The 56866-nt window shown below is 71.3% G+C and carries 61 protein-coding genes and 2 pseudogenes (1 of these 63 cut by a window edge); 35 read left to right on the forward strand and 28 right to left on the reverse strand.

The genetic code is table 11. The features are described from left to right. The 15 genes and pseudogenes from ACIF6F_RS29040 to ACIF6F_RS29110 form a co-directional block, all read right to left on the reverse strand. Nucleotides 1-365: pseudogene (locus ACIF6F_RS29040) on the reverse strand (hypothetical protein); the annotation flags it as partial. A 5-nt stretch (nucleotides 366-370) separates the two neighbouring features. Further along, nucleotides 371-1630: an MFS transporter gene (locus ACIF6F_RS29045; protein WP_399953107.1), complete on the reverse strand. Its 1260-nt coding sequence runs from the start codon at nucleotides 1628-1630 to the stop codon at nucleotides 371-373. A gap of 67 nt (nucleotides 1631-1697) precedes the next feature. Next, complete coding sequence (locus ACIF6F_RS29050) at nucleotides 1698-2156, reverse strand: hypothetical protein (RefSeq protein ID WP_399953110.1); 459 nt, start codon at nucleotides 2154-2156, stop codon at nucleotides 1698-1700. Further along, nucleotides 2153-2680, reverse strand: a complete 528-nt coding sequence (locus ACIF6F_RS29055; RefSeq protein ID WP_399953113.1) for a hypothetical protein — start codon at nucleotides 2678-2680, stop codon at nucleotides 2153-2155. Before ACIF6F_RS29055 ends, ACIF6F_RS29050 begins: the two co-directional genes overlap by 4 nt. Beyond that, complete coding sequence (locus tag ACIF6F_RS29060; RefSeq protein ID WP_399953116.1) at nucleotides 2677-3540, reverse strand: winged helix-turn-helix transcriptional regulator; 864 nt, start codon at nucleotides 3538-3540, stop codon at nucleotides 2677-2679. The genes ACIF6F_RS29055 and ACIF6F_RS29060 overlap by 4 nt, the downstream gene beginning before the upstream one ends. 47 nt (nucleotides 3541-3587) lie before the next feature. Further along, a complete protein-coding gene (locus ACIF6F_RS29065) occupies nucleotides 3588-3998 on the reverse strand; it encodes a hypothetical protein (RefSeq protein ID WP_399953119.1) in 411 nt (136 codons plus the stop codon). Continuing rightward, entirely contained in the window at nucleotides 3999-4445 is a 447-nt protein-coding gene (locus ACIF6F_RS29070) for a hypothetical protein (RefSeq protein ID WP_399953122.1), read from the reverse strand. Further along, entirely contained in the window at nucleotides 4442-4888 is a 447-nt protein-coding gene (locus tag ACIF6F_RS29075) for a hypothetical protein (protein ID WP_399953125.1), read from the reverse strand. Before ACIF6F_RS29075 ends, ACIF6F_RS29070 begins: the two co-directional genes overlap by 4 nt. 161 nt (nucleotides 4889-5049) lie before the next feature. Further along, nucleotides 5050-5691 (reverse strand): hypothetical protein, encoded by a 642-nt coding sequence (locus tag ACIF6F_RS29080; RefSeq protein ID WP_399953128.1) that lies wholly within the window; start codon nucleotides 5689-5691, stop codon nucleotides 5050-5052. 122 nt (nucleotides 5692-5813) lie between these two features. Beyond that, nucleotides 5814-6554, reverse strand: a complete 741-nt coding sequence (locus ACIF6F_RS29085; RefSeq protein WP_399953131.1) for a hypothetical protein — start codon at nucleotides 6552-6554, stop codon at nucleotides 5814-5816. Nucleotides 6555-6571: 17 nt separating this feature from the next. Beyond that, a complete protein-coding gene (locus ACIF6F_RS29090; RefSeq protein ID WP_399953136.1) occupies nucleotides 6572-7024 on the reverse strand; it encodes a GNAT family N-acetyltransferase in 453 nt (150 codons plus the stop codon). A gap of 41 nt (nucleotides 7025-7065) precedes the next feature. Then, nucleotides 7066-7755 carry a DUF3631 domain-containing protein gene (locus ACIF6F_RS29095; protein ID WP_399953140.1) on the reverse strand — a complete coding sequence of 230 codons (690 nt, stop codon included), beginning with the start codon at nucleotides 7753-7755 and terminating at the stop codon, nucleotides 7066-7068. Next, nucleotides 7752-8243 (reverse strand): type II toxin-antitoxin system RelE/ParE family toxin, encoded by a 492-nt coding sequence (locus ACIF6F_RS29100; protein WP_399953145.1) that lies wholly within the window; start codon nucleotides 8241-8243, stop codon nucleotides 7752-7754. The genes ACIF6F_RS29095 and ACIF6F_RS29100 overlap by 4 nt, the downstream gene beginning before the upstream one ends. Then, nucleotides 8240-8890, reverse strand: coding sequence for a DUF4913 domain-containing protein (locus tag ACIF6F_RS29105; RefSeq protein ID WP_399953148.1), 651 nt, complete (start codon nucleotides 8888-8890; stop codon nucleotides 8240-8242). Before ACIF6F_RS29105 ends, ACIF6F_RS29100 begins: the two co-directional genes overlap by 4 nt. Before the next feature lie 176 nt (nucleotides 8891-9066). Next, a complete protein-coding gene (locus tag ACIF6F_RS29110) occupies nucleotides 9067-9822 on the reverse strand; it encodes a DNA-methyltransferase (RefSeq protein ID WP_399953151.1) in 756 nt (251 codons plus the stop codon). Nucleotides 9823-10369: 547 nt separating this feature from the next. Between ACIF6F_RS29110 and ACIF6F_RS29115 the strand changes: the two genes are divergently transcribed. The 31 genes and pseudogenes from ACIF6F_RS29115 (at nucleotide 10370) to ACIF6F_RS29265 (ending at nucleotide 37216) form a co-directional block, all read left to right on the forward strand. Then, nucleotides 10370-11509: a C40 family peptidase gene (locus ACIF6F_RS29115; RefSeq protein ID WP_399953156.1), complete on the forward strand. Its 1140-nt coding sequence runs from the start codon at nucleotides 10370-10372 to the stop codon at nucleotides 11507-11509. 113 nt (nucleotides 11510-11622) lie between these two features. After that, nucleotides 11623-11937 (forward strand): DUF6112 family protein, encoded by a 315-nt coding sequence (locus ACIF6F_RS29120; protein ID WP_359923034.1) that lies wholly within the window; start codon nucleotides 11623-11625, stop codon nucleotides 11935-11937. After that, nucleotides 11937-12623 (forward strand): hypothetical protein, encoded by a 687-nt coding sequence (locus ACIF6F_RS29125; protein ID WP_399953159.1) that lies wholly within the window; start codon nucleotides 11937-11939, stop codon nucleotides 12621-12623. Before ACIF6F_RS29120 ends, ACIF6F_RS29125 begins: the two co-directional genes overlap by 1 nt. A 35-nt stretch (nucleotides 12624-12658) precedes the next feature. Continuing rightward, nucleotides 12659-14014 (forward strand): ATP-binding protein, encoded by a 1356-nt coding sequence (locus ACIF6F_RS29130; RefSeq protein WP_399953162.1) that lies wholly within the window; start codon nucleotides 12659-12661, stop codon nucleotides 14012-14014. 84 nt (nucleotides 14015-14098) lie between these two features. Further along, nucleotides 14099-15565 carry an SCO6880 family protein gene (locus ACIF6F_RS29135; RefSeq protein WP_399953165.1) on the forward strand — a complete coding sequence of 489 codons (1467 nt, stop codon included), beginning with the start codon at nucleotides 14099-14101 and terminating at the stop codon, nucleotides 15563-15565. 70 nt (nucleotides 15566-15635) lie between these two features. Beyond that, nucleotides 15636-16082 (forward strand): DUF6238 family protein, encoded by a 447-nt coding sequence (locus ACIF6F_RS29140; RefSeq protein ID WP_399953168.1) that lies wholly within the window; start codon nucleotides 15636-15638, stop codon nucleotides 16080-16082. Nucleotides 16083-16112: 30 nt separating this feature from the next. Continuing rightward, on the forward strand, nucleotides 16113-17630 hold the full coding sequence (locus tag ACIF6F_RS29145; RefSeq protein ID WP_399953171.1) for an ATP-binding protein: 1518 nt from the start codon (nucleotides 16113-16115) through the stop codon (nucleotides 17628-17630). Nucleotides 17631-17720: 90 nt separating this feature from the next. After that, on the forward strand, nucleotides 17721-18503 hold the full coding sequence (locus ACIF6F_RS29150) for a ParB/RepB/Spo0J family partition protein (protein ID WP_399953174.1): 783 nt from the start codon (nucleotides 17721-17723) through the stop codon (nucleotides 18501-18503). Further along, on the forward strand, nucleotides 18500-19009 hold the full coding sequence (locus tag ACIF6F_RS29155) for a hypothetical protein (RefSeq protein ID WP_399953176.1): 510 nt from the start codon (nucleotides 18500-18502) through the stop codon (nucleotides 19007-19009). Before ACIF6F_RS29150 ends, ACIF6F_RS29155 begins: the two co-directional genes overlap by 4 nt. Further along, a complete protein-coding gene (locus ACIF6F_RS29160; RefSeq protein ID WP_399953178.1) occupies nucleotides 18963-19565 on the forward strand; it encodes a hypothetical protein in 603 nt (200 codons plus the stop codon). Before ACIF6F_RS29155 ends, ACIF6F_RS29160 begins: the two co-directional genes overlap by 47 nt. A 27-nt stretch (nucleotides 19566-19592) precedes the next feature. Beyond that, a complete protein-coding gene (locus tag ACIF6F_RS29165) occupies nucleotides 19593-19844 on the forward strand; it encodes a hypothetical protein (protein WP_399953181.1) in 252 nt (83 codons plus the stop codon). 294 nt (nucleotides 19845-20138) lie between these two features. Next, entirely contained in the window at nucleotides 20139-20318 is a 180-nt protein-coding gene (locus ACIF6F_RS29170) for a hypothetical protein (RefSeq protein ID WP_399953184.1), read from the forward strand. 173 nt (nucleotides 20319-20491) lie between these two features. Continuing rightward, a complete protein-coding gene (locus tag ACIF6F_RS29175; RefSeq protein WP_399953187.1) occupies nucleotides 20492-20929 on the forward strand; it encodes a hypothetical protein in 438 nt (145 codons plus the stop codon). Between the two features lie 449 nt (nucleotides 20930-21378). Continuing rightward, complete coding sequence (locus tag ACIF6F_RS29180) at nucleotides 21379-21729, forward strand: hypothetical protein (RefSeq protein ID WP_399953189.1); 351 nt, start codon at nucleotides 21379-21381, stop codon at nucleotides 21727-21729. A 16-nt stretch (nucleotides 21730-21745) separates the two neighbouring features. After that, nucleotides 21746-22165 carry a hypothetical protein gene (locus ACIF6F_RS29185; RefSeq protein ID WP_399953192.1) on the forward strand — a complete coding sequence of 140 codons (420 nt, stop codon included), beginning with the start codon at nucleotides 21746-21748 and terminating at the stop codon, nucleotides 22163-22165. A gap of 149 nt (nucleotides 22166-22314) precedes the next feature. Further along, the gene (locus ACIF6F_RS29190; protein ID WP_399953195.1) at nucleotides 22315-23244 is read left to right on the forward strand and encodes a hypothetical protein; all 930 of its coding nucleotides are present in this window, start codon (nucleotides 22315-22317) and stop codon (nucleotides 23242-23244) included. A gap of 211 nt (nucleotides 23245-23455) precedes the next feature. Beyond that, nucleotides 23456-24475: pseudogene (locus ACIF6F_RS29195) on the forward strand (MFS transporter); the annotation flags it as partial. 270 nt (nucleotides 24476-24745) lie between these two features. Beyond that, nucleotides 24746-25243 carry a hypothetical protein gene (locus ACIF6F_RS29200; RefSeq protein ID WP_399953479.1) on the forward strand — a complete coding sequence of 166 codons (498 nt, stop codon included), beginning with the start codon at nucleotides 24746-24748 and terminating at the stop codon, nucleotides 25241-25243. A 134-nt stretch (nucleotides 25244-25377) separates the two neighbouring features. Next, nucleotides 25378-25797 (forward strand): hypothetical protein, encoded by a 420-nt coding sequence (locus ACIF6F_RS29205; protein ID WP_399953198.1) that lies wholly within the window; start codon nucleotides 25378-25380, stop codon nucleotides 25795-25797. Further along, on the forward strand, nucleotides 25794-26654 hold the full coding sequence (locus ACIF6F_RS29210; RefSeq protein WP_399953201.1) for a hypothetical protein: 861 nt from the start codon (nucleotides 25794-25796) through the stop codon (nucleotides 26652-26654). Before ACIF6F_RS29205 ends, ACIF6F_RS29210 begins: the two co-directional genes overlap by 4 nt. Before the next feature lie 23 nt (nucleotides 26655-26677). Then, entirely contained in the window at nucleotides 26678-27385 is a 708-nt protein-coding gene (locus tag ACIF6F_RS29215) for a hypothetical protein (protein ID WP_399953204.1), read from the forward strand. 36 nt (nucleotides 27386-27421) lie between these two features. Beyond that, a complete protein-coding gene (locus ACIF6F_RS29220; RefSeq protein ID WP_399953207.1) occupies nucleotides 27422-28171 on the forward strand; it encodes a hypothetical protein in 750 nt (249 codons plus the stop codon). A gap of 116 nt (nucleotides 28172-28287) precedes the next feature. Further along, complete coding sequence (locus ACIF6F_RS29225; RefSeq protein WP_399953210.1) at nucleotides 28288-29043, forward strand: hypothetical protein; 756 nt, start codon at nucleotides 28288-28290, stop codon at nucleotides 29041-29043. A 36-nt stretch (nucleotides 29044-29079) separates the two neighbouring features. Further along, on the forward strand, nucleotides 29080-29487 hold the full coding sequence (locus ACIF6F_RS29230; protein ID WP_399953213.1) for a hypothetical protein: 408 nt from the start codon (nucleotides 29080-29082) through the stop codon (nucleotides 29485-29487). A 277-nt stretch (nucleotides 29488-29764) separates the two neighbouring features. After that, nucleotides 29765-30142, forward strand: coding sequence for a hypothetical protein (locus ACIF6F_RS29235; RefSeq protein WP_399953216.1), 378 nt, complete (start codon nucleotides 29765-29767; stop codon nucleotides 30140-30142). Next, nucleotides 30139-30957: a DUF317 domain-containing protein gene (locus tag ACIF6F_RS29240; protein ID WP_399953220.1), complete on the forward strand. Its 819-nt coding sequence runs from the start codon at nucleotides 30139-30141 to the stop codon at nucleotides 30955-30957. Before ACIF6F_RS29235 ends, ACIF6F_RS29240 begins: the two co-directional genes overlap by 4 nt. A gap of 26 nt (nucleotides 30958-30983) precedes the next feature. Continuing rightward, entirely contained in the window at nucleotides 30984-31808 is an 825-nt protein-coding gene (locus tag ACIF6F_RS29245) for a DUF317 domain-containing protein (RefSeq protein ID WP_399953223.1), read from the forward strand. Nucleotides 31809-31847: 39 nt separating this feature from the next. Beyond that, nucleotides 31848-32438 (forward strand): hypothetical protein, encoded by a 591-nt coding sequence (locus ACIF6F_RS29250; RefSeq protein WP_399953226.1) that lies wholly within the window; start codon nucleotides 31848-31850, stop codon nucleotides 32436-32438. A gap of 109 nt (nucleotides 32439-32547) precedes the next feature. Next, nucleotides 32548-34347, forward strand: a complete 1800-nt coding sequence (locus ACIF6F_RS29255) for a type IV secretory system conjugative DNA transfer family protein (RefSeq protein WP_399953229.1) — start codon at nucleotides 32548-32550, stop codon at nucleotides 34345-34347. Between the two features lie 510 nt (nucleotides 34348-34857). Then, a complete protein-coding gene (locus ACIF6F_RS29260) occupies nucleotides 34858-36087 on the forward strand; it encodes a DNA cytosine methyltransferase (RefSeq protein ID WP_399953483.1) in 1230 nt (409 codons plus the stop codon). Nucleotide 36088: 1 nt separating this feature from the next. After that, the gene (locus tag ACIF6F_RS29265; protein ID WP_399953232.1) at nucleotides 36089-37216 is read left to right on the forward strand and encodes a DnaB-like helicase N-terminal domain-containing protein; all 1128 of its coding nucleotides are present in this window, start codon (nucleotides 36089-36091) and stop codon (nucleotides 37214-37216) included. 597 nt (nucleotides 37217-37813) lie between these two features. On the opposite strand, the gene ACIF6F_RS29270 is transcribed toward ACIF6F_RS29265, so the two are convergent. Further along, a complete protein-coding gene (locus tag ACIF6F_RS29270; RefSeq protein WP_399953235.1) occupies nucleotides 37814-38671 on the reverse strand; it encodes a DUF5655 domain-containing protein in 858 nt (285 codons plus the stop codon). Between the two features lie 559 nt (nucleotides 38672-39230). Next, on the reverse strand, nucleotides 39231-41693 hold the full coding sequence (locus ACIF6F_RS29275; RefSeq protein ID WP_399953238.1) for a DUF262 domain-containing protein: 2463 nt from the start codon (nucleotides 41691-41693) through the stop codon (nucleotides 39231-39233). Between the two features lie 353 nt (nucleotides 41694-42046). Between ACIF6F_RS29275 and ACIF6F_RS29280 the strand changes: the two genes are divergently transcribed. Next, nucleotides 42047-42652: a hypothetical protein gene (locus ACIF6F_RS29280; protein WP_399953240.1), complete on the forward strand. Its 606-nt coding sequence runs from the start codon at nucleotides 42047-42049 to the stop codon at nucleotides 42650-42652. A gap of 660 nt (nucleotides 42653-43312) precedes the next feature. Here ACIF6F_RS29280 and ACIF6F_RS29285 read toward each other — a convergent pair. Both ACIF6F_RS29285 and ACIF6F_RS29290 read right to left on the reverse strand, forming a co-directional pair. Next, nucleotides 43313-44644 (reverse strand): class I SAM-dependent RNA methyltransferase, encoded by a 1332-nt coding sequence (locus ACIF6F_RS29285; RefSeq protein ID WP_399953243.1) that lies wholly within the window; start codon nucleotides 44642-44644, stop codon nucleotides 43313-43315. Nucleotides 44645-44835: 191 nt separating this feature from the next. Next, nucleotides 44836-46884, reverse strand: a complete 2049-nt coding sequence (locus ACIF6F_RS29290; protein WP_399953247.1) for an APC family permease — start codon at nucleotides 46882-46884, stop codon at nucleotides 44836-44838. Between the two features lie 199 nt (nucleotides 46885-47083). Between ACIF6F_RS29290 and ACIF6F_RS29295 the strand changes: the two genes are divergently transcribed. Together ACIF6F_RS29295 and ACIF6F_RS29300 are read left to right on the forward strand one after the other, a co-directional pair. Continuing rightward, the gene (locus tag ACIF6F_RS29295) at nucleotides 47084-47752 is read left to right on the forward strand and encodes a potassium channel family protein (RefSeq protein WP_399953250.1); all 669 of its coding nucleotides are present in this window, start codon (nucleotides 47084-47086) and stop codon (nucleotides 47750-47752) included. Then, the gene (locus tag ACIF6F_RS29300) at nucleotides 47749-48420 is read left to right on the forward strand and encodes a potassium channel family protein (protein ID WP_399953253.1); all 672 of its coding nucleotides are present in this window, start codon (nucleotides 47749-47751) and stop codon (nucleotides 48418-48420) included. Before ACIF6F_RS29295 ends, ACIF6F_RS29300 begins: the two co-directional genes overlap by 4 nt. Nucleotides 48421-48529: 109 nt before the next feature. On the opposite strand, the gene ACIF6F_RS29305 is transcribed toward ACIF6F_RS29300, so the two are convergent. The 7 genes from ACIF6F_RS29305 to ACIF6F_RS29335 form a co-directional block, all read right to left on the reverse strand. Beyond that, the gene (locus ACIF6F_RS29305; protein WP_399953256.1) at nucleotides 48530-49303 is read right to left on the reverse strand and encodes a DUF3159 domain-containing protein; all 774 of its coding nucleotides are present in this window, start codon (nucleotides 49301-49303) and stop codon (nucleotides 48530-48532) included. Between the two features lie 3 nt (nucleotides 49304-49306). Beyond that, nucleotides 49307-49717 (reverse strand): OB-fold nucleic acid binding domain-containing protein, encoded by a 411-nt coding sequence (locus ACIF6F_RS29310; RefSeq protein ID WP_399953259.1) that lies wholly within the window; start codon nucleotides 49715-49717, stop codon nucleotides 49307-49309. 24 nt (nucleotides 49718-49741) lie between these two features. Next, nucleotides 49742-50428, reverse strand: coding sequence for a response regulator (locus tag ACIF6F_RS29315; protein WP_399953486.1), 687 nt, complete (start codon nucleotides 50426-50428; stop codon nucleotides 49742-49744). 20 nt (nucleotides 50429-50448) lie between these two features. After that, nucleotides 50449-52998 (reverse strand): ATP-binding protein, encoded by a 2550-nt coding sequence (locus ACIF6F_RS29320; protein WP_399953262.1) that lies wholly within the window; start codon nucleotides 52996-52998, stop codon nucleotides 50449-50451. Between the two features lie 366 nt (nucleotides 52999-53364). Next, the gene (locus ACIF6F_RS29325) at nucleotides 53365-54144 is read right to left on the reverse strand and encodes a DUF3710 domain-containing protein (RefSeq protein WP_399953266.1); all 780 of its coding nucleotides are present in this window, start codon (nucleotides 54142-54144) and stop codon (nucleotides 53365-53367) included. 1 nt (nucleotide 54145) lies between these two features. After that, nucleotides 54146-54679 carry a dUTP diphosphatase gene (gene dut / locus ACIF6F_RS29330; RefSeq protein ID WP_399953269.1) on the reverse strand — a complete coding sequence of 178 codons (534 nt, stop codon included), beginning with the start codon at nucleotides 54677-54679 and terminating at the stop codon, nucleotides 54146-54148. Then, entirely contained in the window at nucleotides 54679-55263 is a 585-nt protein-coding gene (locus tag ACIF6F_RS29335; protein WP_399953271.1) for a PaaI family thioesterase, read from the reverse strand. The genes dut and ACIF6F_RS29335 overlap by 1 nt, the downstream gene beginning before the upstream one ends. A 58-nt stretch (nucleotides 55264-55321) precedes the next feature. Here ACIF6F_RS29335 and ACIF6F_RS29340 point away from each other — a divergent pair, with 58 nt between their 5' ends. Beyond that, nucleotides 55322-55780, forward strand: coding sequence for a DUF3093 domain-containing protein (locus ACIF6F_RS29340; protein ID WP_399953273.1), 459 nt, complete (start codon nucleotides 55322-55324; stop codon nucleotides 55778-55780). Between the two features lie 16 nt (nucleotides 55781-55796). Here ACIF6F_RS29340 and ACIF6F_RS29345 read toward each other — a convergent pair whose 3' ends face one another. Together ACIF6F_RS29345 and ACIF6F_RS29350 are read right to left on the reverse strand one after the other, a co-directional pair. Continuing rightward, complete coding sequence (locus tag ACIF6F_RS29345) at nucleotides 55797-56705, reverse strand: hypothetical protein (protein ID WP_399953276.1); 909 nt, start codon at nucleotides 56703-56705, stop codon at nucleotides 55797-55799. Nucleotides 56706-56713: 8 nt separating this feature from the next. Further along, a protein-coding gene (locus tag ACIF6F_RS29350; RefSeq protein ID WP_399953278.1) for a DUF4193 domain-containing protein crosses the window boundary here: on the reverse strand, nucleotides 56714-56866 show its 3' portion. The gene runs 144 nt beyond the window's last position; only the last 153 of its 297 coding nucleotides appear in the window; its start codon lies off the right edge, out of view — the gene reads right to left on this strand; it ends in the stop codon at nucleotides 56714-56716.

Genomic DNA, 56866 nt, shown 5'->3' on the forward strand with positions numbered 1-56866 from the left:
TCGAAAGCGAGGGCCCTGGAGCCGCATACGCGGCAGACCTCATCCGCCGCTGAGCATCCATTCCGCACGTTCTGACAACGCGGGTTACCAATACGTCCGGTGGGCTGGCGGAGCGGTCGGGGGTCGTTCAACGCGGGGTCCTTGTCTGCGGGGGCGGGGTGGCGGGCGGCTTCGAGGAGGGTCTGCATGTCGGTGGCGAGGCCGCCGGGTGCTTGCAGCAGGCGGGCCAGGGCTGAGGCCTGGTCGGCGGGCAGCCCTTGGAGGCGGCTGGTCAGGGTGCGGAGCAGTGCTGCGGCGCAGGCGGCTTGGTCGGCGGTGTAGGCCGAGACGGTTGCGGGTTGGTCGTTGGGCATGGGCAGTTCCACGGGGGTCAGGTGACGGCCGGGTGGTGGTCGCGCATGGCGGGTTCGCGGCGCAGGCGCCAGAAGGCTGCGGCGAGGCCGATGGCCTGGAGGGCGGCGCAGGCGGTGAGGACGTGGCCGAGGAGGGCCGGTGGGGTGAGGGCGACGAGGATGCCGGCGAGGGGGAACGGCAGGAGCATCACGAGGATGGTGATGCTGAGGGTGGCACCGAAGACCTGTTCGGGGATGAGGTGGGAGCGCAGGGTGCGGAGCACGACGGTCATGCCTCCCTCGCCGGCCATCAGCGCGGCGGTGAGCACCAGGAACTGGGTGTAGGTCCCGGCCTGGGAGACGGCGAGTCCGGCCGCGGCGGCGACGAGGGCGCTGGCTGCTCCGGTGGGCCATAGGCCGACGCGGTCGATGGCGAAGCGGCAGCAGGCGACCGTGAGGAGGGAGGCCGCTGCTGCGGCGGACCAGATGACGCCGACTGCGGCGCTGGAGTGCCCGAAGTGCTGGACGACGATGATCGGGGCGGCGGCCTGGAGCATGCCGGTGGCGATGTTGGAGACGGTGAGTCCGGCGATCAGCCAGGCGAGCGCCGGCAGGGAGATGAGGGTCTTCCAGCCGGTGGCGAGTCCGGTTAGGGCGGAGGCGGCCGGGTCCACCTGGCGGGGTTCGCGGTGCCAGGGGGCGAGGAGCGCGCCGAGGAGGGAGCAGGCGGCGATGGTGATCAGTGTGCCGGTGACCCCGGCCCAGTGCAGGAGGAATCCTGCGGCGGCGGGGCCTGCGAGGGTGGCGGTCTGGTCGATGCCGAGCAGGACGGACTGCACCCGGTGTGCCTGCTCGCCTGCGTCTCTGCTGGCGGTGGCGCCGGCGGTCTCGGCGGCGATGTACGAGAACTCGGTGACCACGCCGGTGGTGGCGGCGAGCGCCATCACCGTGACGGTCGCGCCGATGCCTCCGGCCAGGGCGGGCAGGATGAACGCGGCGGCCAGCACGACCAGGGCGCGCAGTACGGAGGCGATGCGGAAGACTCTCTTGGTGCCGTGCCGGTCGACCATCGCCCCGGCCAGGGAGAATGCGGCGAGGCGGGGTATCCACTCCAGGGCGAATGCCAGGCCGGTCAGGGTCGCCGAGCCGGTGGTGGCCAGCACGATCAGCGGGATGCCGTACGTGGTCATCGCGAAGGCTGCGGCGTCCGCGGTGCGGGGGAGGTAGATCCGGCGCAGTAGGGACAGCTGCGGCAGGAGGGCGTGCCGGGGGCCGGCGATCACGAGCTCGGTGGTCATCGTCGCTTTCACACAAGAACGGCGCCCGCCGCAGCGAGCTGAACAGAGAGAAGGAGGAGGAGCGGGGTCAGCGGCGCGGGCCGCGCGCCTGCGGCGGGGAGTCCGCCGGATGCGCCGGGCCCGCTGTCCTCGTCGGCCCGGCCGACGGCTTGGGCCCGGAGTCGGCGGCCTGGTAGAGGGTCAGGTGGGCATCGAGGCGGCGCAGGAGTTCCCCGCGGCGGACGGCCAGGCGCTCGATGCGGGCGCCCCGGTCGCCGAGGAGGCCGTCGGTGGCCCGGAGGCTGTCGGTGCCGGCCGCGGTCTTCGACAGCTCCTCGATCGCGCGGACGACGTCTTCGAGGAGGTGCCGCTGCACGGTGTCCAGTTCGTGGGCGGTGTTCATCACCGCGAGCACCACGGCCTGCACGTGGCCGGGCGCGTCCTGCATCGCGGCGAACGCCCACACGGACGGGTCGGTGCCGACGGCCTCGGCCACCGTGCGGGTCCCCAGGCCCGCTCCGGCCGGGACGTTGGAGGTAGTGCTCACGCCGCCAGGTCCATCCCGTCCTGCGCGCTTGCCGGCACCGGGTTCGTGGCGAGGGCGTCCCCGTGGTCGCCGGCCCACTGCGACAGGGCGGCCCGTACGGAGTTCAAGGTGCGCGCGGCTTCGTCGTCCGGCCCGGCCTCGTCGGTGGCGCCGGGGTGCAGGGTGAGGAGGGTGAGGGTTGCCTGGACGCGGGTGGTGAAGTCGCTGACCGGGTGGGGGTAGTGGTGGGTGCGGGCCCAGCGGGCCGCAGTGTCGTAGACCTCGGCGAGATCGCGTCCCGCGTCGGTGAGGACGTAGGCAGCGTTGCCGCCCTGGCGTCCGGTGCGCAGCAGGCCCAGGGTGCGGCCGGTGGTGGTGGCGTGGGTGAGCTGGCGGCGGGAGAGGCCGTGCAGGGTGGTGGCGAGCATGCGGCGCTGGAGGGGTCCGTTGTCGTCGATCTCGCTGATGAGGCGGATGAGCCCCATGTGGGCCAGCGTGTCGGCGGCCCGGGACGTCGGGGAGGCGGGGGTGTGGGAGATGTTCATCGGGTGCGGCCTCCTGCCGGTGCGGGGGTGATCGGGCGGGCGGGGGTGGTGTGGGAGAACATGTCGCCCGGCTTCCAGACGGTCTGGGTCGGCCGGGGTGCTGGTGCGGGGTGGCGGGGCTGGGCGGTGAGCCACACACCGGGCCCGCCGGTCATGGCCGGGGAGGGCTCTGGTGCCGGCCCCCAGATCTGGTGGTCACCGGCGACCGCCAGTGGGCGGCCTGCCGCCCAGGCGGACAGGGCCCGGTAGACCGGTGCCAAGTTCCGGCCGGCCGCGGTCAGCTCGACGTGACCGTCGCGGTGACGGTCACGTGTGATCAGGCCGTCCTCGGCCAGCCGCTGCAGCGGCTGGTAGATCACCGAGAGGCTGGAGCCGGGCATCACACTGGCGGCGAGCGCCTTGGCACTGGACGCTCCCCGCGACTGGAGCGTCCACAGGATCGCGGTGGCGTGCCGGGGGGCGAGCAGCGTGAGGGTGTCCTCGATGTCCTGGGCCTGCGGCATCGCCTTGGGCACGCGCTGGCCCGTCACGGCGTCCACGGCGGTGTCCTTCTCCAGGTGGGTCCGGCCCCAGTGGGCCAGCTCCGGCAGCACCGGCAGCACCGCCTTGCCGCGGGCGGACAGCCCATACAGGACGTTGCGCCGGTCGAGGGCGGTGCGCTCGACCAGTCCGGTGTCGGTGAGCTTGCGGAGTTTGGGGTGGAGCTGGCCGTCGACGAGCCAGGGCAGGCGGGTCTTGATGTCGCTGTAGCGCAGGGGCTGTTCGGCCAGGGTCATCAGCACCCACACGTTCCAGCGCGGGGCCAGCATCTGCAGGCTTTCGGTGACGCGGGACAGGTCGGCGGCAACGGTTTCGGGCATGCCAGGGGTAGGCAAAGGGGTGCTCCTGGAACGTGGGTGAAGGAGGTTCAGCGCGTCCGCGCGGCCGGGGCAGCGGGTGCGGGGGCCGGCAGGCCGGGCATGGCCGGGACTTGCTCGGCGGGTGCCGGGGTGCGGTGCAGGCTCTGCAGGACGGCGGAGGTGTGCCGGGCCTGTGAGTCTCGGACGGCGACGGCCTCGCCGATGCGGCGGGCGCAGTCGAGGAGGTGTCCGGCGGTGAAGCGGCCGATCTCACGGTCGGGGTGGGTGAGCTGGCGCAGGCGCTCGGCCTGGAAGGCGATGTCGCGTTCGGCGAACTCGACCGCGGAGACAGAGCCGAGGAGCGCGGCCAGCATGCTGGCGTGGCCGGTGGCGTCCACGTGGGCTTCGAGTTCGGCACGGGGACGGCCGTAGAGGGCTTCGATGCGTTCGGTGATGGCTTGGGAGGTGCGGTGGGGCAATCAGCGGCCTCTCGTTGCGGGCTGTGCCGGTAAGGCGGCCGGGGCGGGACGGGGACTCAGCCGGGCAGCGAGACGCTGCTGATCGAATGCGACCGGCCGGCGGGGAGGATTGGTCGGCGCGGGCATGGTCTTCAGGAGCTCGCCCAGGGCGTTGAGGTACTCGCCCCGGGCGGACAGGGCGGCGTCCATCCACTGCGAGTCCATCCGCAGCTGCGCGGCCGACAGCTCGTCCATGTCCCGGTCCGGGGCCATGGCGGCGTACACCCGGTCCCGGACCCGGGCAACCTGTTCCTCGGTCAGAGCGAGGAAGGAGCGCAGCTCCAGCGCCCGCGACACAGCCAGCGGCGCGATCCCGGCCGCCGCCTGCTCGTACAGCTCGCCGACCGGGGCGCCGAAGAGCTCTTCGAGGCGGGTGTCCTGGCTGGAGGGCTTGGTGGAAGCGCTCATCGCACAGCCCCCCTCACGGGCACCGTGGTGGCGGGCCGGGCAACCGGCGTGGTCCGGACGGCCGGAGCCAGTCCGTTGGTGCGTGCGGACCAGGCAGCGCGGTTGCCGGGGGCGTTGCCGTCGAGCAGGTAGCGCACGACCATGGCGCGGCCGTCGCGGACGGAGACCGCCGCGTTCACCTGGTGGGCCAGGGCCATGGCGGGATCGTCCAGCTCGCCCGGGGTGCTGCCGAGTTCCGCGACGAGCGCGTCCTCGGCCCGGGTGAGGGCTTCCTGGGCATCGGTGAGATGCCCGTACCAGCGCAGGACCGTGGTCGCGCCGGGATCGGCGCCCGGTGCCGCCGTGACCGCGGCCCGCAGCTCGTCGAGGGTGATCCCGTATCGGGCTTCGATCTGCTGGGTGATGACACCCACGACATCGTCGGACTCCAGCTCTTGGGACACCGTGGACTCCTCTCTAAAAAAGTGGGCATGCCTCGCCCAGGGCGACAGGCAGGGGTGGGAAACCCGGGCGGCGTAGGACCGCCGGGCTGATTCAAGAGTCCGGACAATCCCCGGTTTGGCTAACCGGGGATGTGCTGTTACCTTCTCCGCCCGCAGCGCGGTCAGCGGGACCGTCCCGGACGCGGACCTGTGGTAGCGGCCGGGGGGCGTGCCGGGGCCGCAGGAGTGCGTGCGCCCGTTGCCCGCAGCGGCGGCGGGGCCGGGAGCGGGGTGGCGCGGTCCTCCAGCCACGCGTCCGCAGCCTCGAAGGTCTCGAAGCCGCCCTCGCGCAGGGTGTGGGTCCACGTGCCGGTGTCCACCTCCTCCAACAGGACCCGGTAGGGGTACGGCGTCCGCTCGTCGAGGGCCCGCAAGAGCACCGTGATCTGCGGTTTCGGGCCGGAGTCCTCGGTGTAGCTGAACAGGAGGGCGAAGTTGTCCCCGTCGCTCATCAGTTGCCGCTCCAGCGCGGCGGTGGTCTCGTGCGCAGGCTTGGTGCCGATCCCCCTCTTCAAAGCGATGGCATCAGCGGGGCAGCCTCGCTTGATCAGCCAGGACTGGGCCATGGACGGCAGCGGCAGCCTGACGAGGTCGGCCGTGAACGTACGTGCTGTGTTGTCGCGGGCGAGGTGTAGAGCAATCAGCTGCGGCTCGCCAGGGATTCCCCAGGTAGCCGTGCCGTCGTGCAGCACAAAGAAGCTGGTGCTGCCATCCGGGGTGTGATGGGCGGCCAGGGTGGTCATCATGTCGGAGTTGATCTCCACGGACCCGATGCTCTCCCCCGTCGCGGGGTCCGCAGGCTGCAGGCCGCCGAGACGGAGGTCAGGCGTGTAGTCGGAGGGTGGCAAGGAGGTCCATTCGTCGTGCGTGAGGTGGGCGGGCGGAGTCAGCGATGGGCCCGAGTGGCAGGCGCGGGCCAGGCACCGGCGCGGACGGCCGGAGGGGACCCGGGCGCGTTCGTACGCCGGGGTCCGGTGAGCGTGGCGCGTCCGGCCTCGGTCAGGGTGAGGGGGACCCCGGCGTGGACGGGGCGGGTAGCGTCCCGCGCGACCAGGCCGGCGGACTCGAGCCTTTGGAGTGCCGAGTAGGCGATGCGGGTGCCGGAGGCGGTGATGACCGACAGCCGCTGGGTGAGCAGGTTCTCGTGGAGCTTGGCGCCGCGGGCGATGGCCAGCAGCGCGGCGGTGTCCGGGGCCGACAGGTCCGGTGTCCCGTTGGTGTCCGGCCGTGCGGGGCCGGCGCACTGGAGTTCGGACAAGGCGGCGAGGACGGCGTCGCGGTGGGTGTCGCGGGTGGCGGCGGCCTGCCGCAGGTGGCCGATGGACCGGTCGATGCGGTCCGCGACCGTGGTGTCCACGACAGGCTCGTCGAACAGCAGCCGGCGCAGGTACTCGCGGTGGTAGTCCACGGCCCGCTGCGCCTGGCGCATCAGCCGGTGGGCGTCGGCCAGGGCCGCCGTCGGCTCGTCGAGCAGGCCGCGTTCGTGGTACTCGGCGAGGCCGGTCACGCTGTGACCGGTGACGGTGTGGATCCGGTCGGCAAGCGCCGCATCCGGCGCTGAGGAGGAGGCGGGTGTGGTGGAGATGGGCGGCTCCCGGAGATGGGGGAAGCGGTCGGAGGTGTTCAAGGGCCGGACGGCGTGCGTCAGCTCGTGAGCTGGACGCGGACGTCCACGTGGCTGCCGTGTGGTGTCTTTGTGGCGGGACCGAGGCGGCGCAGGATGCGGAGCATCGGCGTGTTCGACGCCGCGGTGTAAACGGACAGGGTGTGGGCTCCGCTGCGGCGGGCGTGCGCGGCGGCGTGGCGGGCCATCAGCGTGCCGATACCGCGCTGCTGATGGGCGTCGGCGACTTGCAGGCCGAGGTCCATCACCTGCGGCTCGCCACTGATGCCTCCGGTGGTGGCCACGGCGGTCACCTGCCCGGCGGCATCCAGGCCCAGCCACGTCGTACCAACGGCCAGCAGGCGCTCGACATCGCGGATTGCAACGCGGGTCCGCCCCCACCGCAGGTGAAGACCGGCCGGTGAGCAGCGGCGGTGGAACGCGTCGATGCGGGCGATGTCCGAACCGGCAGCCCGCCGGATACCGGCAAGCACAACCGCCGCGCCAGGCAGGGGGCGTGGGGCGGCGTCCCGGTTCAGCAGAGGTCTTCGCCCCACGCCGCCGAGACGAAGGCGGTGCGGCGATACGACTTGCGGCGCCGGCCGTCCGGCAGGGTGATGTCGCGAGTCTGGATCCCGAACGGAGCCAGCAGCTGGGCCAGCCGGGGCTGGGTGAGGTCGGCGTAGGACCAGCGGCCCTCCGCGGTGCCGGGCAGGCGCCGCAGTCCCTCCACCAGGTCCGCCGACGCCAGAGCGTCCGGATCGCCAAGCGTGCAGAACACCACCAGGCACGCATCCAGCAGATCGGCCGGTTCCGCGCCGGCCTGCCGGCAGCGGCCGTCCTCCGGCCCCTGCCCGCACGGAAGGCACTCGGGTTCGGCCGGGACGTCTCCGCTCGGGCGGCAGCAGTCCGCGTCCGCATCGGGCTCGCCCGCGGCGGGCGGGGCGCTGCCGGTGACCGGGGCGCAGGGGGCGGACAGCAGGAGGGACAGCTCGACACCGGCGGCGAGCCGGTCGAGGAGGAGCTCGGTGCATTCCTCCACGTACGTCTGCGGCGAGGTGTTCTCGGGCAGCGGCCGGGAGAACCTCTCCAGGAGCTGGCCTTCAAGGTTCTGGACGGTGGTGTGGGCGTCCAGGAGGGCCCGGTGTTGGGGGTTCTCCGGCTTCGGTGCCGTTCCGAGGAGGCTGTGGGCGAAGGCGTCGAGGAGGTTGGGGTAGGTCGTCAACGGGTGGGACCTTTCGTGGTGAGGGAAGTGAGTGCGGGCTGGGGCAGGCCCGGCATCGGGTACGGCACAGCGCCGGGCTTGGGTACGGGCCGGTAGCCGTCCAGCTGGGGGGAGCGGGCGCGGGCGGCGTGGGTAAGCGCGCTGACGGGGCGCCGCTTGATGCCCAGGCGGGCGGCGGCGGTGTTGTAGACGTCGTGGCGGTCCCGCGGGCGGACCGCGACCACGTGGATTTCGGTGCGGAAGGCGGAGCCCGCCGGGGCCGGGCGCTGGGCGTAGACGATGCGCCATGCGGCGCGGTGGTCGACGTAGAGCTTGCGTAGGCCGGCGAGGTCGCCGGTGAGCTTGCCGCCGAACAGGCGGGCGTTGACGACGTCCTGGAGCTGGGCGAGGGCGAGGTCGCGAATGTCGCTCGGGGCGGCGAGCAGGTCGTTCCAGGCGCGCGGATCGAAGTTGAGGCTGAACGCGGGCCGGGGCTCGGGCCCGCTCACGTCACGGTCCCGTTCATGCCAGGGGTGTCCTCGGCGTGCGGATCGGCGGTCCGGTCGGAGCGGCCGGGACCGCGCAGGAGACGGTGGGCGGGCCGGTCCGGATCGGTCTGGCAGGCGGAGAGAGGTCCGCCCGGTGCGCGGACGGCGGCCATGGCGTGGGTGAGGAAGTCCCGGTGCCACACGAAGATCCCCGCCAGGCCGGCGTCGGGTTCCTTGTGCTGGAGGTAGGCCAGCCACAGGGCATGCAGCCAGGCCACCACGTCAAGGTGTTCCTGCCACTGCCCGCACCACGGCGCGGCGGTGGTGATCTCCGCGCCGTAGACGCGCATCAGGAAGTCCTCGACCCAGTCCGTGAGCGTGTCGAGCTCGTTCTCGTACTCCTCGCCCTCCAGCTCCAGGATCGGCCGCGGCTCCGGCGGGAGCGCGGGCGGCGCCGACATCCCCGGCATGCCGGGGAGCGAGGGCATGGCGAAGCCGGGGAAGGGCATCGGGGCGGGGGCGGTAGCCAGGCTGTCGAGCTGGCGGGCCTGTTCGGCTGAGCGGTCCAGGAGTTTGAGGACGCTGGCCTGGATGCTTTCAAGGTCGGATTCCGGTATCCGGACCGGTTCCAGTTCCTCGCCGCCGGTGGCGTCTGGTGATTCGTGCACGGGAAAGGGGTCTCCTCGCAGCCGTAGACGGCATGGGGAATTCGGGAAGGGGACTTCAACGATCCACGGGATCCCCGGTTTGGCTAACCGGGGATCCCGTGTTACAAAGCCCGGAAACCGGACAGGAACGCGGGTCGAAACCTCGGGAATCTGCCCCCGTGAGACGGTGGGCGGTATCAGGCGGACAGGGTGAAGTCGTCCTGGGTGAGGGTCTGCTGGAGGGTTTCGGTGAGCCGGCCGGTGGCGATCTCGGCGTAGTGCTTGGTCTTCTCCACGCCGATGAAGTCGCGGCCCTCCAGCAGGGCGGCGACGCCGGTGGATCCGGAGCCTGCGCAGAAGTCCAGCACCGTGCCGCCCGGCGGGCTGATCTTGACCAGCTCCCGCATCACCGCCACGGGCTTCTGCGTGATGTGCCGCCTGTTCTTGCCCGAGGGCTGCGAGGCCGAGTACAGGCCGGGCAGGTAGACCTCGTTCCGGTCCCCGTCGATGGCGCCGTTGGAGCCCCAGACGATGAACTCGCAGTTCTGTGTGAACCGCCCCTTCTGGGGCCTGGCCTGTGGCTTGTGCCAGGCCAGGACACCGCGCCACAGCCAGCCAGCGGCCTGGAGCGCGTCGGTGGTGACGGGCAGCTGGCGCCAGTCGGTGAACAGCAGCGCCGTCCCGCCGGCACGGGTGAGGCGGTGGGCCTCGGTCATGATCTGGGTGAGCCAGAAGCCGTAGGAACGCTGATCCATGTTCTCGCCGGTGAAGTCCGGCAGGCTGTGGCCCGCGTCCGCGGAGGTGTACTTTTGGCGCGCAGTCCGGGAGGTGCGCTCCTTCGCGGTCCGCCCGCCGGAGTTGTAGGGCGGGTCGGTGATGACGGAGTCGACGCAGTCGTCCGGGAGAGTGGACAGGACGCTGAGCGCGTCACCCTGGTGCAGGGAGAAAGGCAAAGAGATACCCCAATCTGGGTCGGGAAAGGGATGGGGCTCCCCAGAACGCGCCAATGGGGCACACGCCAGCCAGGCGGTATGCGGGCATGGCAAGGCCACGGCAGAAAGCGCCGGTAGTTGCAAGGGGGAGTCCCAAAACTGTAGGGCACGATCCCCGGTTGACCACGGTCGCGGCCAAAACCCTTGAAATAGAGCCTTGATCATCTATTTCTTGGTCAACCGGCGATCGGCACCTACAGTTTTGGAACCACCACGGCACGCACCGACTGCTGGATGGCTTCCCCCACCCATGCCCTCACGGAGGATCCCTGCGCCCAGGCACACCTGAACCCGCGCCCTGCCAGACCGGAGCGAGAGGCAACTCGAGCCGGCCCCGGCAGGAGCTCTAGATCACCCATCACCCGGCACGACGCGCCCTTCTCACACGCTCCACGGACCGCGCGGCCGGGGCTTCACCCCCCAAGGACACTGCTGTGACACGACCCTGCCCTCCCCTGCCTGAATCCCGGCCGCCGGCACCGCCCGGCGAGCGGGGAGGCACACCGGATTGAAGGCCGTAGCCGCCGCTCTCGGCGTCGTCTGCCTGACCCCCCTTCTCCTCGCCGGCACTGCCGCCATCGCGGCGGCCGGAAGCGCCGGTGCCTCCCGGTCCGTGAACTGCACCCCTGGCGGCGGCACCGTCGACACCGGTGCCGTCGCCCGGCAGGTCGCGGCCATCCTCGGCGGCCAGGGCGCCGACCAGAACCTTCGTGTTGAAGGCCTGGAACTGCCTGCCGAGCAGATCCCGCATGCCAAGACCATCGTGGCCACTGGCGTCGCGATGAAGGTGCCCGAGCGTGGGCAGCTCGTCGCCCTCGCCACCGCCATCCAGGAATCCCGCCTGCGCAACCTCACCTACGGCGACCGCGACAGCCTGGGGTTGTTCCAGCAGCGGCCCAGCCAGGGCTGGGGAACCCCCGAGCAGATTCGCGATCCTGTGTACGCCTCCACGCGCTTCTACAAGGGGCTGTTGGAGGTGAACGGCTGGCAGCAGATGACCATCACCCAAGCCGCCCAAGCGGTGCAGCGCTCCGGCTACCCGGACGCTTACGCCCAGTGGGAGCCTCTCGCCCGGGCACTGCAGCAGGCCATCGTCAAAACCCTCCCGAACGGCGGCCAGACCCAACCCGGCCAGCCCGACACCGGAAGCGGGGGCGGCACGGGCGGCTGCCGGCCAGGCGAGGACGGGTCCGGCTGGGGTGAGATCCCCGAAGGCGCCGTCCCCGACGGGTACAAGATCCCCGCGGACGCCTCGCCGAAGGCCCGCACCGCCATCGACTGGGCGATGCACCAGCTCGGCACGATGTACCAGTGGGGCGGCACATGTCTCGCCCCGCGCGGGCCCGACCCGATGGGCCGCTGCGACTGCAGCTCCCTGATGCAGCAGGCGTACGCCAAGGCCGGCGTCCAGCTGACCCGCACCACGTACACCCAGGTCAAGGAAGGCGACCCGGTCCCGGCCAGTGCCCTCAAGCCCGGTGACCTGCTCTTCACCCGCGGCACCGCAGCCGTGCCCGAGCACGTCGGCATGTACATGGGCGCAGGGCTCGTGATCAACGCGCCGAAGACCGGGCGTCCGGTGCGGATCGAGAAGGTCGGCGACTGGCAGATCCTCGCCGTCCGCCGCATCCCCGCGCTGGGCAGCTGACCGCCTCCTGCGCCCCGGCCTGATCCGGGCCCCCTCACGCGCCCCGAGCGCCCTCTTCCCTTCCCCCGCATTCCGCACGGCCGCTTTGCCCTGCGCACGCAAGGAGCTCCGCCATACCTATTCCACTCGCAGACCGCGTCACCCACCTCGCCTTCGACCCCGGCATCACCCCGAAGGGTGGCGGCCTCCCGGGACTTGACGTCCTGCGCAACGTCGTCAGCTCGATCAACATGTTCGGCATCATCGCTGTCGTCGGCGCCCTGGCCGTATCCCTCGGCGTGTGGGCCTGGGGCCACCACACCGGCGGCCACCAGGCCGAGGCCAACGGCAAGAAGGGAGCCGTAGTCTCCGCCGGCGCGGCCCTCGGTCTCGGCGCCGCCAACGGCATCGTCGCCTTCTTCTCCGCCCTCGGCACCCAGGTCCGCTGATGGGAAGGCGCTCTCTGTCCCCCTTGCACCCTGCCACCTCGCACTGGTCCGCCAAGCGGCGGATCACCGTCCTGGTGACCGTGACGGCCGTGCTGCTGGCGGTCGCCGCAGCCGCGGCCCTCCTCGCCAGCCGGGACCAGGGCAAGGCCCGCACGCCAACGGCGCCGGCCTCGGCCAAGCCCTCACCGTCCACACCGGGCGCGCCGAAGCCCGGCACGGGTACGGGCTCGGTTCCGGCGCCGCCGCGGCTGGCGGATCCGCTGGCCTACGGGCGGGCGGCGGCGGTGATGCTGTGGTCTTACGACACCCGCACCACTAGCCGTGACCAGCAGCTCGCCGGCATGCACGCCTGGATGACCGCGGAGAAGAAGTACACCGACTGGACGTCCCTGTCCGCCCAGATTCCGGACCCCGTCCTGTGGTCGCGGATGGCCGACAACTCCCAGCATGCCACCGCGACCGTGACCGACGCCCGTTTCCCTTCCGCGTTCAAGCAGGCCCTCGCGGAGAACCCGACGGCGATCACCGAGGCGTACATCTACGCGGTCACCGTAACCGGCAAGCAGTCCATCGCATGGAAGGACGGCGGGGGCGGAGCGGAGGACCGTTCGGTCACCCTCGCCGTCCAGTGCCGGCCCGGCGCCGACTGCGCCCTGGTCTCCCTCGCCCCGAGCGTCGCCCCGTAGCCCGCCACTGAACCGATAAGGAGGTCCCACTCCCCGTGGACTTCTGCTCCCTGCCTCTGGCGAGCAAGCTGTGCACCGCGGCCGACGCCATCGACTTCGTCAACGATCCGGGTAAGGCCATCACCGAAGGCATCGGCAACTGGATCGCCAAGTCGGTCGGTGAGTTCGCCGCCGGAGCCGCCGACCTGGCCGCCGAGGCCGTCGACACCACCACCAAGGTCGACCTGCGCGCCGGGTGGTTTGTCGACAACTACGAACTGCTGCTGCCCATCGGCCTGACCATCCTGGTCGCCACCTTCTGCGCCCAGCTCATCCGGGCCGCCGTCAAACGCGACGGCCAGGCACTGGCACAGGCGTTCACCGGCACCGCCTCCGGTGTCTTGTTCTCCTTCGCCGCCATCGCGCTGACGACCGCGGCCATCGAAGTCGTCGACGCGCTGTCGGCCGGCCTGTTCGCCGCGGCGGACACCTCCATCCAGGAAGCCGTACGGCGCATGGTCAAGGCCAGTTACGTCGGCTCGATGGTGCCGCTGGGCTGGATGATCCCCGCCGTCGTCGGCCTCGGCTCCGCGATCGGAGCGCTGCTGTACTGGTGCGTGATGATGGTCCGCAAGGTCGGCATCCTCGTCCTGGTCACCCTCGCGGTCTTCGCCGGAGCCGGCGGCGGCTGGGAAGCCGCCCGCCGCTGGCGCCGCGGCTGGATCGAAGCCACTGCCACGTTGGTAGTCAGCAAGCTGCTGATGACGATCGTCTTCCTGCTCGGTGTCTCCGCCCTCGGACGGACCGAGCCCAAGGACGGCATGGCCGCGCTCGCCGACTGCCTCGCCGGTGCCGTGATCATGATGCTGGTCCTGCTCTGCCCGTACGCCACGTTCAAGTTCGTGCACTGGGCCGCCGAGGGCACCGACGGCGAATCCATCCACCGGGCCGGCGGCGCGGGCGCGCAGATCGCCAAGCAGCACACCGAGCAGGCCGCCCGCAAGGCCGCCGCGATGGCCGCGACCGGCGGTGCCGGAGGCGCCGCCGCCGGAGCAGGCGCCGCCCCGCAGGGGCCGGCCAGTGTCCCCGGCCAGTTCCCCGGCGACGTCGCCGCCAGCCCCACCGGCGGCGCGGGCGGGGAGAAGAACACCGCGCCGATGCCGTCCACGGGAGGCGGGCTCACCGATGGGCTGTCGAAGGTGGTCCAGCCTCCGCCGACCCGCGTGAACCAGGACACCAGCGGCCACCTCGGGGGCAGCCCCGGTCCGCAGGCCGGGCCGACCTCCCCGAGCCCTGGTGCCGGTCCGGTACCGCGCAGCACACAGCAGGTGCCGCCCCAGGGCACCCCGAGTGCGACAGCCGGATCCGCCGGCAGCCCGTTCACCGCGTCACCCCCGCCGACCGGTTCCTGATCCGTTCGCCCCAGCCCGGGCGGGACGCCCACACCGCGTGTCCCGCCCGGGCGCCAGCCCCGCGCCCCGAAAGCGGCCCCTGCCTTGTCTGATCTCTCCCTGTCCCCACTGACGATCAAGTTCCCCCACCGGTCCCGGCGCGGCATCCTCCTCGGCCTGTCCCTGCCCCAGCTCGTCCTCACCTCCGCAGCCCTCGCCCTGCTCCTGGCGACCGTCGTCTCCACCGGCCTTCTCGGCGCGCTCGCCCTGACCCCCCTGTGGGCGGCCGTCGCCGCCCTCGTCGCGATCCGCCGCCACGGCCGCTCCTTGATCGACTGGGCGCCGATCGTCCTGCGCTACGCGCACCGCCGGCGCACCGGCCAGACCATGTGGCTGGCCCGCGCGGTCTCCCGCCCGCAAGTCGACGGCCTGCTCCACCTTCCCGGCACCGCCGCCTCCCTGCAGGTGGTCACCCCTGCCGGATCCCAGGCCGCCGCCGTCCACGACCCCCACCACCAGACCCTCACCGCCGTGGCCCGCGTCACCTCCCGCGCCTTCGCCCTCCTCGACCCCGCCACCCAGAACGCCAACGTGAGTGCCTGGGGGCGGGCACTGGCCGGCATCGCCCGCACCGGGCACATCGCCACCGTCCAGGTCCTGGAGCGCACGGTCCCCGACTCCGGCGACACCCTCACCCGCCACTGGACCACCCACGGCCACCCCCAGGCCCCGGTCGCCGGGCAGGTGTACGCCGACCTCGTCGCCTCCGCCGGACCGGCCGCCGCACCGCACGAGACGTACCTGGCGGTCTCCCTGGACATGAAGGCCGCCAAGCGCCTGATCTCCCAGGCCGGCGGCGGCCTCCCCGGAGCGTTCACCGTGCTGGGGCAGACCACCGCCTCCGTCGCCCAGGCCGCCCGCAGCGCGGGTCTGATGGTCACCGGCTGGCTGACCGCCCGGGAGATCGCCGCCGTCGTCCGCACCGCCTACGACCCAAGGGCCCTGTCCTCACTGCAGCAGTGGTCCGAACACGGGCGAGCCGAGGCCAACCCCGCAGCCGCGGGACCCGTCGTCCAGGTCGAGGAGTACGACCGGGTCATCACCGACACCGCCCGCCACGCCACCTACTGGGTGGAGAACTGGCCCCGCACCGAGACCGCGCCGGGCTTCCTGCACGGGCTGATGTTCACCGCCGGTGTCCGCCGCTCCTTCTCCCTCATATACGTCCCCCAGGAGCTCGAGTCCGCGCTGCGGGACGTGCAGCGCACCAAGGCCACGATCATCGCCGATGCCAACGAACGGGCCCGCCGCGGCCAGGTCGACTCCGAAGCCGACTCCGTGGAATACACCGACGTCAAGGAACGCGAGCGCCAGCTCATCGCCGGGCACGCCGACGTCGCCCTCACCGGCCTTCTCACCGTATCCGCCGAGACCGACGCCCAACTGGACGCCGCCTGCGCGCAGATCGAGACCGCAGCCGTCACCTCCCAGGTCGACCTGCGCCGCCTGGCCTACCAGCAGCCCGACGCCTTCACCCTCGCCGCCCTCCCCCTCGCCCGCACCGCCCTGTAACCGGCACGGACCGACCATCGCTTACCGCCCCGCCGCCGCTGACCCGCCCAACAGAAAGACGCCCTGCTTCTTGGCTTCCTCCCTCACCGACTCCGGCGACGCGCACCCCTACCTGCGGGCCGCCACCGCCGGCATCCGCCACCACACCCGCCAAAGCGCCACCGCCGGCTTTCCGGCCGACCGCGCCCACCTCGATGTCCTGCACGGCCACCTGACCGGACTGCACCTGCTCCTGGACCAGCTCGCCGAGGCCACACGGCCCGCCCACCCGGCAGCCGGACGCCACCTCGCCGCAGCTCACCTGCGGCTGTGGCAGGCCGCAGCCGGCGTCCACGACGCCTTCCACACCCTCCCCGCTGCCTCGAAGGCCGGCGCGGACCCCGTCTGCCGCCCCGAGACGCTGCCCGAGGGGCCGCCCGTCCTCACCATCTGCCAGCGCCACCTCGCCTCCGGGCACTCCATCCGCCGCAAGACCACCCCCAGCGACCACAGCCCCCCCACCGCCGGCACCGTGTGAGCGGCCGCCACCGCAGAATCGATCCGCCCCATGCCCCAGCAGCACCGCCCCGGCCGCCGCGCACGCCGCGCCAGCGCCTCCCCTCTGTTCACCCCGCACGGCACCGACCGCGCCAGCCGCCGCGCCGCCCGCAAACAGCTCGCCGAAGCCGAGGCCAAAGCCCGCGCAGCCACCACCGCTGCCCACGGACCCGAGCCCGCCGAAGCGGAAATGCCACTGGCAGTCCACCCCCCGGCCGGGCGCCTTGGTCCCGCCTCCGCCCGCGGCAGCCGCCTGCGGCTGCCCGCCCACCGCATGACCACCGCGGTCGCCGCCGGCGCGTACCCGTTCCTCGCCGAAGGCGGACTCGGCGCCGACGGCATCTACATCGGCCGCGACGTCCACGCCGAAGCCGCCTTCACCTTCGACCCGTTCACCCTGTACGGCAAGGTCGAAGGGTTCACCAACCCCAACGTGCTGTTGGCCGGGGTCATCGGCCAGGGCAAGTCGGCGCTGGCGAAGTCCTTCGCGCTGCGGTCGGTTGCGTTCGGCTACCGCGTCTACGTGCCCTGCGACCCGAAGGGCGAGTGGACTCCCGTTGCCCAGGCGCTCGGCGGCACCTCGATCGCGCTGGGCCCCGGCCTGCCCGGCCGCCTCAACCCTCTCGACGCAGCGCCCAGGCCGCCGTCCGTACCGGAAGCGGACTGGGCGGGCGAGATCCGCAAGCGGCGCCTGCTCCTGCTCGGCTCCCTCGCCCGCACGGTGCTGGGCCGGGACCTGATGCCGATGGAGCACACCGCCCTCGACATCGCCCTCGACGGCGTCGTGAAGGCCGCCGCCCACGCCGGGCGCACCCCGCTTCTCGGCGACATCGCCCACACCCTCGCCCAGCCCGCCCTCCTCGACCAGGCCGCCGGCACCGTCTCCGGCTACCTCGGCGACGCCGCCCGCGACCTCGCCCACGCCCTGCGCCGCATGGTCCACGGCGACCTCGCCGGCATGTTCGACGCCCCCTCCACCGTCGCCTTCGACCCGAACACCCCGATGCTCAGCATCGACCTGTCCCGGCTCGGCGGCTCCGGCGACGACACAGGCCTCGTCCTCGCCATGACCTGCGCCTCCGCCTGGATGGAATCCGCCCTCACCGATCCCCGAGGCGGGCGCCGCTGGATCGTCTACGACGAGGCATGGCGCATCCTGCGCCACCCCGCCCTGCTCCAGCGCATGCAAGCCCAGTGGAAGCTCTCCCGCGGCCTGGGCATCGCCAACCTCATGGTCGTCCACCGCCTCTCCGACCTGCTCTCCGCCGGCGACGCCGGATCCCAGGGCCGGGCCCTGGCCGAGGGACTCCTCGCCGACTGCTCCACCCGCATCGTCTACCGGCAGGAAACCGACCAACTCCACGCAGCCGCCGCCCTGCTCGGCCTCACCAGCGTCGAAACCGAGGCGATCTCCCACCTCAGCCGCGGGCGCGGCCTGTGGAAGGTCGCAGGCAGATCATTCATCGTTCAACATCTTCTCCATCCGGCCGAACAGCACCTGTTCGACACCGACGCCCGCATGCACTGAGGTCTGCCCACCTCACCGGGCCACCCCTCACATCCGAATCCCCTCCAGGAGGGCCCCATAGAATCCCACCCGACCACCGCCCTCTTCCCCATGCTCGATGAAGAGGAACTCCAGGCCCTTGCCGACAGCATCCGCGAACTCGGCCTGCTCCACCCCATCGTTCTAGACCCCACCGGCCGCGTCCTCGACGGCAGAAGCCGCCTGCGGGCCTGCGAACTCACAGGCACTGAAGCGGCATTCACCAGCTACGACGGCGACGACCCTCGGGCCTACTCCCTGGCGGTCAACAGCCGCCGGCGCCACCTGACCAAGGGGCAGCTCGCCATGATCGCCGCCACCGCCTGTTCAGTTTCTGAACATCCAGGCCGTTCAGAGACTGAACAGACGGCCCGTTCAGTTTCTGAACAGGCCGGGGTCTCCCTCGCCCGGATCGGACAGGCCCGCACCGTCCTGCGCCACGCCTCCGATCTCATCGACCGCGTGATCTCCGGCGTCGTATCGCTGGACGATGCCTATGCGACCGCTCGCGAGCGCAAGGCGCAAGCCGACTCCCACGAATCACAGCTCGCTCGGCTGCGTAAGGAGGACCCCGAGCTTGCCGACAGGGTGGTGGAAGGCGAACTGACCATCCAGGGTGCCTGGGCGGAACACAAGGCCCGCCTTGAGGAAGAGGTACGCCAGCGCCGGGTAGCCACGCAGCTGCTGTGCGAGATCGTGCCGGCTCTCGCGCAGATCCGCGGCAGCCGCACCTTCAACCAGTACGACCCCGAACTCGCGCTGCCGGGCCGCCCTGTCACCCGCGAAGTGATCGCATTCGCCTCCGAGGCGCTCGCCGAGATGGCGACCGTGTGGAAGGAGCGTGACCTGCCGTGAAGCGTGTCTCCGACCCGAAGCTGCGCCAGCTCGCCCTCGACGCGGCTCATGAGGCAACCACCGACGTCGGCCGCATGCACACCAACGACATGCTCGACATCCTCTGCGGGAAGCTGGACAAGCATCCGGACTTGCACAGCGTCCTGCTCAGGAAGGCGGCGCAGGGCGCGCTGCGCGATCTCGGCGAGCGCCGCAGCCCCCGTCGCAACCGCACTACCGGCGGGCTCTACCACCCAGAGAGCATCATGAAGCTCGGCCATGGGGTCTGGGTGTGGATGAAGGATGCCACGTTCACCGACATGACCGCGTGGGGCCGTGTCGCCGCCCAGAACACGATCCGGACGATCACAGCGGACGGGGCGAAGCAGAAGTACGTCTTCGAGCGCACCGACGCGTTCCGGCAGAACCCGTCCTTCGAACGCCTCGCCCCTCTGGAAGCAGCCGTCTTCGACTACAAGCATGTCTCCTTCGACGACCTCGACGTCGAAGACGACTGGGCCGCGTAACGTCCGCGCCCCGGACCCGAAAGTCTCCGCCCTGAACCCCGATTTCGAGCTGTACGACAACGTCGGCCGCGACGCCGAGCAGATCCACTCTCACTCGACCGGGTCTACCACTGCGGCTGACCTGGACCGGTGGGCGCGGAGGGATGCCGCTGGCCTCCTGGCCCGCCACCGCTTCCCTGAACCGCCCCTCGATGCCCCCGACCTGCGTCCCTACCTGAAGGCCCTGGACGAGGCAGCCACACCTGTCGAGGCCGCTGTCGTCACCAGTGCCGTGCTCAACGCCTCTGAAGCGTTCGTGGGCGCCCTCAGCGACTACCTGCTCGCCGCCGGCCACCGCTACGAGCACAGCGAGCGGTCCTCGGCCGACTCCCCGCGCAAGGCGGTGTGGAGGGCTGCGAGCGGTCTGCTGGCCTCCATGGGCGAGGCCGCTCGCGCCGTCGAGATCACACTCCGCCAGGAGTACGACACCCCGGCACGACCGGGCAGCCACCTCGGGCAGCAGCCACCGGCTCCTCCGCCGACCCCCTCGTCCGGCCCTGCAGCGCCCCGCCGCTAGAACCCCATGACAGGAGGCAGCACGCACATGCTGCACCACCCCGTGAGCATCCACGTCGGAGCCCACACCGCCGCACGGATGACCCAGCCGCGCACCGACCCCGTCCACCGCCTGCTGTGGGGGCGTGGATTCTCCTACTGCTCCCGCCTGAACGCCTACGTCGCACCGTCGGAACTTCCCGTCGAGCAGCAGGAGCATCTGGTGCACCGGGCCGTCCACGCCCTCACCGCACTCGGCTATCCGGTCGCCCACTTCCACCACCCGCAGCCGGGCGTCTGACCCGCCCGGCCGGCCAACCCGGAGCCACCCTCTGCCCACACCGTTCACGCCCGCTCCCGCGGCCCCGGGCCCGGACACCTGACCACCCCTTCCGATCCGGACGGCCGATACGCCTACGGCCTGCTACTCCTCAGCCTCACCGATCGTCTGAGCGGCGCCCCGGACCCTGACCGCGCCGCCGCTCTCGTCGACCAGATCCTCGACCCCGCCGACGGGCTGCTGGCCCGTCTCGCCGACTTCTTCGAAGCCGCCGGGGAGAAAGCGAAGGAGTCCGAGGCCGACGACTCCTTCGACTTGGGCGCCGACTTCGAGGAGGCCGCCGCCCAACTCCGCGACGTCGGCGAGACCCTGCACGATGCCACCGAGCGCATGAGAGCCCTCGCCCCCACGCCCTCGTCCGTGCGCGCCCCGCGCTCCCTCGGCTCCGCCGTCCCCGTCGGCACCGCCCGGCCCATACCCGGCCGCTCCCGCTGACCGCCTACCCACGTCCTCCGGAGGATCCCCTGGCCACCCGCTCCTTCATCGCCCGCCCCACCGACCCCGGTGGTTACGAGGGCATCTACGTCCACTGGGACGGCTACCCCAGCCACCACCTGCCGCTCCTGCTGGCCGCCTACCAGCACCGCTTCGCCGGCGACCTCGACGCCATGACCCGCCACCTGATCGACGACGTACCCGTCGGCTGGTCCGCGCTCGGCACCGACCTCCTCGACGGCGCTCCCGACGAGCTGGTCACCGCCCTCACCCGCGGTGAGCGGTACGCCAGCGACCACCTCGACGTCATCACTCCCGACGGATCACCTCCCACCCGCATGACCGTGCGAGATGGGCAGGCATCCGGCCTGGACTGGGGCTACGTCCTCTACGACCAAGGCATCGAAGTCATCAGCCTCCGCGAAGAACAGCGCGGCCCCGTCGTGGGATGGGCGACCGACCCCCGCACCCGGTTCAGCGACCACCCGGCGCTGTGGCAGCCGACTGGGCCGGTCCCCGGCCGCCCGCCCTCGCCGGCTCCAAAGCTGGCCACCAGCGCCGTGCCGCCCGCCGCCGCCCCGGCCGCCACCACGCACGCCACACTCCGCTGACCCGTAAGGAGCCCGCCTCTGTCCGGCCAGTTCGTTCTCGGCAGCCACCCGCAGTACGGGTACGTCGCCTCCTCCACCGGTATCCCCCACCACATCAGCCAGTGGTACCTCACCCGCCTCGGCTTCCAGCCGCTCCACGGCCTGCACGGCGTCTACCTGCTCACCACCTCCGGCCACGACGGTCCCCGGCGCACCCGCCAGGCCGTCGCCAGCCTGCGCGCCAGCGGCTACCCGGTCCACGCCGACTACTCCCTCGACCCCGCCAACATCCCACCGGAGCAGAACGCCCCGGCACCGGACCCGCGCGCGTGGTACCGCACCACCGTGGCCCAGGCCGCCGCGGTCCGCTCCCCGCAGTACCGGCCCGCCGCTCCCGGCCGCCCCGCGCCCGCTGCCTCCACCGGGCTGCCGACGAACGCACCAGCAGCCGCCGGGCCGGGGCGAAGCCGTTGACGAAGGACACCGCGATCATCTCCATCACGCGCGGCAGGGGCGGACAGGTCGAGGCCGAGGGCCCCATCGACGCACTGGCCTCCGCCCTGCTGGACCGTGCCGGGTTCATCAGGCAGCCCACCCTGCGCGCCACCTGGCACCGGCTCCCCTTCGACATGGGCGAGGACTGGGAGAACGAACACGCCTCCTACGCAGCCGAGATGCTCCGTGCCGCCCGCTACGCGACCCGCCTCGACCCCGCTCTGACCCCCGACGACCGTCCCGCACGGAACAACACACGCCAGGGCGCCGGCGTCTGCCTCATCCCGGCACCGGCTGCGCCCGCAGCGGTGCCCCGTACCCGCTGACCACCAGGACCTGCCCATGACCACCACCCCAGAGCCCGACCGCGGCCTGCCTTCGCCCAGCGAGCTGCGCCGCCAGGCCCGCACGGAGGCCAGCCCTTTCCTCGACCTTCTGGAGCTGCCAGATCCCGCCGACGCCCTTCGGGACTGGACACGCCGACTGGCCGCGGCCGAGACGCCAGCCCAGTTCCACATCCTCGTCGACACCGTGACCGGCACCCACGACAGCACGCTGCTGGCCCTGCGGGACTTCCTGCTCACCGCCGGCACCTGGTGCCGAGAGCACGGACACCCCCGGCTCGGCGAGCGCTACCAGCGCACCAGCGACCACCTCGACGTCGCCGACCGGCTCCTTCACCAGCTCGGCATCGACCACCTCGCCGCCACCTGGCCCCGCCAGGCACCCACCGCCCCCTCCCCAGGAAGGACACCTCACTGAACTCGGCCGAGATCAACCTCTTCACCAGCAAGCACGACGGCATCGTCGCCCTCGTCACCGGCAACAACTGGCGCTGGGCCCGCAAGATCCTGCTGGTCGCCGGATTCACCAAGGACGGCGACGGCAACTACGTCCTGCCCCTGGACAACATGCCCCGGATCCGCAAGGCCCTGACCGACGTCCACGAACTCGCCCGCGCCTGCCAGATCAAAGTCACCGCCACCCACCAGCCCTACGTCGGCGACTTCGCCCGGGACATGGCCGAGCACCTGCCCGGCCAGTGGACCGTGAAGGTCGAGAACTACTCCCTGCCCCTCTGGCAGGAGGACCTGGCAGCCTGTGTGTGGGACACCAGCCCCCAGCCTGGTGCCGAGTTCTACGGCCCGCTGCTGCACACCGTGAACAAGCGCCGGGTGCCATGGGCAGCCGTGCTGAGCAGCGACACCGGAGTCGAACTCGCCGTCGTCCAAGCCCCCGACGACGCCAGGTACCAGGTCGGCGCGCTCGCCCCCAGGGACATGTACCTGGATGAGGGGGTGGTGCCGCCGCGCAGCATCACCGTGCAGCCCTCCGCTGTCACCGCAGCGCGCCGGGTCGCCTCCGTGCTGCTGGCCGAATACCGCCGAGCCGTCCTGCAATCCCACCTCAACCACCTGGCCGATGACCTCGCCTGGGCACAGGAGGCGTTCGAACCCGGCACCGTGCAGAGTCCGCCACAGCCGGACCTGGCCGCCGCTTTCACGCGCTTCACCACGCACGCCCCTGGCCTCATTGCCGCCGTGCGGCAGGCCTCCCCCGGCACTGTCGGCGCGCAGGAGGTGGCGTTCGTGGAGCGCATGGACGCCGTCTTCGGTACCCGGCCACCCGGCAGCGGCCCGGACACGCCTGCGGCGGTCCCCGCCGTTGATCCCCTGGCGCTGTGGCTGATGGAAGGAAGCGAGCTGATCGGCCTGGCCCGCACGGCCCACCCAGCGCTCACCCCAGCACCGGCCGCCGCCGTGCGCAGCTCTGCGGCCGTTGCGAGCGCTCTTCCAGCTGCCCTGCCCCCACGGGCCGGGGCCGTCCCCGGCCGCCGATAGCCCGACCTTCCTGACCCCGCGGTCGCCGTCCTGCCCCCGTACCGCATCCCGGCCCCCCGCCACCTCCGGGCGCCGACCGCCCCGGCACTGACCACGACCCCGGATAGCGGCCGCCCCGCCAACCAGCGCGATGCCCGCCCGACGCCGGTAGCGGCCCGGCCCAGCTCCTCAACCTCATCTCGCACGCCATCTGACGGAAAGCCCTGCCCTGTTGACCCTGGCCGCCACCCCGACCGCCACCCCGCCGCCTGCCACGTACGGTGCCGTTCTCGGCAGCCGGCACGTCGCCCGCCTGCTTGCCGGCACCCTGACCGGTCGCCTGCCCAACGGCATGGTCCCCGTCTCCCTCGTCCTGTGGATCACCGCAGCCGGGGGGAGCCTTGCCTTCGCCGGGATGCTCGCCGCCCTGTACGGGCTGGCGTCGGGGCTGTCCCAGCCGGTCAAGGGCCGGCTCATGGACCGGTACGGGCAGACCCGCGTCTCGGCCCCGGCGGTGCTGGTCAACTCCGGCTGTCTGCTCGCCCTCATCTGGATCGGGGCGAGCGGGCACCCGGCCGCCGTCACTGCGGTGGTCGGCGTGGCGGGGGTCTTCACGCCGCCTCTGGAGGCCGGGCTGCGGGCCCTGTGGCCGAGCGTGCTCACTGACCCCGGACAGCGTCGCGTCGTCCAGGCCCTCGACACCGGCTCCCAGGGACTTCTCTACATCGCGGGCCCGCTGCTCGCCTCCTGGCTGGCCACCGCGTACGAGCCCGATGCGGCGCTGGCCGTGACCGCCGTACTGGGCCTGGCCGGCACCGTCGTGGTGCTGACCGCCGCCCCGTCGCGGACCTGGCACCCCGCCGCCCCCAACAGCGGGGCGGCGGGCAGCGGGCGGCTGATGAACACCGCCCTCGTCCTTCTGTTCCTGGCGCTCGCCGGAACCGGCTTCACCCTCGGCGCGATGAACGTGTGGGCCGCAGGCATGGCCGCCACCCACCACCAGCCCCTGCTGTCCGGAGTGCTGCCCGCGGCGTTCTCCACCGGGTCGTTCCTCGGCGGCCTGATCTACGCGCGCAGGGCCTGGCCGGGCACGACCACCACCCAACTCCTGGCCACCAGCTCCCTGTTCCTCCTGGGCTGGCTGCCCCTGCTGGCCCAGCCCGGTCCCCGCCCCGCGATCGGGGTCGCCCTCCTGCCGGGACTGTTCCTCACCCTGGTCATCACCTGCGGATTCCACACCGTGGACACACTCGCCCCCGCCTCCCGCACCACCGAGGCCTACGCGTGGCTGATCCTGTCCGTCGGCGTCGGCCAGGCCGCCGGAACCGCACTCGCCGGAACCCTCGCCGACCACCCGCAGACGCTCGCCGCACTGCCCGCAGCGGGAGCCGCCACCGCCCTGCTCGTCCTGCTCCTGGCCCGCCCGAAGCTCGGGCCCGGACGCCGACCCGGACGCCACCGCCGCCCCCGGGCCACCCCCCGTTCGCACGCGAACTCCCTTGCCTCCGAAGGAGATACCCCTATGGCTGTACGCACCACATGGCAGACCGTCCACAGCTGTGGACACGAAGTCACCCACGACCTGTCCGACCGCCCCGCCGACCGGCGGGCGTCCTTCGCCCGCTGGCTCGCAGGCCGCGACTGCACCGACTGCTGGAAGGCCGCCCGCGACAACGACACCGCGTCGAAGGAAGCCTGGCTGGCCGCACGCCGTACCGAGGAACAGGCCGCCGCGAAGGCGTGGACCGAACAGTTCGACATGCCGCCCCTGGAGGGCCCCGAGCGTGCCCTGGAGTGGGGCGAGCGCTCCCGCTACCAGCTGGCCACCGCCGCCTACACCGCGCTGGTCACCGAAGGTACCTGGGACGAGGCGGACTGGGCCGTACTGGAGGAGAAGGTCCGCACGGTCACCCGGGCCGGATGGTGGATCGACCAGAGGGAAGCCGAGGGTACCGACCTGCCGGAACTGCTCGACGCAGCAGGCGAAGCGGACCGCGGCACGGAGAACCCGTTCCGGTGACCGCCGAGCCGGGACGACGACAGGGGCGGACACGTATAGCGGACGATCCCCGGTTAGCCAAACCGGGGATCCTCCAGACCATTGAAAGTGCTGGCCCCGCCGCCAGCCGTGCTCTTCACAGAGAGGATTTTGCCGTGCCCGAAGCCGTCTCCCGTGACGCGCGCATACCCGCCGACACCATCACCCGCGACCGGGACATCACCCACGCCCATTTCGCCCCTGGCGACCAGATCGTGGTGATCAAGGGCGTCGCGGACGGCGAACTGTGGGGCGACGCGATGACGGTGGTCACCCCGTCCTGGCACACCCCCACCGAGGAGGACGGATGGCGGCTGCGCGACCCCAACGGCGGCGCGCTGTCCTTCATCACCGGTCACCCCCGCTACCTCGTCCACCTCTCCAAGCGCTGCCCGGACTGCCTGATCTACCAGCGCGCCCTGGCGGACTACCTGCTGCCAAAGATCAACGGGACCAAGCCCGTGGACGTCGGCTGGTACTCCATCGTGGACCACAACCAGCTTGTCCACGACGCAGACAAGCGGAGCGCCTGGTGATCGCCCGCCTGCACCGCCGGCAGCACACCGCCGAGGCCGCGCTGGGCAACGCGCTGGAGCGTCCGGTCAGCTTCACCCGCGAACTCAGCCACCGCATCGTGGCGTCCTGGGACCGGCTGGACCTGCGCTCCGAGTTTGCCGAGCGGGAGGGATGGAGCGAGGCCCAATGGGCCGCGCACCTCAGCCAGGCACAGCCGCGCTCGGCGGCGGGCGATTCGCCTCGTTTCCTTCATTTCGGCATCCGGCTGCACCGCATGGACCGGCCGCTCGCCCCGGCGCAGTGGTCGGAGATCGCCCATCGCCTGGCCCGCACCGCGGGCCTGGCAGCGCCTGCGGACGGCGAGCCGTGCCGGTGGATTGCTCTCCAGTTCCACCACGGGCGCCTGGATGTGATCGCCAGCCTGGTCCGCGAGGACGGGACCCTGACCCGCACCCCGAGGCGGCTGGCCGAGGAACTCGCCCGGCAGACCCGGATCCTCGAGTCCGAGTTCGACCTCACTCCCGCCCGGCCCCCGGCCGCCCGCGAGGAGCAGGTGATCGCCGACCCCCTGGTCGCCGCGGAAGCCACGCCCGCGCAGATCGCGGAGCAGATCCGCGCCCTCACCGACGAGGTGAACGGCAGCCTTGCCCAGGCCCGGCGCCTGGCCGAACAGGCCGGCCACCAGCTGGCGACACGGCCCGAGGTGTACGCCCGGCGCGGCGCGCACCAGCTGGAGTGGGCCGCCGGGCGTCTGTACGGGCTCCTCCACGACCTCGAAGGCACCGCCGAGACTCTGGCCAACCCGCCCGCACTGCTGCGCAACGCCCTGGTCCGCTCCACCCGCCGCCCCGCCCGCGCGGCGCGGCGATCGCGCTGATCCCACCCTCGAAGGGAGCCTGTTTGCCCCTGGCCGAACGCCACCTCGCCCTGCGGCGCGACCCGCACTCCGGTGAAGTCCTCGCCCGCGGCGGCGACGCCGGCGCCCGCAGCATCCTTGAGCGCACCGGCTTCGTCCCCGTCATCCGCTACCACGACCGCTACCACCGGCTGCCGGAGAACCTCGGCCGGGCCGAGGAGGAGCGCCTGGCCACGCGCGCCGTGGCCCGCCTGCAGGCCGTCGGCTACCACGTCGAGGCGGACACCGCTTTCGCCACCGAACACCGTGAGCCGTACTTCCTGCCCCTCGGAGCCCAGGTCGCGCACCTCGCCGCCCGTATCCGCGAAGCCGAATCCACCGAGGACGTCGCGGCAGCCCTGACCGAGCTGACCGCCGACCACGACGGCATCCTGCCCGCCCTGGCCGAAGTCCTGTCCGCTGCAGCCGACTTCTACGAGCACCTTGGCGGACCGGCCGACCGCTACACCGCGAAGCGACTGCGCTACCTGTCAGGGGAGCGGCTCGCCGTCATCGACGCCGACCTGCGCACCACGCGCAACGAACTCGCCGACCGGCACATCACGCACCCCCACCGCAGCACCTGCACCGGCGAGGTCGGTCCCGGTGAGGCCGAGGCGTCAACCGTCTGTCCCTGCCCTGTCCCGGTCACCGCCCCGCGGCCCTCCGCACCGGCCGCGCTGCCGCCCGTCCCCGCCGGCCGACACCGCTGACCCACCACCTCCCGTCCCGCCTTGAGGAATCCATCCATGCCCGCCCACCGCCACGAGGAGCTCGGTGCCTTCGCCGCGATCCTCACCCAGCTCCTGCCCGGCGCCTGGACCCACCAGCTCCGCCGGCACACCGCCCACGACGACCAGTTCTTCCTCACCTCCGACGTGTGGGACATGAACCAGGTCGCCGAAGCCATCGTCACCACCACCCTCACGCACGACGCCATCCTGACCCGCGACGATGGCCTGCGCCTGTTCCTCATGGACCACCCCCGCCACGAGGACACCTTCCTCATCGCCGCCATGGCCCCTGCGGACACGGCAGCCGAAGCCTTCCGCGGCGTACCCGAGCCGGACGGCATCGCGATATCCGATGACCCCGAGCAGGCCGCCGACGCCATCACCACCCGCCTCCTGCCCCGCTACGAAACCGCCCTCGCCCACGTCCGCGACAACGCCGCCCGCCTCACAGCCACCGCGGCCGGGCCGCACACCATCGAGATGACCTGGACCGAGGACGGCTCCCTCACCGCCGCGGCCACCAGCGACAAGTCCGCACAGATCCTGGCCGCCAACGGATTCATCCACGACCCCGACCGGCAGACGTACGTCCTCTCCGGCGACGACACCGCCGTCCAGGCCCGCCACGTACGCACCGCCGGCACCCAGCTCGCCGCCCTCGGCATCGGCGTCACCCTGCGCCACCCCGCCGCCCACCCCGCCATCGACACGACCCCCGTCCCGGTCCCACGCCAGCACACGGCGGGCAAGGCCCGGTCCCGGTGAAGAAGCCCGATGGCTCGCCGGACCCCCGCACGAACCTGATCGCGGCGGTGGATTCCTCCCGCACCCGCTGATGCCCTGGGCCCCCGCCGCGTCCTTCCCTCCCGCCCGAGGAACCCATGCCCCCCGCACGCCCCGACCTGGCCGCCTACGCCGGCGCCCTCGCCACCCGGCTGCCCGGCCCCTGGACCACCACCTACAGCCGCAACGCCGCCTACGCCGACCAGCTCCCCACCACCGCGGCAGTCTGGGACGCCGGCGCCGTCGGATACGCCGCGTCCAACTACGTCCTTCACCACCAGGCCGTGCTCGCCCGCGGTGACGGCGCACGCCTGCTGCTCTTCGAGCGTCCCCTGCACCCCCGCCAGTTCATGGTCGGCGCCCTGGAGCCAGAGGCCCACCACGACGCCTTCCACGGCGTGACCGAACCCAACGGCATCAGCGTCCCCGCCGACCCCGCCCGAGCCGCCGCCCAGGTCGCCCGCCGCCTGCTGCCCCGCTACGAGGACGCCCTGCGCCAGGTCCGGCACAACACCGCACACCCTCCGCCGCGGCGGCCGGCACCACCCGTGATCACCGGAATGGTGAGCATCGCCTGGTATCCCGACGGCGTAGTCGGCGCCGTCACCGGGGCCCGCGCCGCCACCTCCGCCCTGTACGGCGCCGGGTTCCAATTCCACCCCTACCAGCGGATGTTCCTGCTCCCCGCCTCCCTGGGCGACCGCGAGCAGATCGCCCGCATCGACATGGCCGCCCAGCACCTGGCCCGCATCGGCGTCGGTGTCACGGTGCGACCCGCCCCGGCCGCCACTCCCCTGACGCAGCCCGCCCCCCGCCCGGCCCTGCCGACCGCCGCCTCCGCCCCAGGCCACTGACCCCAACCCCGTCCCCCTTTTGAAGGAGTCCCCGCCTTGGGCAATCTCGCCGATGAATCCGGCACCGACGTCGAGATCTACCGCCGGGCCTTCACTCCCGACGCCATCCACATCGTCAGCCGCACCGACGCTCCCGAAGAACTCCTGGCGCTCCTCGACGGCGCGGGCCTGGAGCGCAAGGCCGAGGCCATCTACACCTGGCACGAAACCCCCCAGGGCCTGAGCGAAGCCGGACAGAAGCAGCTGGTCACCCGCGCCGTGCTCCCGCTCCTGATCGCCGACTACAAGGTCAACATCGACCCCGACGTCTACGACGTGACCGCCTGGGCGCAGACCCTGCGCGAGCACCGCACCGCGCAGGCACAGGCCCAGGCCCAGGCCTCAGGAACGCCGGCCCCTCCGCCCCCGGGCCCGGCAGGCCCCCACCCGGGCCGTACCCGCTGACCCCCAGCCCTCAGCCAAGTGCCCGGTCCGGACCCACCGGGCCGGACCGGGCCACCTCACCCACCGGAGCACCCACGATCACCAAGCCCCCGCAGCTCCCTGCGCCGATCACGGCAGACCGCCGTCCGCGCCTGGCCGTCTTCCTGACGCGCCGCTACCTACGCGCCGTGACCGCCGCAGCCGCCGACCGCCACCACGTACTCGCCACCGGACCCTTCGGCGTGCTGGATGAATCCCGCCGCCGATCCCCTCGCCCCTGACCACAACCGGGAGGACCATGACCGACCCCACCCCCGACCCCGTACTGCTGGCACGGCACATCGCCCAACAGATCAGCCGACTCGCCGACCACCTTGCCGTCGCGCCGCCTCGGCAGGCCGCCCAGATCCTCGGACACGTCCTGGCACCCGATGGAGTCCTCGACGGGATGACCGGCCTGGTCGCCGCCGGCTCCCGCTTCGCCAAGGACCGCGCCACCTCCGGAGCTCTGCCGCCGGAGGTGTGGCTCGCCCTCGGCCGCGCCTCGAACGATCTCGACGCCATATGCGGTGACCTCGCCGAGCACACCGATGACCTCTACCGACTCACCCAGGCCCCGGCAACCGCCACAGCGCGGCCCGTCGCATCCGCCCTGGTCGCACGGAGGCACCGGTGAAGAAGCAGCAGTGGACCGGATGGGGGCCTGCCGCCGACCAGGCCGAGCAGCACTACCTGATCGAACCCCGCCACCTCGGCGGCGGCGGCGACCCCCGCTACATCGCCGAGTACCTGCGCGCCTCCGGCTGGAGCGACCACACCCGCAGCGGCGGGCCGTACGTCTTCGACAGCCCCGACCGCACCGTGCGCATCGGCTACGACCCCCACGGCATGCCCGGCGGCTGGACCGTCTCCGGGCACGCCGTCGGCGAGCACCAGCCCGCCTGGCACGCCACGTTCACCATGGCCGTCCCCGTCGAGATCGTCGCCGGCCTCACCGACACCCTGACCAAGCCGCGCTCCGCCCACGCCCCCAACGTGTGGGCCCCGCTCGAGGAGAACGAGTGGGAGACCGAACGCGGACAGCACTTCACTGCCGTCTCCCCGGACCGCAACGCCTGGGTCCAGTACCACCAGAGCGAACCCGGCCAGGCCCACTGGTGGGCCGGAGCCCGCACCGAACACGGCCGCGCCTGGGACGCGGTGTTCACCTCCACCACCCCCCTCCACCTCGTCCAGGGCTTCGCAACGGCGCTCGCCGACCCCACCCCGGTGATGCGGCCCCGCGGGCATGTCCCCGCCACGAAGTGGATCACGACCACGTCCGTGTCCGTAAGGCCCTCCGAGCTCGGCGCATGGCAGCAGGCCCGGATCACCGCCGCCCGCGCCGCGACCTGGGCCCGCAACTCCTGGGCCGCCGCCCGCCCCCGCAAACACACCCCCACGCCCTCCGCCGGCCCTCACGCGGCAGCAGGCGCACGCGGCCGGCGGTAACCCCTGAAAGGAGACAGATCCCCTCCGTGAGCATCAGTGAGCGGCAACTGGCCGCCTTCGCCGCCGACCACAATGTCTACGGCTCACCCGTCAGCCCCCGATACCTCGCCGGCCCCGGCGACCCGCGGCACGTCACCCACACCCTGAGGTCCGCAGGCTGGACCGCCTCCTCCGACCCTCTCCGTCCGGCCCTCCGCATGGACAGCGCCGACCATTCGCTGCGCCTGGACATCAACTTCGCCGAGCACCGCTCCGGCTGGAGGGTCAGTACCGACTTCGGGCGCACCTACTGGTCGGCTTCGTTCGGCACCGCCACGCCGGTGGAGATCGTCGCCGGACTGACCGATGCCCTCATACGGCCCGAACCCAAGATTCCCGCACTCTCGGTCGCCGACATCCTCACCGCCCGCGGCTGGCAGCACACCACGGACGAGGCAGGGACGCAGACCCTGCTCTCACCGGACGGCACCGCCCAGGCGGAACTGCGCGTCTCTCCTTCGATCGGGGTGACCGGCTGGCAGTTCACCGCCGCCTCCCGTCATGACGAGTTCGGCCCCCGAGGGCTGCTGTGGCGGGCTGATTTCCGCGAGACCACCCCGCCCCACCTGCTGGCCGCCTTCACCGCCGCCGTGTGCCACCCCGCCCCCGTCCTGCGCGCCCGGTTCGATTACGTCTCCAGCCCCCACGTGAGCGTCGACGAGGAGTTCGTCATCGGCGACGCCATGGTCGCCGCCCACAAGCAGCGCCTGGCCCACGCCCGGCGCCACCGTCCCCGCCCCGTCCACCACACGCCGGGCGCGGCGGTCCCCGCGCCCGCCGCCGGTGCGACCACAGTCGGCCCCGCCCGATAGGCCCGCGGCCCTCTTTCTCTTGCAAGAAAGCCGTACCGCGTGTCCCTGCCCCCCGACGAACTACGACAGCGCTCCCTTGACCGGCTCGCCCGGTACATCACGGAGGCCGAGGAGATCCTCGCGTCCTGGGACGCCTACTCCGACCAGCACACCGACGCCGACGGCTGGCCCCACGACGCCACCGCCTACGACACCCGGCAACGCCGCCGCGACGCCGACACCTGGCGCGCCTTCACCCGGATCCGCAGCACCGCCTCCTCCTACCTGCTCACCGCGGACAGACAGCTGCGGCAGCTCCCCGGGACCGCCGCCGCACCCCAGTGGGCCTGGCAGCTGAAGGAACTGCGCACATCGCTCGACGCGATCCACACACTCCAGGCCGAGTGGCTCGCCACGCTCAACACCCCGCCAGAGCCGGCGGTGCCTGGCACCGAGGCGTGGGCCGAGACGCAGGCCGAACGCAACTCTGAGGCCTGGCACCACCTCTACACCTGGGCCGGCCACGGCCACGCCGTCCTGGACATCCACACCGACACCCAGCACCACCGGCCCCCCGCAGTCCCTACCACGACAGCGGTCGCCACCACCCCCGTTCCCCGGCCGGTCCCCATCTCCAGGAGACCCCTCTGATCGACGCCGAAGGCCCCGGCATCGAACGGTGCCTCGTCTACCCCCGCCGCCGGGGACGACACCCGCTCCCTACGGCGCCCGCTGACCTCCTCATTCTGGAACCGCCCTCTTGACCAACTCCCCCTCCAGCTCCGGAAACGACGGCTACGACATTGCCTTCAAGGCACTGCTCGGCGCCATGGCCGTCATCATCCCCGCATCCTCCCTGGCCTGGCTCGGCGGCAACGCCCTCGTCTGGGCCACCGACGCCGGCGACTGGGTGCCCTACCAGCCGGCCGCCGCCCTCCTCCACCCCGACCAGCTGTGGCCTGCCGCGGATGAGACCGCGCTGCTGATCGCCACCCGCATGCTGCCCGCCATAGTCCTCATCGCGCTCGTCCTGGGCACCCTCACCTGGTGGCGGCGTCGCACCGGCGCCGCCGGCGGAGGCAAGCGGAAACGTATCGCCGGGATGGCCAAGCGGTCCGACATCGAGCCGCTGTTGGCCAAGGCCATCACCGCCAAGGCCCGCTGCCTGCGCCCCAGCCTGAAGCACGCCAAAAGCATCGACGCCAAGGACACCGGCGTCCTCCTCGGCAACCTCCAGGGCAGCCGACACGAGGTCCGGATGGGCTACGAGGACGTGGCCGTCGCCATCATGGCGCCCCGCTCCGGCAAGACCACCTGCCTGGCGATCCCCGCCATCCTGGGTGCGCCCGGCCCGGTCCTCCTCACCTCGAACAAGGCGGCCGGTGACGCCTACACCGCCACCCTCGACGCCCGCGGCCAGGTCGGCCGGGTGTGGTCCATGGACCCGCAGCAGATCGCCCACGCCGAACGCGCCATGTGGTGGAACCCCCTCGCCGACGCCCGCACCCTCGACGGAGCGGGCCGTCTGGCCGGGCACTTCCTCGCCGCGAGCGTGGACGCCTCCCAGCAGGGTGACTTCTGGTCCAAGGCCGGATCCAACATCCTGTCCCAGCTCTTCCTCGCCGCAGCGCTCGACGACCGGCCGATCACGGACGTGATGCAGTGGCTGGCGTTCCCCGCCGACCGTACGCCGCTGGACATCTTGCGCGACCACAAGTTCACCGCAGTCGCTTCCCAGTTGAAGGGCACCGTCGAAGGCCCACCGGAAACCCGCGACGGCATCTACGAGACCGCCCGCCAGTACGCCGCCGCCCTCCTCAACAGCGAGATCGCCGCCTGGGTCACCCCGCAGAAGGGTGTGGCGGAGTTCCGGCCCGCCGAGTTCGTCACCTCCCTCGACTCGCTGTTCCTGCTCAGCAAGGACGGCGGTGGCGGCGCCTCGGCGCTGATCGCGGCGTGCGCGGACTCGGTGATGCGGGCCGCGACCGCCCAGGCCGAACGCGCCGGGGGACGCCTGGATCCGCCAATGCTGGCGATCCTTGACGAGGCCGCCAACGTGTGCAAGATCTCGGACTTGCCCGACCTGTACTCCCACCTCGGCTCCCGCGGAATCATCCCGATCACCATCCTGCAGTCCTACCGGCAGGGCCAGAAAGTCTGGGGAGACGCCGGCATGGACGCCATGTGGTCCGCGTCCACCGTCAAGGTGATCGGCTCCGGCATCGACGACCCGGACTTCGCCGACAAGCTCAGCAGGCTCATCGGCGACCACGACGTCGAGACGAAGTCCACCTCTGTCTCCGACTCGGGCAAGTCCACTTCCATCAGCATGCGGCAGGAACGGATCCTGCCGGCGGACGCCATCCGCGCGCTGCCGAAGGGCACCGCGCTGTGCTTCGCGACCGGCATGCGGGCCGCCATGCTCGACCTTCGACCCTGGTACCTCGAGCCCGGCGCTGATCAGCTGTCCGCAGCATCCGCCGCCGCATCGATGGCGATCACCGCCCGCGCCGTCGCCAAGGCCGTACCGCGCCAGTCCGACTTCGGGACCGCCGCGTGAGTGGGCCGCGGCTGCACTCGATGCCAGTCCGTTCCTGGAAGGCGAAGGTGTTCGCCACCCGGCCCTGGTCTCATGCCGAGCTGGACTCTCGGCGCCCGCCCGCAGCGGCACGTGGCCACCGGCCCGCTAACGAACGATCGGCGAATACGGCCTGTCCGGCATCGACCACTCCGCAACGCCATCGCCGCCAGCTCACTAAGACTTCTCCAATCCTGGAGATCTGCGCCGAAGGTTGCCGGTTCGTCTCCGACCACCTCGCCGAGCACTTCACGCCCGGCCCCCGCCAGACCCGCGCTCGCACAGTAGGCGCAACAGCGGCCGTCCCGGGGCAGCAGCCCTCCCTGACGGCAGGCCGCGGGCCGCGCGGTGACAGCCACATCAGACCCAGTCCCCACTGACTCACAACAGGAGGCCAACCCTGTCCCCTCCCTACCAACTCTGCCTCGCCGAGGCACTGTTTCCCCACACACAACGGCTGCTCGCCGAGCTCGCCTCGTGACTGCCTCCCCGCTGTCGGTCCTGGATCTGTTCGCGGGCGCGGGGGGCTGGAGCCACCCCCTGAAGGTATTCGGCATACGCGAGGTCGGGCTCGAGTGGGACGAGTGGGCGTGCCGGACGCGGGCCGCTGCCGGGCAGCTGACGATCCGCACCGACGTGGCCCTGTATCCGACCTGGCCCTTGGTGGGTCGGACTTCGGGATTTCTGGCGTCGCCACCGTGTCAGGCATGGAGCATGGCCGGAAGGCGGCTCGGCCTGGTTGACCAGCCGTTGGTCCACCAGGCGGTCGCCGACCTCGCGGCCGGGCGCGACACCCGCGCCGGCCTGCTCGCCGCCTGCCATGACGACCGCAGCCTCCTTGCGGCCGAGCCGATGCGCTACCTCCACGCCCTGAACGCGGTGGGGCAGCCGGAGTGGATCGCGATGGAGGAAGTCCCCGATCTCCTGCCCCTGTGGCGCCAGTACGCCGCCATCCTCAGGAGCTGGGGGTTCTCGGTCTGGACGGGCATCCTCAACGCCGCCGACTACGGCGTGCCCCAGACCCGGCGCCGGGCGATCCTGCTCGCTTCCCGTGCCCGTACCGCGGAGCCGCCGACGCCCACGCATGCACCGGTCGCGGAGCCGGAGTCGCTGTTCGGGCCGGGCCGCGAGCGGTGGGTGTCGATGGCGGAGGCGCTCGGCTGGGGCGCCACCGACCGGCCCACACCAACCGTGTGCGCTGGCGGCGGCCCGGGCGGCGGCCCTGAACCGTGGCCGTCCGGCGCCCGCAGGACACTCGCCGATGCCCGTGACCGCGGCCGGTGGAAACACCACCCTGCGCCCGGCCGCATCGAAGGGCGCACCCGGCCCGGCGGCCCGGCCGGGAGGACCACGGGAGGATCGGGCTGGTCCTGGTCGCTGCGGAGCAACAATCAGGCCAACGCCACTATCCGCACCATTGACGAGCCGGCCGGGACGCTGTTCTTCGGGCACCGCGCAAACGAATGCGTGTGGGTGGCTGAACCCACCGCCGCGGAACCGGGGGCGGGCGCCCCTTCGGATCCGGCGCCGGAGGCGATCCGTATCACCGCCGCCGAGGCCGGTGCCCTGCAGTCCTTCCCCGCCGACTACCCCTGGCAGGGCAACAAGGGCCAGCAGTTCGCCCAGATCGGCAACGCCGTCCCGCCCCGCCTGGCTGCCCACCTCCTCGCCCCGCACGTGGGCGTCACCCTCACCCGCGACGACTTCACCCTGGCCGCATAAATTGCCCCAACCCAACATCTACGACGCCGACTTCGAGCTGCTCGACATCCCGCCCGCCCCCGCCGGCCACTACGCCGAGCAGGCCCTTCTCGGCGCGCTCCTCCTCCAACCCGACCGCCTCAAGACCCTCGGCACCCTGCACCCAGCCGACTTCGCCAACGCCGGGCACCGGGCGGTGTTCCACGCTGTGATCACCCTCACCCCGCCCCCGCCCGAGGTCCACACCAGAAAGCCGGTCTGGCTCACAGCCGTTCTGGAGCAGGCCCGGCCCGCCGCCCGCGGCCTGACCGCCACCTACCTCCACCAACTCGTCAGCGCCTGCCCAGACCCCGCCCACGCACCCGCGTACGCGGCAATCGTCCGCGGCGGACACGCCCGCCGGACCCTGACCGCCCACGCCGAACAACTCGTCCACACCGCCGGCGACCGCATGCTGGAAGACCAACCCACCGCCGCCCTCACAGCCGCCGACACACTCGCAGACGTTCTGGACCACCTCGCCAGCCGGTTCCCCGCCCACTCCAGCACCCTGCCCCGCACCCCCACCCCCACCCCCACTCACCCTGCCCGCGACCCCGACCACGAGGACGTCCAAGGCGAACGCCTGCTCCTCGCCGCACTCTGCGCCCGCCCCCGCCCCGCCGAGGCCGCGCGCTGGCTCCAGCCCGGCGACTTCCTTGCCCCCTTGCACGGCCGCCTCTTCGGCTGCCTGCTTAACGTCGCCCGGCGCGGCGACCCCATCGACCCGGTCACCGTGCTGTGGGAAGCCCAGCACCAAGGGCTGATCACCCCCGCCCTGCCTCCGGCCGAACTCCTCGGCATGCTCACCGATGGCCACGGCGTGGCCACGGAGCACTGGGCCGAGGTCGTCCTGCGGCGCGCCCTGCTCGCCCGCGCCCACACCACCGGCCTCACCGTCCTCGCCTACACCCAGGACGACGCCAACACCGTCCACCAGCTCCTGGCCGGCACCCGACGCGCCCTCGCCGACCTCTCCGCCGTCCGCGCCCGCTGGCACCGCGCCACCGATCCCACCCTCCCCCGGACCACCCAGTCCGCGGTCCCGGCCTCCCCCCGGGCCGGACCCGTCCCACTCCGTCCTACAGCCACCACGCGGGCCGCCCGCTGACCGACCCGTTCCAGGCTCCGGCCGGCACCCCGCCGGCCGGAGCCCCCACCCAGAAGGCGCCGTATGCCCCAGCCAACACCCGACACGCGCATCCACTTCGCACTCCACCCCGACCATCCACCCGCCGTCACCGCCACCGTGACCGGCGCAAGGAGCACCGAGGCCCAATTCACCCTCGCCGCCCGGGGGTTCCGCGACACCGGCGCAGGCTCCATGGTGCTCGCCCGCATCGAACCGCGAAGAGCCGCAGACCCAGCAGACCGCCCAAGAACTCCACTCCAGCACGACTACGACGTCGACATCGAGCCCGCCCGCCAAGAAGAGATCGACACGGAGTGGACCTGGGTCCTGAGTCTGCAAGTCCAACGGCCGTATGGGAGGACCCGCGTACGAGGGATCACGCGGGTCCCCTGTCCGAAGATAACGCGCCCGAGTCGTGGTGCAGGCACACTCCCCGAGTGCGCCGACCATCGTCGGATCATTGGAAATCCACCGCCATCCATCCCCGAGCCGTCGAGAGGAACCATCACGAACTCAGAGCAGCAGCCCGCTTAGCGTTCCTCCAATGCCCGTGGTCTGGCCACGGGCACCGGGCCATCACGCCAGGGTGTAGCTCTGCCGGAAATAGTCGGCTGCGCGCTCCAGGTCCCGCTCCGTCTGGAGCGTCAGCTCCAGGTCGCCGGTGCCATGGTGGCCGAGCCCCGTCACATCACGCGCGAAACCGGGCACGAGGTCCACCGTCGCCGGGTCGGCCTTCAGGTAAACCAGCAGCTTGGCCTTCTTCGGCGGGACCAGGCACGCGTAATTCCGCATACGCCGGTATGCGGTGTAAGTCTGGTTCGAGACCTTCGTGAGGTCATCACCGAACGCGAGCAGGACCTCATCGACCGCCGCGGCCAACTCCGCCATCGCTTCTTCCTTCGCCGCGGTCTGCTGCACCTTCGCCGTGCCCCGGGTCCGGCTGCCAGACTTCCGCGCCGCGGCGCGGCCGGGGAAGGAGGCCACCGTCTCAAGGCCGAAGTGCTCGCCGCCGAAGTAGCGGTAGCGGACCAAGTCGATGGCGTGCCGGTGCTCGCGGACGGCGTGGATGTCGTAGCGGGTGAAGTCGCCGGCCACGCAGATCAGCCTCGGTGCGCTCCAGAGCACCTGGGCCGCGACATGGGCCCCGAGCCGGTCGCGGACCAGATGCCGAAACGTATCCCGGTGGTCGAGCAACCAAGCCATGTAGAAGAGACCCTGGTTTATGACTCCTGCGTCGATGCCGCGCTTGTACTCGACGATCACCGGTGCACCGTTCTCGTCGATGCCCAGCGAATCGATCCGGCCAGCGTGCACCGGTCCGGTGCTGTACTCGCTCGCCAGGAACCGGACCCCGAGCATGGTCTGCATGTGCCCCTCGACGAGGTCCTGCACATCGGCCTCAGCCTCAGCCAAACGCGGCACGACCTCGGTCACGCCGCTTTTCGTGTCGAACAGCTTCAGGTCAGACCCCTCCTCCTCCGTACCGAACCTCTGGCCAACACCCAGCTGTCCAAGATTGTTTCCGGCACGCAGGATGAGTCAGAATTTCCTCACGACCGACACCGTACATGCTCGGGTGCGGAGTTCGAGAGCTTGGCGAGATTGGGGCTCACTGAGCCCAGTCCAGAACGCAGAACGAAACGGCCTTCCGCGCCAGGATGGGTCCTCGCGCGGAAGGCCGCCTGTTCATGCTGGCGCACCATCAGAAAATGCGTCGGGCGGCGGTGCGTCAAACATGCGTTGCGTCGAACCTTAACAGCGGCTACACAACAGGTGCCGCTACTGCCGCAGCGGCCTCGGCAGTTCAGGTATCCAGAGCGGAGGCGGTGCCGGACCATGAGGCGCAAACAGGAAAGAGCCCACGAACCCATTACGGTGGCCGTACCCGTTCTCAGCCGGTTCCCACCGCAAGATGGTGAAGTCAGCCTAGAACTAGCGGGGCCAGTCCCCCACGGAATCCGGTTCCGCAACGCCAGTCCACTAGCCTGTGGCGTTACGCCGTTGCAACCACTCCTGCGGCATCCTCATTCTCGTAAAGCTCATCGTTCTCAATCTCCACATCGTCGACCTTGACCACCGGATCACCGCTGGAGTCAGACAGCTCAAGGCCGAGCCAGCCCTTGAGTCGTGTGTAGGCCAGACGTAGGAGGACTTCAGCCCGCTGGTCCATGAACGCCGGATCCAATTCGTCCTCACGCAGGCCCAGTGCTCGCAGGTGTGGGAGGTAGCGCGACATGGCCGCCAGGTCCTCAGTGGTCTGCACGAAAGTGAAGCCAGAACTCTTGAGGATTGACTTGGCGTCGTCGGCCGTCGAGGCACCGAGTGCCGCGTACAGGACCTTCTTCTCAGTCCAAGGCCGCGAGCTGAGGGACGCGTTCGCAGCTCGCGGCGCCAGGACCAGATTGCCCAGCTTATGTACGGCCTCTTTGTCGCTGTAGAACTCCTCATCCCACCCGCTCGTGGCCGACTGTGGCGCGATGTGTTCGATCGTGAGGTGCGTCTCGTCCTCCCAACCGTCTGCGGTGAAGCATGAGGCGACCCCCGCCTTACCTTGGATGATCAGTCCAGGATTCTCCTGATCTTCAATTGTGTCGTGATACGCAGCCAGAAGAAGGAAACGGGCCAGCGGGGGGCTAATTTTATAGAGCGGCAGCGCGGAAGCGTCTGCCAGAAACGACGCCAAGTTCGGGATGCCGCCCTTACCCTTGGGGTCCGACAAACGCGCCGCAAGTTCCTTCTTCAGCGCCTCAGCGTCGACGACCGGATCAGGCTTCGTTGCGTCGGGCTCTGCCCACTGCCGAGCGAGGGGTCCAATGCCCGTGAGTGAGTCCGCCCCGGCCATAACAGCCCGGTACTGGCTGTCGATGTTACCCGTGGTGCGGCGGGTTGCTCGCCAGAAGACCGTGAAGGCAGTGATTGCCTTGATCGCCTGCTCGAACTCGGCGATGCGCTTTTCCCTCGCCTCACCTTCGTCTGCGTGGACAGCCTCGGAGTAGAACCGCACTAGCGGCGCGATGGCAATCGTATGCTTGAGTGAATGAAGGAAGGCCAGACACAACTTCACGGTGTCCGTCATGGCGGACGCTTCTAGCCCGGGTAGCGCGCGAGGCGCGTTATTCGCAGGTTCCCAGGCATTTCCAATAAAGGCCGCAGTGTCGCGTAGGTGGCGCAGGTACGCGCTTCGGTCATCAGCCGAGTCCTTGTGGCGCTCAAATGTATCGCGCATGTAGACCCGCTGGTCCGGGAGGCGCTTAGAGAGCTTCTCTCCAGTCTCTGCCAGCGCAAAAGTGACCAGCAGGTCTCGCGTTGCGTTCTGAAGCTTGTCTCCGACGGCGAAACGGTCCAGGTAGCCCTGAACCGCCTTCATGTATTCGTATGCGCCCGAGTCCTCGTAGTCCTGAATCTTCTCTGCCATCACCACCCGAGGAAGGAAGGTCTCGAAGGCGGTCAGAGGCTCGCCCGTGGTATTCAACGACTCGAAGATCGTGAAGGCGTAGTCCTCGTCCTTGCCTTGGACGACCGTCAGAGCGATGCGGTTCAGGACATAGGCGGCAAACATGACGAGCCGCATCAGCTCGGCCTCAGGCTCGTCTTCCAACTCTCCTAGCAAAGCGCAGAGTTCGGAGTCGAGTTCATGATTGAAGAGCGCACGCTGGAACTCGATGTTGGTGGCAAGGGTTGCTAGCGACGGCAGATCCTCCAGCTCCTCGATGGACTTTCGCTGCGATAGCTTGTTCAACCCCGTGCGGATCTCGCTGTACCTCTTGATGAGGTCAACTTCGCCGTCGCCCGCGTTCTGCCGCGCAACCGGCTTGAAGTCCGTCGGATTAGAGGTTGCCGGCTCACTATCGACCAGCAATGAGTACCGGTAGATGAGGTTGGCGATCGGCGACTCATACTTCTTGAGCTTCTCGTCCCTTGCCCACTGATCATCGAAGGCTCGGATGAGGCGCGGGTAGATCGGCGTAGTTCCGAAGTTCTTTCGCTCGTAGAATGCAGCCCCGAGCATCTGCAGGATGTCACTCGTTTCCGAGTACAGGTGAGTCCGAGCGCTGTCGGTGGGATCCGGCGTCTTGCCCTTGAAGATTTTCCATGCACGCTGACGAATGAGGTTGTGCAGGCCGACCAGCAGGATCAACAGGCTTGACAAACGCTGCTGCCCATCGATCACGGTAAGGACCTTGGACGGGACTTCGGACTTGACGATCGGCTTCACCGTGACGTGGTTGACATCATGGATGGTGATGACCGTCCCCAAGAAAGTGAAGCTGTCCGGCGCCTTACCTAGGTTCTTGAGGCCGTGCAGTGTATCGTCGAGCAATTTCTCGACCTTGTCTTTGCCCCAGCCGTACGGACGCTGGTAGGGCGGCAGGTAGAGGCCCAAGCCATTGTCAGACAGCAGTTCGCGCACACTCTTGCTCTGCGCCTCGAATATCTCCTTGGCCTGCGTAGGCATCCATAGTCCCTTTGTCGTTCAGCAGGTTCGGTCTGACTAGATGTGGCACACGAGGCAAGGTGTCGTCGCCACCGTTCTCAGCAAGGACATCATCTAGTACTCCAGGCTGGTTTCGTAGCATATCCAGCACGTTCGTTGAGTGAGGGTCAGCAGCCCTGGAGGCACGAGCTGTTGGCTGGCGGCGTCTACGCCAGAGAGACCGGTGTGGCAGCCGGAGCGCAGACGAGAGGTGGGTTGAACACACGGCTCATGGGTGCCCCTCGTCGGTGTCGCCATCGTTCACGTCAGCAGGGCGCGGGCGTATCCGTACAACCAGCCCGACAGGGTGAGCAGGACCGGCTGCCGATCGGCCCATGGGTGAGCTACTTCGACGCAGCCGAGCAGGCTGGGGTCCGCGCAGGGCCCACGACCTCGCCGCGCTCGACCGTGGGCACCGCGCGGCGAGCGTCCACTTCGAGGACGCCCTCGAGCTCAGTAAGCCTGGTTTCGAGCGGGTGAAGGTCACGGACCAGGTCAGGCCGGCCGCCGCGCGGTTCGTCGGGGACAAGGCGGCGCGGGGCGCCGCCGCCACAGGCGACGCCGACCCAACGGTCCTGTGCGGGCGGGCGGAGTCGAGCGAGCTGTTGAGCCGGGAGGCGACGAGGCTGGAGTCGACGCGGGCAGCGTCGTCGAACGAGGTGCGGACCCGGGGAAGGATCTGGCCGCCGCCCGCCCGACCACCATCGCAGCCTGAGACCATCGATCGGACGGGCAAGCACCGTCGAACCGGCCGTCGCTTGCCGCACGTTGATGCCGCCGACCTGCCCGCCGCGTACAACAAACGGCGCCGGCCGCCGATGGGCATCTACCGGCGCCACCAGCCCGTGCACGGCGGCTCCAGACACCTGCGGCCCGACGAGCTGGGCGGGCTGCCGGAAAGTACAAGGGCACGGTGTTCGTCGAGGCCCGTGTCGAGCTGACCACGAGTCTGAAAGACTCGGCAGTCGACCAGAGCGCCCGGCACATCCTCGACGCCCAGCAGCTGCCCGAACGCACGGGTCCCTCGGCTCCCGCGAGCCCGTCATCAGCGGCCTTAAAACCGCCCGACGCCCCGCCTCCCGACTGTGCCCTGTACAGGCGCGGCGGCGGGCCCCAGCGTCCGGCCGGTGCTGCCGTCGCCGGGCGCTTCCCCCCACGAATCCCATCTCTGGGCGTTGCCCGCACCCTCACTCGGCACCGACAGGCCGACACTCTCCTCGGATATGAGCCCGGATCCCTGCGGCATCTAAGGCGACTACCCGCCCCTTGGACGCGTTCACGAACGCGCTGAACATCCCCCGCGCGCGGTTGCCCGGCCCACCACCGCTCCCACAATCGACTACAGAGTGTTACCACGCGCCGGAATGCCTGAGACGCCCGCAGGGCGCGGGCAGCGCGGCTTGACTGCGCGAAGGCCACCTTTCCGGCGGGACACACAGCCCGTCTCGGGAGGCGACTTTTCCGTGATGACGGCTCGTCAGAAGAAACGTTCAGCGTGCGTCAAACGTGCGTCACGCGTGCGTCACGTGCGTCAGATTTGCGTCAAGATTTCGCCCGTAACGCACGTAGCGCACATAACGCACACCTGACGAAACCGCAGGTCAGGCGCCCTTCCCGGCAGGCTCAAGGATCGCGACACACTCCATATGATGGGTCATCGGGAAGAGGTCGAAGGCTCGGAGGGTGCGGGGCTTGTAGCCGGCTTCGCGGAAGTACGCCAGGTCGCGGGCCAGGGCGGCCGGGTCGCAGGCGACGTACGCGATGCGGCGGGCCGAGAGGGAGGCCAGGTGGCGGACCGTGGCCTTGCCGGCGCCGGCGCGCGGGGGGTCCAGGACGATCAGGTCGCACTCCGTGATGCCGGTGCGCGGCAGGACCTGCTCCACCTTGCCCTGCTCGATGCGGACCCGCGGGAAGTCGGCGAGGTTGTGGCGGGCGTCCTCCACCGCGCGCTTCGTCGACTCGATGCCGAGGACCGCGCCGGTCTCGCCGAGCCGCTCCGCCAGCGCGCCCGCGAAGATGCCCACCCCGCAGTAGAGGTCCAGGGCCATCTCGCCCTTGCGCGGCATCAGGCCCTGCATCACGGCGCGGACCAGCGTGTCGGCGGCCTGGGGGTGGACCTGCCAGAAGCCGCCCATGCCGACGCGGTAGGTGCGGCCGTCGGAGCGCTCGCGCACGAAGGGGCGGCCGTGGACGCGGTGGACGCCGCCGTCCTTCTCCTCCACGCGGAGGACGGAGACCGGCTTGTCGAGCTCGACGAGCGGGAGGCGGCCGCCGGGGCGCGGGGTCAGGACGACCTGGCGGTCCTGGGAGCCGCTGGCCGCGATGGCCTCGACGGTGGCCATGTCCGGCCAGGTGCGCTTCTCGATGCCCAGTTCCGAGACACCCGGCGCCGCGATCATGCAGTGGTCGACGACCTCGACGTCGTGCGAGCGGTGCTTGCGCAGGCCCGCCCGCCCCTCCTCGTCGACGGCGTACTGGACGCGGGTGCGCCACTGCGGGACCTCGCCCGCCGGGAGCTTGTCGCCCTCGGCCGGCATGACCGTGCCGTCCCAGCCGGCCTCCTCGGGCGTCAGCCCGGCCAGCCGCTGCAGCTGCTCGGCGATGACCTCGCCCTTGAGGCGGCGCTGGGCGCCGGGCTTGGCGTGCTGCCAGTCGCAGCCGCCGCACTTGCCGGGACCGGCGTACGGGCAGGGGGCCTCGACCCGGTCCTTGGAGGCGGTGAGGACCTCCGTGGCGTCCGCGCGCAGGAAGCGGGAGTCCGCGTCCCCCTCGGTGACCGTGGCGACCACCCGCTCGCCCGGGAGCGCGTGGCGGACGAAGAGGACCCGGCCGTCCGCGGTACGGGCGATGCAGTGGCCGCCGTGCGCGACGGGGCCGACCTCGACCTCGTACTCCTCCCCGACCAGTGACTGCTTCTCGTTCTGGTTCTGCATGGTGGGGAGTGCTCCAGGGTTCAGGGGGTGGGTGGGGCGTGCGTGCAGTGGGCCGCGCACCGCCGTGAAGCGTGTGCAGTGCCGCCGGACGCGAGCCGGACGCGAATCGGATGCGAGCCGGACACGAGCCGGACGCGACCCGTCAGTCTACGTCGGGTCGCGTCCGGTCCCCAACCGCGCGGTGCGCGGCCTCAGCCCTTGCCGCTCGGCTCCTTGCGGCGCGTGTCCACGGGACCGCGGCGGACGGCGCCCGGGGCGCTCCACTCCTGCCGCTTCTTGGCCCGCTTCTTCGCCGCCTCGGAGGACGCCAGCTGGTACGGCACCGAGGTGACCATCACGCCGGGCGTGAACAGCAGGCGCCCCTTCAGCCGCAGCGCGCTCTGGTTGTGCAGCACGTGCTCGTACCAGTGGCCGACGACGTACTCCGGGATGTACACGCTGACCGCGTCGCGCGGGTTCTCGGTGCGCAGCCCCTTGACGTACTCGATCACCGGCCGGGTGATCTCGCGGTACGGCGAGTCGAGGATCTTGAGCGGTACGTCGATCCCGCGCCGCTCCCACTCCGCCTTCAGGGCACGGGTCTCGGCCGGGTCCACGCTGACGCTGAGCGCCTCCAGCTGGTTGGCGTGCAGCAGCTTCGCGTAGGCCAGGGCCCGCAGGGTCGGCTTGTGCAGCTTGGACACCAGCACCACCGAGTGCACGCGCGAGGGGCGCACGTACTCGTCGGGGCGCTCCTCGGCGGCGGCGATCTCGGCCGCGACCTTGTCGTAGTGGCGCCGGATCGCGGACATCGTCGCGTAGAAGATCAGCATGCCGAGCAGGGCGACCCACGCGCCGTGCGTGAACTTCGTGGCGAGGACGACGACCAGCACGAGGCCGGTGAAGGTGGCGCCGAAGGCGTTGATTCCGCGCGAGCGGTGCATCCGGCGGCGGGCCGCCGGGTCCTGCTCGCTCCTCAGGTGGCGGTTCCAGTGCCGGACCATGCCGATCTGGCTGAGGGTGAAGGAGACGAACACGCCGACGATGTAGAGCTGGATCAGCTTGGTCGAGTCGGCGTCGTAGATCCACACCAGCAGGATCGCCGCGCCCGCGAGCAGCACGATGCCGTTCGAGAAGGCGAGCCGGTCGCCGCGGGTGTGCAGCTGGCGCGGCAGGTAGCGGTCCTGGGCGAGGATCGAGCCGAGCAGCGGGAAGCCGTTGTACGCGGTGTTCGCGGCCAGGAAGAGGACGAGCGCGGTGGCGGCGGCGAGCAGGACGAACAGGAAGCTGCCGTCGCCGAAGACGGCCTCGGCGACCTGGGAGATCACCGGGTCCTGCACGTAGTCGGGGCCGACCGGCACGCCGTTGACCAGCAGGTCCTGCGCGGGCTTCTCCGCCATCCGCACGTCGGTGGCCATGGCCAGGCCGATGATGCCGCAGAACATGGTGACGGCCAGGGCGCCCATGAGGGCGAGGGTGCTGGCGGCGTTCTTGCTCTTGGGCTTGCGGAAGGCCGGGACGCCGTTGCTGATGGCCTCGACGCCGGTGAGGGCCGCACAGCCGGAGGAGAAGGCCCGCAGCAGCAGGAAGACCAGCGCGAAGCCGGCGATGCCCTGGTGCTCGGCCTTGATCTCGAAGTCGGCCGTGGGGGCCTTCATGGTGTCGTCGAGGACGAGTCCCCGCCAGGCTCCCCAGGCGATCATCAGGAAGACGCCGGCGACGAACACGTAGGTCGGGATCGCGAAGAGCTTTCCGGACTCCTTGACGCCGCGCAGGTTCATCAGCGTCAACAGCAAGATCATTACGACCGCGCTGAGCACTTTGTGCTCGATGACGAAATGGACCGCGGAGCCGAGGTTCTCCACTCCCGAGGAGATGGAGACCGCGACGGTCAGCACGTAGTCGACGAGCAGGGCGCTTGCGACGGTGAGTCCGGCCTTCGGCCCGAGATTGGTGTTCGCGACCTCGTAGTCGCCTCCACCGCTGGGATAGGCGTGGACATTCTGCCGATACGACGCGACCACCGTGAACATCAGCACCACGACCGCGAGCGCGATCCAGGGGCTGTAGTGGTACGCCGACACGCCCGCGATGGAGAGGACGAGGAGCACCTCACCCGGGGCATATGCCACGGAGGAGAGCGGGTCGGACGCGAACACGGGGAGTGCGATGCGCTTCGGGAGGAGCGTTTCACCGAGGCGGTCGCTGCGCAGCGCCCGGCCGATCAGGATCCGTTTGGGCAGGTCGGTCAGTTTGGACACGGAGAGGATGTTAAGCGTTCGAAAAGAGCGCTGACCAACCACCACCCGAACCCTGCCCCAATTACGCACCACCACCGCACAAGAGGTCACACTGGTGACCGCCCGTGTGTAGCTTGGGCCATGGTCTGAGACCCTGTGAAGCCAGAGGATCACCCGGGCGGAACGGGGTCCGAAACTATTGACAGCCGGAAGGACGGCCGTGCACATCGTCATTATGGGCTGCGGAAGAGTGGGCTCGGCCCTCGCGCAGACCCTGGAGCAGCAGGGGCATACGGTCGCCGTCATCGACCAGGACCCCACGGCGTTCCGTCGGCTGGGATCGGGCTTCGGCGGCCGTCGCGTCACGGGCGTGGGCTTCGACCAGGACACCCTGCGCGAGGCCGGCATCGAGGACGCGGGTGCCTTCGCCGCGGTCAGCAGTGGTGACAATTCCAACATCATCGCGGCCCGCGTGGCCCGCGAGATGTTCGGTGTGGAGAACGTCGCCGCCCGCATCTACGACCCGCGGCGCGCCGAGGTCTACCAGCGCCTGGGCATCCCGACGGTGGCCACCGTCCGCTGGACCGCGGACCAGATGCTGCGGCGCCTGCTGCCCTCCGGCGCGGAGCCGCTGTGGCGCGACCCGAGCGGCGGCGTGCAGCTCGCCGAGGTGCACGCCTCCCCGGCCTGGATCGGCCACAAGGTCAGCAGGCTCCAGGACGAGACGGGTGTGCGCGTCGCGTTCCTCACGCGGCTGGGCGAGGCCATGCTGCCGAGCTCCCAGACCGTGCTGCAGGAGGGCGACCTGGTGCACGTGATGATGCGCACGGACGAGATCGCCAAGGTCGAAGAGGCGTTCGCGCAGGGTCCCGAGGAGGCACACGCATGAGGGTCGCGATCGCCGGAGCCGGCGCCGTGGGCCGCTCCATCGCGGGCGAGCTGCTGGAGAACGGGCACGAGGTGCTGCTCGTCGACAAGGCGCCGACCGCCATCTCGGTCGAGCGGGTGCCGCAGGCGGAGTGGCTGCTGGCCGACGCCTGCGAGATCACCTCGCTGGACGAGGCCGCGCTGCAGCGGTGCAACGTGGTCATCGCGGCCACCGGTGACGACAAGGTGAACCTGGTCGTCTCGCTGCTGGCCAAGACCGAGTACGGGGTGCCGCGCGTGGTGGCCCGCGTGAACAACCCCAAGAACGAGTGGCTGTTCAACGAGTCCTGGGGCGTGGACGTCGCAGTCTCGACCCCGCGCCTGATGTCCGCCCTGGTCGAGGAGGCGGTGAGCGTCGGTGACCTGGTGCGCCTGCTCCGCTTCAGCCACGGCGACGCCAACCTGGTCGAGCTGACGCTGCCGCCGGAGTCCCCGATGGCGGGCGTGCGGATCAGCGAGATCAGCTGGCCGCAGGACACCTCGCTGGTGACGATCATCCGCGGCAACCGGGTGCTCACCCCGCACCCGGAGGAGAGCCTGGAGGCCGGCGACGAGCTGCTGTTCGTGGCCGCGCAGGCCCGCGAGGAGCAGCTGGAGGAGCTGCTGAACGCGGAGCGCTCCGCGGAGTAGGCCCCTGGCCGCCGTACGTGAGGAGGGCCCCCGGAACCGATCGGCCGATCGGTTCCGGGGGCCCTCCTCACGTACGGCGGCCCTCGTCGCGTATCCGGACCGAGCCTCGCTACGCCTCCCGGCGCCGCGCGGCCGCGGCGGCCTCCTTGCGCTGCCGCTCGGCCTCCTCCTCCGCCTCCATCTCGGCGAAGACGTCGATCGGCGGCGGGGCCTTGGCCAGGAACACCCAGGTGAAGTACACGGCCAGCACCATCGGCGGCAGCTTGAGGGCGATCAGCACCCAGCCGAGCTGCGTCGTGTCGCCCCACCAGTACAGCGGGAAGAGGATGGCGTACTTGGCCAGGAAGATCAGGCCCCAGGCCAGGCTGGCCTTGGTGTACGCGGCCTTGCGGCCGGGGTTGCGGGTGCGCCAGGAGAGGTTCTCCCGGAAGATCGGCCCCAGCACCACGCCGAGCAGCGGGAAGCCCACCAGCGCGGAGACGGTGAAGGCGACGCCGAGCCCGGCGCCGTAGATCATGCCCGGCAGGTAGAAGTCCTTGGCGTTGCCCGTGAACATGGCGAAGGCCACGCCGAAGCCCACGCCGAAGACGCCGCTGAAGGCGTGCTTGACGGTGTCCCTGCGGGCCAGCCGCACCACGACCAGCACGAGGGCGACCGCCACCGCGGCGATGGCGGAGAGCTTGAGGTCCTTGTTGACCGTGTAGATCCCGACGAAGAGCAGGCCGGGCAGCATGGTCTCCAGCGTGCCGCGGATCCCGCCGAAGGCGTCGAAGAGCGCCGCCTGCGTCACGGCCCTGGCGTCGGCGTCCGGGTCGGTACCGGGCGCCCGGTCGCCCCGGATGTCCTCCGAGCCCTCGTGGCCCTTTTTGTCGAGTGACGTCACCGGCTAATGCTCCTGTCCGAGCGGTCGGAGTTCGTACTTCGGATTGAAGAGCACCCGGCGGCCGTGGCTCATCGAGATGCGGCCGGAGGCGATCATCTTGCGGCCCGGTTCGATGCCCACGATCGAGCGCCTGCCGAGCCAGACCACGTCCAGCGCGGCGGAGCCGTCGAACAGCTCCGCCTCCAGGGCCGGGACCCCGGCCCGCGGTCGCAGGGTGACGGTGCGCAACGTACCAGTCACCTTGACTATCTCGCGGTCGTGGCAGTCACAGATACGGGTGCACCCCGCGGCCTCCGCGTCCTCCTGGAGCTCCGCGGAGTGCAGCTCCTCCTGCGAGGAGGACAGCCGCTCTATCATCCGGCGGAAGCGCCCGGCAGGCTTCGCGGGCTTCTCGGAACGAGGTACAGCACTCATACAGGAAGCCTACCGGCGCGGGGGTCACCTCTCGAAGCGGTATCCCATGCCCGGTTCGGTGATGAAGTGGCGGGGGTGCGCCGGGTCGGCCTCCAGCTTCCGGCGCAACTGCGCCATGTACACGCGGAGGTAGTTGCTCTCGGTGCCGTAGGACGGTCCCCAGACCTCCTGGAGCAGCTGCTTCTGGCTGACCAGGCGTCCGCTGTTGCGGACCAGCACCTCCAGCAGGTGCCACTCGGTCGGGGTGAGGCGCACGTCCCGGCCGTCCCGGCTGGCCTTCTTGGCGGCCAGGTCCACGGTGAAGCCGGCGGTCTCGACGGTCACCTCGTCGCCGCCGCTGCCGGGCACCGGTTCGGCCCGGCGGACGGCGGCGCGGAGCCGGGCCAGCAGCTCGTCCATGCCGAAGGGCTTGGTGACGTAGTCGTCGGCGCCGGCGTCGAGCGCCTCGACCTTCTCGTCGGAGCTGTGGCGGGCGGAGAGGACCAGGATCGGGACCCGGGTCCAGCCGCGCAGCCCCTTGATCACCTCGACGCCGTCCATGTCGGGCAGGCCGAGGTCGAGCACGACCACGTCGGGGTGCCGGGCGGCGGCGAGCTCCAGGGCGGTGGCCCCGTCGGGGGCGGCGTCGACCTGGTACTTGCGCGCCTTCAGGTTGATCACCAGGGCCCGTACGATCTGCGGCTCGTCGTCCACCACGAGCACCCGCGTCATGGAGATCCTGCTTTCTGTCGTCATCGCACTACCACGTCATCCTCCACTGCCGCCTGTGACGCGGCGCGGTCACGGGTGACGGCCGGCAGGCTCAGCACCATCGTGAGCCCCCCGCCCGGGGTGTCCTCGGCGGCGAGTGAGCCGCCGATGGCCTCGGTGAAGCCCCGCGCCACGGCGAGCCCGAGGCCGACCCCGGCACCGCGCGGGGCGTCCCCGTACCGCTGGAACGGGGCGAAGATCCGGTTCTTGGCCTCGTCGGGCACACCGGGCCCCCGGTCCACCACGCGGACCTCGACGCGGCCGCCGAGGGCGCTGGCCTTCACCTGGACCGGCGTCCCGGCGGGGCTGTACTTCACGGCGTTCTCGACCACGTTGGCCACCGCCCGCTCCAGCAGCCCCGGGTCGACGGCCACCATCGGCAGGGTCTCGGGGATGTCGAGCTCGACGCTGCCCTCCGGTACGCCGCCCAGCGCCATCGGCACGACCTCGTCCACGTCGATCTCGCGGATCAGCGGCGTGACGGTGCCGGTCTGGAGCCGGGACATGTCCAGGAGGTTCCCGACCAGGTGGTCGAGGCGGTCGGCGCCGTCCTCGATGCCGGCCAGCAGCTCGGCCCGGTCCTCCTCCGACCACTCCACGTCGTCGGACCGCAGCGAGCTGACCGAGGCCTTGATGCCGGCGAGCGGGGTGCGGAGGTCGTGGCTGACGGCGGCGAGCAGGGCCGTGCGGATGCGGTTGCCCTCGGCCAGCTCCCGGGCCTGCTCGGCCTCGCCGACCAGCCGCTGCCTGTCGAGGACGACGGCGGCCTGGGCGGCGAAGGCGCCGAGGACGCGCCGGTCCTCGGCGGGCAGCACCCGGCCGGACAGTGCGAGGGCCATGTTCTCGCCGACCGGCATGTCGACGTCGGCGTCCTCGGGGCGCTCCGCAGGGTGGGGCCCGACGCTGGCCGCCGGGGTCCAGGGCTCGACCTCGCCGTCGCGTTCGAGCAGGGCCACGGACTCCATCGCGAAGGTCTCGCGGACGCGTTCCAGCAGGGCGTCGAGGGTGGTCTCGCCCCGCAGCACGCTGCCGGCGAGGAAGGACAGCACCTCGGACTCCGCCCGCAGCCGGGCGGCCTGGTGGGTGCGCCGGGCGGCGAGGTCCACGACCGAGGCCACCGAGGCGGCGACGGCGAAGAAGACGCCGATGGCCAGGATGTTCTTGGGATCGGCGATGGTCAGCCGGTGCAGGGGCGGGGTGAAGAACCAGTTGAGCAGCAGCGAGCAGAAGGCCGCCGAGGCCAGGGCCGGCACCAGTCCACCCAGCAGCGCGGCGGCCACGGTGAGGGCGAGGAAGAGCAGCATGTCGTTGGCGAGGCCGAGATCGGTGTCGACATGCGTGAGCAGCAGGGCGAGCAGGGTGGGCAGGACCACGCCCACCACCCAGCCGGCGATGATCCGGGTACGGCTGAGCCGGGCCTTGCGGCTGACGGGCAGCCCCCGGCCCTTGGCCACCTCGTCGTGGGTGACGATGTGCACGTCGAGGTCGGGCCCCGACTCACGGGCCACCGTCATGCCGACGCCTGGCCCGAACACGTACTGCCAGGGCCTGCGGCGGCTGGAGCCGAGGACGATCTGGGTGGCGTTGACACCCCGGGCGAACTCCAGGAGGGCCTCGGGAACGCTGTCGCCGATCACATGGTGGAACGTTCCGCCAAGATCCTCGACCAGGGTCCGCTGGACCGCGAGCTCCTTGGGCGACGCGGAGGTCAGGCCGTCGCTGCGGGCGACGTAGACGGCGAGCACCTCCCCGCCGGCGCCCTTCTCCGCCAGCCGTGCGGCCCGGCGGATGAGCGTACGTCCCTCCGGGCCGCCCGTGAGGCCCACGACGATCCGCTCCCGGGCCTGCCAGGTGCTGCGGATGCCGTGCTCGCCCCGGTACTGCCGGAGGTACTCGTCGGCCCGGTCGGCGGTCCACAGCAGCGCCAGCTCGCGCAGGGCGGTGAGGTTGCCGGGCCGGAAGTAGTTGGAGAGGGCCGCGTCGACCTTGTCCGGCTGGTAGATGTTGCCGTGGGCCATCCGGCGGCGCAGCGCCTGGGGCGACATGTCGACCAGCTCGATCTGGTCCGCGCGTCGCACCACCTCGTCCGGCACGGTCTCCCGCTGCCGCACCCCGGTGATGGACTCCACGACGTCCCCGAGGGACTCCAGGTGCTGGATGTTGACGGTGGAGACCACGTCGATGCCGGCCCGCAGCAGCTCCTCGACGTCCTGCCAGCGCTTGGGGTTCCGCGAGCCCGGCACGTTCGTGTGCGCGAGCTCGTCCACCAGGGCTATGGCGGGCCGCCGGGCGAGCACGGCGTCCACGTCCATCTCGGTGAACACGGTGTCGCGGTACGCCAGCTCCCGCCGCGGCACCTGCTCCAGCCCGGCCAGCATCGTCCGGGTGCGCTCCCGCCCGTGGTGCTCGACGAACGCCACGACGACGTCGGTGCCGCGCTCGACCCGGCGGTGGCCCTCGGAGAGCATGGCGTAGGTCTTGCCCACGCCCGGTGCCGCGCCGAGGTAGATCCGTAGCTTGCCGCGTCCCATGTCCCTATTGTCTTTCACGCCCTGGAAACCCACCGTTGCGGGGGGTCGGCTCCGGGCCGCCCACCTGGGGGCGGAGGCCGAGCCGCAGGAGGGTCGACGGGGGCGCTCCCGGAGGATGTCGCTTTCCGGACCATCCGAGGAAACCTCGGTTCCGCGGCGTCCGGGCCGCTGTTGACGCCCTTCATACGCCGACGGCCGCGCCCTTGACGACTTCCTGACGCCGCACGGCCGTCCTCGGGTACGCCGATGGGCCGCACCCCCGGAGCGGGGGTACGGCCCATCGGCGTGAAAGTGCCCGTACGGCGCCGCCTGCGGGCCCCTGAGGGCCCGTCGGCGCCCGGTGCGGGACCAGGGCGAGGGCGACGGCTAGCGGACCTCGGTGATCTCCGGGCCGCGCTCCAGCTGGCCCATGCCGCCGGAGAAGCGGGAGCCCTCCTGGTCCTCGGTCTGCACGCCGTCCGGCACCATCTGCGCGTCGTTCGGCAGCTTGAGGACGATCGGGTCGCGCGGGGCCATCGGGCCCTCGCCGCGCACCACGACGGTGTCACGGAAGATCTGCTCCAGCAGACCGGCGGCCTCGGGCTGCACCGCGCCCTGGCCGGAGATCACACCGCGCAGGAACCAGCGGGGGCCGTCGACACCGACGAACCGCACGAGCTGGACGCCGCCGGTGCCGTCCGGCAGCTGTACGGGGACCTGCGCGCGCAGCTCCCAGCCCAGCGGGCCCTCGACCTCGTCCACGATGCCGCCCTGCTGGGTGATCCCCGAGGCGATCTCGTCGCGGACCTCGCCCCAGATGCCCTCCTTCTTGGGGGCGGCGAAGGCCTGGAGCTGGATCGCGCTGTCGCGCAGCACCACGGTCGCGGCGACGATCGCGTCCCCGGCGACCTCCACGCGCAGCTCCATGCCCTCGACACCGGGCACGAAGATGCCGCCCAGGTCCACGCGGCCCTCGCCGGGCGCGCCGACCTCTGCGATGTCCCACGGGCCGTCGGGCCGCGGGGCCGGCGGCAGGTTCACCCTGCGCTGCTCGCCCGCGGCGAGCCCGGCGAGCTCATCGGCGTCCTGCTCGACGCCGTCGACGACCTGCTCGGCCTCGCCCGCCACACTCTCGGCGGCGCTGCTCTTCTTGCGACGTCCGAACACGTCACTGTCCTTCCCGGTCGGATACGACCGAAGCGTAGCCATTCCCACCCTGCTGCCCAGCGCCGGATCCGGACACGGCCGCGTGACCGCCGGTCGATCCGAATCCCCCCTCGGCACGTGCCGAACCGGGAAGTTCCGCCACCTCGTGGAAGCGCACCTTCTCGACCCGCTGGACGACCAGTTGGGCAATGCGGTCGAACCGCTCGAACCGCACGCTTTCACGGGGGTCGAGGTTGACCACAATCACCTTGATCTCCCCACGGTACCCGGCATCCACCGTCCCCGGGGCATTCACGAGCGCGAGCCCGCAGCGGGCCGCGAGTCCCGAACGCGGGTGCACGAAGGCGGCGTACCCGTCGGGCAGCGCGATGGACACCCCGGTGGGGAGTACGGTGCGCTCGCCGGGGGCCAGCTCGGCGGCCTCCGTGGTGACGAGGTCGCAGCCCGCGTCGCCGGGGTGACCGTAGGCGGGCAGGGGCACGTCCGGGTCGACGCGCTTGATCAGCACGTCGAGGGGTGCGTGGTTGAAGGACATCAGGGGTTCACCTCGAAGGCGCGGGCGCGCCTGACCTGGTCCGGGTCGGCCATCGCCGCCTGGATCTCCTCGGGCCGACCGTTCTCGATGAAGTGGTCGACCTTGACCTCGATGAAGAGGGCGTCGGCGCGGACCGCGACCGGGCCCTCCGGGCCGCCTATCCGGCCCACGGCGGTGGAGTAGATCTTCCGCCCGGCCACGGCCGTCACCTCGGCCTCCAGGTGGAGGAGGGTGTCGACCGGGACGGGGCGCACGAAGTCGGTCTCCAGCCGGCCGGTCACCGCGATGACGCGCAGCAGCCAGTTCAGCGAGCCGAGCGTCTCGTCGAGCGCCGTGGCCAGCACGCCGCCGTGCGCGAGGCCGGGGGCGCCCTGGTGCGCCGGCTTGACCGTGAACTCCGCGGTGACGCTGACGCCCTCGCCGGCCCGGGCCTCCAGGTGGAGGCCGTGCGGCTGACCCCCGCCACAGCCGAAACAGTGGTCGTAGTGCGCACCGAGGAGCTCACCGGGGGCCGGGGCGTCGGGGTGCCGCACCGGCGCCACGGCGTCGGCAGGGGGCGTCAAGGCTGTGTTTCGTCCACTCACAGGCGCAGACCTTACCCGCGCCGCTACCCGCCGGTCGCCCCGTGCCAAGCTTGGGGTCATGCAGCTCTCCCCCGCGCACCACGACGAACGCCTCACCGCCCCTCGCTCCTGGTGGGCGATCACCGCCCTCGTCGGCGTCTCCGGTGCGCTGATCATGCTGCCGCTGGGCCTGCTGCCGATGGTGGCCGGGCTGGTCGGCGGGACGGCGCTGGCGGGGGTGCTCGTGAGTTCGTACGGTTCCGCGCGCGTGCGCGTGGTGGGCGGCTCGCTGGCCGCGGGCGAGGCCCGGATCCCGGTCGCCGCCCTCGGTGAGCCGGAGGTGCTGGACGCGGCGGAGGCGCGGGCCTGGCGGACGCACCAGGCCGACCCCCGGGCGTTCATGCTGATGCGCAGCTACGTGCCGACGGCGCTGCGGGTGCCGGTCACGGATCCGGCCGACCCGACCCCGTACGTGTACGTGTCCACGCGCGAGCCGGAGGCCCTGGCCGCGGCCCTGCGGGCGGCGCGGGGCGCCTGAGTCCCGCCGGCGCGGCTCACTCGCCGGGGCCGGGCTCCAGGGCGTGGGTGTTGTGCCCGGGCGGCGGCAGGGGGTGCGCCGGTTCCTCCAGGGGCGGGAGCTGCTTGAGCAGGGCCCAGGGGACGGCGTTGGCGCGCAGGTCGCCGCGTACCTTCTCGGCGAGCTTCCTGGTGTCGCGCCGGTTCATCGCGGCGCCGACCGCGGCTCCGATCATGAAGGGCATCAGGTTCGGGAGGTTCCGGACCATCCGCTTCATGATCTGCTGGCGCAGTTCGCGCTTCATCTGCCCGCCGAGCGCCGCGTTGATCGTCGTGGGCTTGGTGACGTCGATGCCGCGTTCCTCGGTCCAGGCGCCGAGGTAGGCCATGCTGCGTTCCCTGAGCCCGCCGGGCGGGCGGCGGCCGTAGACCTCGTGGAGTTCCGCGACGAGCTTCAGCTCGATGGCGGCGACGCCGGTGATCTCGGCGGCCAGCTCGGTCGGCATGGCGGGCGGCACCGGCAGCATCGCCGCCGCCCCGATGCTGGCGCCGACCGTGGACGTGGCGTTGCAGGCTCCCGCGATCAGCTTGTCGGCCAGCTGGTCGGGGTCGAGTCCGGGGAACTGCGCGCGCAGGGTCTCCAGGTCCCGCACGCGCACGCGCGGGGCGATCTCGATGACCCGGTCGGCGAGGTACGAGATGACCGTGCGGGCGCCCGTGAGGGCACCTTCTCCGCCCTTGCGTACGCCGTCCCTGACGGCGGCGCGCAGGCGAGCCCCGGCCGCGGCCCGGGGCCCCGCGGTGCCCTCCGCGACGGCGGGCGGCGAGGCGGAGGGTACGTCGCCGGCATCGTGGCCCGTCTCTGGGCCCATGCCGCTCCCGTACGCCTCCGCTGAACCCTGCTGCCTCCGGAAGCGGCGCTTCCGGGACGGCGTCGAGCCTGCCACGGCGGCTGTCAGTCGCAGTCGCGGCAGATCGGCTGGCCGTTCTTCTCGCGTGCCAGCTGGCTGCGGTGGTGGACGAGGAAGCAGCTCATGCAGGTGAACTCATCGGCCTGCTTGGGCAGCACCCGGACGGCCAGCTCCTCGTTGGAGAGGTCCGCGCCCGG

This window comes from Streptomyces sp. NPDC086023, assembly GCF_044540325.1.
GTDB lineage: Bacteria > Actinomycetota > Actinomycetes > Streptomycetales > Streptomycetaceae > Streptomyces.

What these genes read in the sequence shown, in the direction of transcription:
- ACIF6F_RS29045 (WP_399953107.1), bottom strand. Translation starts at nt 1,630, where the DNA reads ATGACCACCGAGCTCGTGATCGCCGGCCCCCGGCACGCCCTCCTGCCG.
- ACIF6F_RS29055 (WP_399953113.1), bottom strand. Translation starts at nt 2,680, where the DNA reads ATGAACATCTCCCACACCCCCGCCTCCCCGACGTCCCGGGCCGCCGAC.
- ACIF6F_RS29060 (WP_399953116.1), bottom strand. Translation starts at nt 3,540, where the DNA reads ATGCCCGAAACCGTTGCCGCCGACCTGTCCCGCGTCACCGAAAGCCTG.
- ACIF6F_RS29070 (WP_399953122.1), bottom strand. Translation starts at nt 4,445, where the DNA reads ATGAGCGCTTCCACCAAGCCCTCCAGCCAGGACACCCGCCTCGAAGAG.
- ACIF6F_RS29125 (WP_399953159.1), top strand. Translation starts at nt 11,937, where the DNA reads ATGGGAAGGCGCTCTCTGTCCCCCTTGCACCCTGCCACCTCGCACTGG.
- ACIF6F_RS29145 (WP_399953171.1), top strand. Translation starts at nt 16,113, where the DNA reads ATGCCCCAGCAGCACCGCCCCGGCCGCCGCGCACGCCGCGCCAGCGCC.
- ACIF6F_RS29150 (WP_399953174.1), top strand. Translation starts at nt 17,721, where the DNA reads ATGCTCGATGAAGAGGAACTCCAGGCCCTTGCCGACAGCATCCGCGAA.
- ACIF6F_RS29160 (WP_399953178.1), top strand. Translation starts at nt 18,963, where the DNA reads ATGTCTCCTTCGACGACCTCGACGTCGAAGACGACTGGGCCGCGTAAC.
- ACIF6F_RS29165 (WP_399953181.1), top strand. Translation starts at nt 19,593, where the DNA reads ATGCTGCACCACCCCGTGAGCATCCACGTCGGAGCCCACACCGCCGCA.
- ACIF6F_RS29175 (WP_399953187.1), top strand. Translation starts at nt 20,492, where the DNA reads ATGACCCGCCACCTGATCGACGACGTACCCGTCGGCTGGTCCGCGCTC.
- ACIF6F_RS29185 (WP_399953192.1), top strand. Translation starts at nt 21,746, where the DNA reads ATGACCACCACCCCAGAGCCCGACCGCGGCCTGCCTTCGCCCAGCGAG.
- ACIF6F_RS29190 (WP_399953195.1), top strand. Translation starts at nt 22,315, where the DNA reads ATGCCCCGGATCCGCAAGGCCCTGACCGACGTCCACGAACTCGCCCGC.
- ACIF6F_RS29200 (WP_399953479.1), top strand. Translation starts at nt 24,746, where the DNA reads ATGGCTGTACGCACCACATGGCAGACCGTCCACAGCTGTGGACACGAA.
- ACIF6F_RS29220 (WP_399953207.1), top strand. Translation starts at nt 27,422, where the DNA reads ATGCCCGCCCACCGCCACGAGGAGCTCGGTGCCTTCGCCGCGATCCTC.
- ACIF6F_RS29225 (WP_399953210.1), top strand. Translation starts at nt 28,288, where the DNA reads ATGCCCCCCGCACGCCCCGACCTGGCCGCCTACGCCGGCGCCCTCGCC.
- ACIF6F_RS29235 (WP_399953216.1), top strand. Translation starts at nt 29,765, where the DNA reads ATGACCGACCCCACCCCCGACCCCGTACTGCTGGCACGGCACATCGCC.
- ACIF6F_RS29275 (WP_399953238.1), bottom strand. Translation starts at nt 41,693, where the DNA reads ATGCCTACGCAGGCCAAGGAGATATTCGAGGCGCAGAGCAAGAGTGTG.
- ACIF6F_RS29280 (WP_399953240.1), top strand. Translation starts at nt 42,047, where the DNA reads ATGGGTGAGCTACTTCGACGCAGCCGAGCAGGCTGGGGTCCGCGCAGG.
- ACIF6F_RS29285 (WP_399953243.1), bottom strand. Translation starts at nt 44,644, where the DNA reads ATGCAGAACCAGAACGAGAAGCAGTCACTGGTCGGGGAGGAGTACGAG.
- ACIF6F_RS29300 (WP_399953253.1), top strand. Translation starts at nt 47,749, where the DNA reads ATGAGGGTCGCGATCGCCGGAGCCGGCGCCGTGGGCCGCTCCATCGCG.
- ACIF6F_RS29310 (WP_399953259.1), bottom strand. Translation starts at nt 49,717, where the DNA reads ATGAGTGCTGTACCTCGTTCCGAGAAGCCCGCGAAGCCTGCCGGGCGC.
- ACIF6F_RS29315 (WP_399953486.1), bottom strand. Translation starts at nt 50,428, where the DNA reads ATGACGCGGGTGCTCGTGGTGGACGACGAGCCGCAGATCGTACGGGCC.
- ACIF6F_RS29320 (WP_399953262.1), bottom strand. Translation starts at nt 52,998, where the DNA reads ATGGGACGCGGCAAGCTACGGATCTACCTCGGCGCGGCACCGGGCGTG.
- dut (WP_399953269.1), bottom strand. Translation starts at nt 54,679, where the DNA reads ATGTCCTTCAACCACGCACCCCTCGACGTGCTGATCAAGCGCGTCGAC.
- ACIF6F_RS29340 (WP_399953273.1), top strand. Translation starts at nt 55,322, where the DNA reads ATGCAGCTCTCCCCCGCGCACCACGACGAACGCCTCACCGCCCCTCGC.